This is a genomic window from Halomonas sp. AOP7-E1-9 (assembly GCF_052376035.1).
In the GTDB taxonomy this organism is placed as follows: Bacteria; Pseudomonadota; Gammaproteobacteria; order Pseudomonadales; family Halomonadaceae; genus Vreelandella; species Vreelandella citrativorans.
This window is the reverse complement of the sequence record NZ_JBQSVC010000006.1, coordinates 1-55328: the sequence shown is the minus strand read 5'-3', so window position 1 is coordinate 55328 and position 55328 is coordinate 1. Positions and strand designations below refer to the sequence as shown.

Here is a 55328-nt window from a genome sequence, read left to right as displayed (position 1 = left end):
CTAACACTTACGCTGTGTGGCGTGGCCGCTTTATTGCTCTGCCGGCTTGCCGGTGCCATGACGAAAAAAGCACAGGACGTTCACCTCGATGGGGCACGTACTTAGCGCTTTTCAGAAAGGGATAAATGAACGAACAAACGAAAAAGCCGCGCAACCGCGCGGCTTTTTCATTGAAAGACTTATTCTACGGCTCATCCGGCCACACCAGGTGACGCGGCACGCGCCCATTGGCATCAAACATCACGCCTTCATCACGCAATTTCTGGTGCTGACGGGTAGCACCGCCGTGGTCAGCAAGTTTAAGTGAGGCCGCAATCACCCGGTGCCAGGGAAGCTCATGGCCATCGGGCAAGTGGCGCATGGCAGACCCCACCATTCGTGGTGTGGCGCCTTCTGTCATAGCGGCAATGCGCCCGTACGTCGTGACTCGCCCCGCCGGAATCTGATCGACAATCGTATAGATCTGCTCCAATAGTTCGGGACGTGCCATAACGGATTCTCCGTAATTACCTCAGGCTAACGGGCTTATAGCGCTTCCACCAACTGATCAATTGCCTGAAACGCTTCTTTCTGCGCTGCAGCACGCTGCTCTTCGCCCATGTTCAGGCCTTCTGCGTACACAACATCAACATCGGTAATGCCCATCAAGCCTAGCATGCTTTTCAGGTGTGGCGTTTGGCTATCCATGTCCGACCCCGCATACATACCGCCACGAGCCGCCAGAATAATCACCCGCTTACCTTCGACTAGACCTTGTGGGCCGTTTTCTGTGTAACGGAATGTTTCGCCAGCACGCAGTACGCGGTCAAACCAGGCTTTTAACTGCGAAGGGATGCCCAGGTTATACATCGGTACAGCCAAGACCAACACGTCATTAGCACGCAGTTCAGCCAACAGTTCATCAGAGCGAGCAGCCAGTGCTTTCTGCTCGTCGCTGCGCTCATCAGCCGGTGTCTGCCATGCGCCCAGTTCCGCAATATCCAGGTGAGGAAGCGCATCGGCAACCACGTCGCGTTTAGTGACATCGACGCCTTCGCGAGCAGCCGCACGGCTTTGGAAGTGGTTGGCCAAGGCGATAGATTGACCGTTTTCACCAAGTACAGAGGAGGTAACCAACAGGGCACGAGTTGTCATTTTAAAAAAGCTCCAACGCAGGATTAATAAGGAATTGGCGCTATTTTACGATGATTTTGATTAATCAAAAGCGCAATGATATGAGCGTTACGTTCGATAAAATCGAATTATGATATCTATAAAAAAACCCTGCTTTTGTATAAGCAGGGTTTTAGTTGGCTGGTGATTAGTGCTTTTTAGGCCACGCCTTGGGATCAACCTTATTGGCTAACTTGGGGAATTTGCTGGGATCAAAGGTAGGTTCTTTGCCTGCCTTCAGCTGCGCCTCGTAGTCACGGAACAACGCAAAAGCAACAGGTGAAAGCAGCAGGATAGCCACCAGGTTAATAATGGCCATCATACCCATGGAAAGATCCGCAAAGTTCCAGATCGCCCCCAGACTCGCCACCGATCCCACCATGATCATCGCCAGCACCGCCAAGCGGTAAAGGAGAATCGCCACCGGCGCTCGACGACCGGCTAAATACTCAATATTGGACTCGCCGTAAGAGTAATTGGCAATCACAGAAGTAAACGCGAACAGCAAGATTGCGACGGCTACAAACATGCCCCCCCAATCGCCTACGTGGCTTGAAAGCGCCATTTGGGTCAATTGGATACCATTCGTCTCTTCACCGGCTAAAAGCTCAGGCCCTGCCATAATAATAATGGCCGCCGTGGCCGTACAAATAACCAGCGTATCCAGAAACACACCCAGCATCTGAATAAAGCCTTGGGCAGCCGGATGGTTGGGGCGCGTGCTGGCGGTAGCTGCCGCATTCGGCGCCGAACCCATGCCCGCCTCGTTGGAGAACAGGCCGCGTTGAATGCCGTGCATAATCGCTTGTGACACGGCATAACCCACGGCCCCACCAGCCGCTTGTTCAAGGCCAAAGGCGCTCTTCACAATGGTCATGATGGCTGCTGGGAAGTCACCGATATTAAGCCCGACTACAACAAGCGCGAGTAACAGGTAAAGCAGTGCCATTAATGGCACCACCAGCTCCGCGACCTTGGCGATGGACTTTAAGCCACCAAAGATAATCGGCGCCACAACGACCACCAAGACTAACCCCATGGCCCAGGTGGGAACAGCAAATGCCTGCTCCATGGCCTGGGCGATGGAGTTGGCCTGTACGCTGTTAAACGCCAATCCAAACGCGATAATCAAACAGATGGAAAACAGCACGGCCAGCCAGCGCAGTCCAAGCCCACGTTCAATATAACGGGCTGGCCCACCGCGGAAGGTGCTATCCCCATGGTCTGTTTTGTAGGCCTGCGCCAAGGTAGATTCGACGAAGCTGGTCGCCATACCCACCATGGCGGTCATCCACATCCAGAAAATCGCGCCAGGGCCACCAAAATAGATCGCCACCGCCACACCCGCCAGGTTGCCGGTGCCTACGCGTGCCGCCAGGCTCGTCGAAAGCGCCTGAAACGAGGAGATACCGTCACCAGCATCCCGCGAGGTGCGCAGCAGTTTAAACATGTGACCGAAATAACGTACCTGAATCGCGCCGGTTCGTATCGTAAAGTAGAGGCCTGCGCCGATCAGTAAGTAGATCAGCACACTGCCCCATAACAGCCCGTTGCCGCGATCAACCAACGCGGTCAACAGTTGAGGTACCGAAAAATCCATACAACACGCCTTTTTTTAACTTATCGGAGGCGCTTCATTCTTCACGCCTGCACCAAAATGGCAAGAAAATTGGTGTATTTATTCTTAAAACACCCCTAAGTGGCGTCAGTATCCTTCGCTAACCACACCCAGACCAAGGCCGCTTCGTCATCTACCTGCCGGCGGCTGGGACGTACCAGCCAGAACTGCTCATCGCTTGGCACACTAATGGACGGAAACGGCGTCACCAGGTCATTGCGCTGCTCCAACAAACGGCGATGAATGAGCGCTACCCCTGCGCCTTGGCTAGCTAACGCTAACGTCATCACCTGGTTATCGCATGTTATAGAACGACACTGCGTTTCCAAGTGACCCACGCCCGCCGCCTGCAGCCAGCCTGACCAGCCGACACCAAACCCTACCGCGTGAAGCAACGTGTGCCCTCTTAAATCGGCAGGCGTTGTTAGCGTTGCAGCAAGCGTTGGAGAACACACTGGTAGCAGTTGTTCATCGCCTAACGAGTGCATTTCAACGCCACTCCATTCGCCTCGCCCATAACGGATTTCGATATCGGCGCCCTCTGCCCCATAGTCATCTGGCCAGATAGCGCTAACCAGGCGAATGGAGATGTGTGGACAGTGCTGGTAAAGAGCAGCCAAACGCGGCGCCAGCCAGGATTGCTGGAGAATCGGCGTGGCTCTTAATGTCACAGGCTGCCCACTGGTAGCGCCAAACACCTCAGTCGTTCCTTCGCTGATCCGCGAAAAAGCATCATTGATACTGGGCAGCCAGGCTTGCCCAACAGGCGTGAGGGTTAAGCTTCGCGCATGGCGCACAAAGAGCTTTTGCCCCAACCGCTCCTCCAACAACCGAACTCGCTGACTAATGGCCGCCTGGGTAACGGCCAACTCATTTCCAGCCGCGGTAAAGCTGAGCGTTCGCGCCGCCGACTCAAACGCCTGCAGCCATAATAGTGGCGGTAACTGACTCATGGGAAACCCACCTATAAGTAAAACGAGGCCTTAGGGGCCATATTAATCATTTGTTTGAGCCATGACGAATGCGCATCCTAAGTGGCCGAATTTAAGCGTTTTTCATCACCATAAAGAGGCAAAAATGACGAGTACAGTGTTTGCCGCCGAAGCGCATCAGGCGCCCCAAATGGGCGAATTTACCCCTTACGACTCAGGCCCATCACTAAGCGACGCGATGCTCACCGAGGAAGGCGTGACGCTGACATGGCAAACCAGCGACGTTACTACGCTACCACTGCTTTGGCTGCGCGATCACTGCGCCTGCCCTGAGTGCCGCCACCCGCAAACACGCGAGCGGCTCTATGTTCCTCTGGCTGACATTAACGAAGCACCCGATATTAGCCTGCAAAATGGGCACCTCTATTTACACTGGAAGGACGGACATACCAGTGCCTTCCACAGCGGCTGGCTCTATCAGCGCCGCCCGGAAACGCGCCTGACATCACCTGTTCCGAAGTCGGCTCCTTGGGTTGATAATTTTTTCCCTGAACGCATTTTACATGCTGACCTCCTCACCCCAGCGGGTGAGAAAGCCTGGATTACTGCCCTGCTACGCGATGGTTTAGCGCTGGTTACAGAAGCCCCATTGATGGAAGAAGAAGTCAGCCGTTTAGCGGAACGCATTGGCCCACTGCGCACGACTAATTTCGGCGCTCGTTTTAATGTACGCTCAAAGCCTAACCCTAATAATGCGGCGTATACGGCGGCAGGTTTACCCCTACATATAGATTTGCCCAACTGGCAGCAACCACCGGATATCCAGCTACTTTACTGCCTAAAAAATGAGGCCAGCGGTGGCGAATCACTGTTTGCCGACGGTGTCCGAGTCGTTAACGCATTGCGTCACCAGGACTCCAACGCGCTGACTATTCTGAGTGAGACCCCGATCGATTTTCGTTTTCAGGACGAGGCAACCGATATTACCGTTCGTGCCCCAGTCATTACCCTTGATAGCAGCGGCAACCTGGTAGAAATACGCTTGAATAACTGGATTCGGGATACCCTTCATCTTCCCGCCTCACAAATGAACGCATGGTACCGTGCCTATCGGACGCTGTGGCAGCTCTTCCACAGTGAAGCGCATCAGTTGGAATTTACGCTGCGCCCCGGTCAAATGGTGGCCTTTGATAATCGGCGTGTACTCCATGGACGACGAGAATTCGACCCCAATAGCGGCGCTCGTCACCTCCAGGGCACGTATTTAGACCGCGACATGCTCACCTCTCGCCTGCGTGTGTTGGCACGCCACTCATAAACCGCTCCCGCGCGATATAAAAAACTCAGCAAGGAGATCTAAATGAAAACCTGCCTACGCCTCTCACCCAGCATGCCTTTGGTAGCAACAGCACTCTTATCCGCTGCATTTGCATCCACCACGCACGGCGATGATCAAACACTTGATTTTGGTGTTCCCGCTTGGCCTGGCATTACCGTAAAGACGGAAATAGCCGAGCAGCTGTTAAACCCGCTGGGTTATGAAACCCGCGCGCAAGAAATTGGCCTGCAGGTGATCTATCAGGGTATGGAGAGCGGTGATATCGATGTATTTCTGGGCGCCTGGCTGCCTGCTCAGCGTGACATGTTCACCCCACGCAAAGAGTCAGGCGTGCTGATTGATGTGGCGAACAACGTTGACGGCGCGCAAATGACGCTGGCGGTGCCTAGCTATATTTACGAGAGCGGCATTCAAAGTTTTGCTGACCTTGCCGAAAACCGCGACCTGTTTAACGGTCAGATTCTCAGCTTTGGCGCCGGCTCGGCCGCCAGCGAAATTCTCCATGACGCCATTGATAATGACGCTTGGGAGCTGGGTGACTGGCGCCTGGTTGATACCAGCGAAATCGCCATGCTGTCCGCCGCTCGCGATGCTATCGAGCGTGAACAAGCGGTGGTCTGGGTCGGCTGGACTCCTCACTGGATGAACCTTGAGCTACCCATGCGTTACCTGGAGGATCCAGACAATCTGTTCGGTGAAAACAATGGTGAAAGTGATGTACTTACCGTGCTGCGCGCCGACTATGCTGAAGCCAACCCCAATATCACTACGTTTTTTGAGCAGTTCAGCTTCACCGCTGACGAACAAAGCTGGATGATCCAGGCGTTTGGCCAAGACGAGCGTGCGCTTTCCGAGGTAGCCCAGGAGTGGATCAGCAATCACCCCAAGCGGGTAGAAGCCATGCTTACCGATGTAACGAACACCGACGGCGAACCCGCTTGGCCAATTATTAAAGCGCAGCTTACATTATGAGTGCGAATCTTATGCCAACGCATCGCAACCATGTAACGTAGCAAGGATGCACCGCGGCCCTCACCAGTCGCGGTGCTCGCCTCGCCAAAGGCCTTGCCACGTACTCAGCGCCCATCACGCACGCCCAGGGTTAACTGAGTCCCTAACAAGATACTTGTTTTATCCAATGGTTTCTGACCAAACATGTCAGTGCGTGATGAGCTGGTCACTGTCGTTCATCGAGGCCGAGGCTTGGCAGCGGCGGTACTCGCCCGCTTATGTCACGCTGCACATGATCAATAAATGCGCGTAACCGTGTGGGCACATGGCGGCGCTGCTCAAATACCGCATAAAAGTCGGCCCGCACGCCCTGCCATTCAGGCAGCAGCGGCACCAGCGCCCCACTGGCCAAGTGCTCGTTTACGTCCCACCAGGAGCGCATCATTATCCCGTGTCCGTCCAGGGCCAACCGAGTTATGACTTCTCCATCGTTACTGGCCAGCCGCCCACTCACCTTCACTGACTGAACACACCCAGGGTCATTACAGCGCTCAAAACGCCAAAGGGGAAAGTCCGTATCGTTTTCACGAATCACCAGGCATGCCTGGCGCACAAGGTCGCCAGGCGCGCTCAATGGTGCCATACGGGCGATATAACCAGGCGCAGCACACAGCACTCGGCGATTGGGCAAAATTGGCCGAGCAATCAAACGGGAATCCGGCGGCTCGCCAATCCGTATACCGACATCAAAGCCGTGATCGCTCAGGTTAAGCGGGAAATTGGTGAGCTCCAGCCATCCCTCAACCGCTGGGTGCATTGCACAAAAGGTGGAGAGCAGCGGCGCAATGTGCTGCCGACCAAAACCAAAGGTGGCATTAACCCGCAGCCGTCCGCTAAGCCCATGCTTATGTGTGTCGTTGAGAGAGTTCTCAAGCTCCCCCAACTCATCCAGAATCAGCGCCCCGCGGGAGAGATAACGTTCGCCTTCTGCCGTGAGTGTCAGCCGCCGAGTAGTGCGTGCGGCAAGCTCCACGCCCAACCGCGCCTCTAGCTGCTTTAAGCGCTTGCTCACCGCCGACAGCGAAAGCCCCAGTTCACGCGCCGTTCCTGTCAAACTTCCTGCACGTGCTAACTGCTGAAAAAATGCAAGATCGTCTAGCGCCGACATGGATTCTCCACTTTCAGGCAACAATAGCTTGAATAGTAGCCTGATTATTATCACTCAGATAGCGGCTACACTGCGTTCATCGCTCATCTTTTTTAATAACAAGGAATCCAAATGGCCCACCGTATTGCAGTGATCGCTGGCGACGGCATTGGTACCGAAGTCATGCCCGAAGGTATTCGCGCCCTTGAAGCCGCAGCCAAGCGCTTTAATATCGACCTTGAGTTCACGACCTTTGAATTTGGCAGCTGCGACTACTACCTGGAGCACGGCCAAATGATGCCGGACGACTGGTTTGAACAGCTAAAAGGGTTCGATGCGCTGTTTTACGGCGCGGTCGGCTGGCCCGACAAAGTGCCCGACCATATTTCCCTTTGGGGCTCGCTGCTGCAGTTTCGCCGCCAGTTCGACCAGTACATCAACCTGCGCCCTTGCAAGTTAATGCCCGGTATTAAAAGCCCGCTTGCTGGGCGTGAACCGGGCGATATCGACTTTTACGTGGTGCGCGAAAACACCGAGGGCGAATACTCAAGCATCGGCGGCAAGATGTTTGAAGGCACCGAGCGCGAAATTGTCATCCAGGAAACCGTGATGTCGCGTACAGGTGTTGACCGCGTGCTTAAGTACGCGTTTGATCTGGCACAAACCCGCCCGCGTAAAAAGCTCACCTCGGCCACCAAATCCAACGGTATCTCTATCACCATGCCCTACTGGGACGAGCGCGTGCTGGAAATGGCCAAGCAGTATCCGGAGATTGATGTCGATAAATTCCATATTGATATTCTGACCGCCAACTTTGTACTGCATCCGGACTGGTTTGACGTGGTCGTCGGCAGCAACCTGTTTGGCGATATCCTTTCCGACCTGGGGCCAGCATGTACCGGCACTATCGGCATTGCCCCTTCGGCCAACATTAACCCCGAAGGCAAATTCCCCAGCCTGTTTGAACCGGTACACGGCAGCGCACCGGATATTGCAGGCAAAGGTATCGCCAACCCAATTGGTCAAATTTGGTCTGGTGCCATGATGCTTGAGCACCTGGGCTATAAAGAAGCCGCTGATGCGATGGTGACGGCCATTGAAGACGTGCTTCGCGAAGGTGACAGCCAAGTGGTCACCCGTGATGTTGGCGGCCAAGGCACCACGGAAAGCCTGGGCCGCGCGATTGCCAAACGTTTAAGCCAGTAATCCCTTCGCCATAGGAAAGCCACCCCGCAGATAATTATCGACGGGGTGGCTTTTTATTGGCGGTTGGTTACTCCGCCAGCTTCGCAGCAATTTTTGCAACGTGCTCGCCCTGAAAGCGCGCAAGCTTCAGTTCACGCTCGCTTGGCTGGCGGGAGCCGTCACTACCTGCCAAAGTCGCCGCTCCGTAAGGGTTACCGCCGCTGACTTCGGAAATATCAAACTGCTCTTCAATGCCATAACCGACGGGCACAATCACCATGCCGTGGTGGGCAAGCGTCGTCCACGTGGAGGTAATCGTCATCTCATCGCCACCGCCGGTACCTGTTGAGGTAAACACACTCGCCACTTTGCCACGCAAGGTGCCGTTAGCCCATAAGCCGCCGGTTTGGTCAAAAAAGGTGCGCATTTGGCCGGTCATATTGCCAAAGCGGGTTGGGGTACCAACAATAATCGCATCGTAATCGGCCAGTTCCTGGGGAGTCGCTTCGGGCGTATCGTAATCCTGCTTACCGCCGGCATTTTTGAAAGCATCTGCGGGCATGGTTTCAGGTACTCGCTTAACGGTTACCTCTACGCCTTCAACTTTCCTTGCCCCTTCTGCAACGGCCTTGGCCAAAGTATCAACATGCCCATACATGGAATAGTAAAGTACCAGTACCTTTGTCATTGCTTACTCCTTTGGACTGCGTTTTAGCTACGTTAATGGCATTCCGGTTAGGGAATGACTACAACATAGCCTAGCCTGCAGCAGCGAAAAGCGAATGTTTTCCCCTGCTCTCTTCGATTTTCACCTTACGCTGATACAAAGCAGCGGCTGGTTCCTCGCATTGAATCCTAAAAGTGCGCGGCAAAGCGCCCTTCCTATTAAAACGCCCACTCACCGTGAGCGTTTTAGGTACCGTCTTACACTCGAGCGCCCGCCATTTTCATAACCACGACGCTAATGCTTGCTCACGTTTTTGAGCATGTTAAAGATAGCGTGTGAATTTCCAACCAATAACAAGAGGCCGATAATGCTGAATCACTGGCTTGACTGGACCCTTGATGGGCACCCTCCCGTACAGCGTAGCGGCCAATTTCCAAGCGGTACTTATCGGTTTCATGCCCCCGGCATTATGGAGCTTATCCCCCATACGCCGCAGCCAGAGGCCTATGCCTGCGTTTTTTCAGCGGCGATTCATGGCAACGAAACGGCCCCGGTTGAACTACTCGGTGAGTGGCTAAGCGCCCTGGAAGCAGGCACTACCCCACTGGGTGCTCCCGTACTGGTCATCCTTGGTAATATCCCCGCCCTACGCGCTCAGCAACGGTTTATAGCAACCAACCTTAACCGCCTCTTTAAGCGTAATTTAACGGGCAGCGGTGAGGAGCCAGAACGCGCACGTGAACTAATGGCTGCGGTAGACCAATTTTATGAAACTCATGCCGCGCGGCCCAGGTTGCACTACGACTTGCACACCGCCATTCGTGAAAGCCTCTACCCGATTTTTGTTGTCGAGCCGTTTGCTAACACTGCAACCCTGCCGGAGCAGTGGCAGTGGCTTGCGGCTGCGGGCATGCAGGCCGTGCTTCATCAACACCAGACAAGCTGGACCTTCTCGCACTACAGCAAGCATTACCATGGCGCTCAAGCGTTTACTTTTGAGCTAGGCCGCGTCGCCCCTTTCGGGCAAAATGACAGGGCATCGCTAATCCCCATGGGCGCGCTGCTTACGTCGCTCAGCAAAGGCGAAACGCCTGCCCAGCAAGACCCCGCGAGCATGGTATTCTTTCAGGTAGAGCATGAGCTTAAGCGCCAAGCGGAGGACTTTACGCTCTACGTTGATGCTGACATGCCCAACTTCAGCCGTTTTGAGCCCGGCACGCGTTTGGCCCAGGATAGCGTGGCAGGCGATTTCGTGGTGGGCGAGACGCCGCTACATGTCGTATTTCCTAATGCCAACGTGGCGTTGGGTGCGCGGGCGGCGCTTTTGGTGGTCCCGGCTCACTCCTCAAGTCAAACCGCAAAATAAGTTTAATAGTTATTTAATAACAACAACATGGAGATAATATCGAGGCACACGCGTATCACTTACGGCTACCTTCCTACATTTATCGTATAAGGAAAGCACGCATTTTTCGCTGAGCCTGATAGAATCGCCACTTTTTTCGCGCCAGCCGCATTTAGCCTACGTTACCTCAACACGTTGCTACCGCGGCAACTTTGTACTGGAGCCTATGTTTATGGCCGCTACTCCCCTGGAAGTGCGTAATATTAAAAAGCGCTTCGGCGATACGGAAGTTCTGAAAGGCCTTTCACTCGAAGCCCAAAAAGGTGATGTCATCACGCTAATTGGCGCTTCAGGGTCGGGTAAAAGTACCTTTCTGCGCTGTATGAACCTGTTAGAGCAGCCGGATGAGGGCGAGATTATCCTTCACGGCGACCCGATACGCTTTAAGGTGACCCGGCACGGACGCGAGCCAGCCGATTGGAAACAGGTTGTCCAAATGCGTGCCAAGCTTTCCATGGTGTTTCAGAATTTCAATCTCTGGGCACACATGACGCTGCTTGAAAATATAATTGAAGCGCCTATCCATGTGCTCGGCCTTCCTAAAAAAGAGGCGATCGAACAAGCCCACGCGCTGCTTGAGCGTGTGGGGCTAACCGCCCGCGCCAACGCCTACCCGGCGCAAATGTCAGGTGGCCAGCAGCAGCGCGGCGCGATTGCTCGGGCACTGGCCATGAACCCAGAGGTTATGCTGTTTGATGAGCCGACCTCGGCGCTGGACCCGGAGCTTGTCGGCGACGTACTGAAAGTCATGCGCGACCTGGCCAATGAAGGGCGTACCATGGTGGTGGTTACCCATGAGATGAGTTTTGCTCGCGATGTCTCAAGCAAGGTGATCTATCTTCACCAGGGCTTGGTAGAGGAAGCCGGGGCGCCAGATGATGTATTAGGCAACCCCCAATCGTCCCGACTGAAACAGTTTCTTACTCCTAACTACTGATCTGCGAGGCGACCATGCTGGATTTGCAAGGGTACGGCCCCCGTTTGATCGAAGGTGCCGGGGTCACCGTTCAACTAGCGGTTTTATCGCTACTGTTAGCCATCGCGCTAGGCCTTCTCACCGCCACAGCCAAGATGTCGCGCCACTGGCTATTGCACGGCACGGCAACCGTTTACACGACGCTGATTCGCGGCGTGCCAGACCTTGTCTTGATGATGCTGCTGTTTTACGGCGGCCAAATCGGTGTTAACGCGATTAGTGATATTCTTTACTACAGCTACGACATTGATATTTACATTAATTTCAACGCCTTTGCCGCGGGCGTACTGACCATTGGCTTCATTTTTGGTGCCTATATGGGCGAGACCTTCCGGGGCGCTTTTATGGCCGTCGATAACGGTCAAATTGAGGCAGGCAAAGCCTACGGGATGAGCAGCGCACTGGTCTTTCGCCGCATTCGTTTCCCGCAAATGATGCGCCATGCGCTGCCCGGGCTCTCCAATAACTGGATGGTGCTGCTGAAAACCACCGCGCTCGTCTCGGTAATCGGCCTGACCGATATGGTTCGCGTGGCCGCTGAAGCCTCCCGAGCGACTCATGAGCCGTTTGTGTTTTTAATCCCTGTAGCCGTTGCCTATCTGTTGATTGCCAGCGTCTCCGAGTGGATTTTTGCCCGGCTACAAAAGCGCTACGACATCGGCTTTGGAGAGCAGTGACATGCTAGATATTTCCGCATGGTTTAATGACCTTTTGTCCGGCAATCTGATCTTCACCCCCACTACAATGGGCTACTACTGGACAGGGCTTGTCACCACCACACAGCTGGTGTTTCTGTCGCTGGTAATCGGGCTGGTGCTGGCGGTGCCGCTTGCCATTATGCGCAGCTCACGGCGTAAATGGATCAGCCTGCCCGTGTATGCCTATACCTACGTGTTTCGTGGCACGCCGCTGCTGGTCCAACTGTATATTATTTACTATGGCGTGGTGTTTTTTGATGGCATCCAGGAAAGCTTTTTGTGGCCGATCTTCCGTGAGGCCTTCTACCCTGCACTGATCGCCTTCACCCTTAACACGGCGGCTTATACCACAGAGATTTTCCGGGGTGCTATCAAGGCAACGTCCAAGGGTGAAATTGAAGCGGCACGCGCTTACGGCATGTCCCAAAGCCTGATGATGCGCCGGATCATTATCCCCAGCGCATTTCGTCGCGCTCTGCCCGCCTACGGCAATGAAGTGATTTTCATGCTTCATGCCAGCGCGATAGCCAGCGTGGTCACCTTAATGGACCTGACCGGAGCGGCTCGCTATGTCTATTCGCGGTTCTATACGCCGTTTGAGCCCTTCCTGTTTGTCGCGGCTATTTACCTGTGCTTAACGTTTGCCATTCTGTTTTTCTTCCGCTTTTTAGAGAAGAAATTACTTGCGCACTTAAAGCCACAAACCCAGTAAACGGTTCGATGACGAGCGAACGTCAAACAAACGTTGGTTCACAGGGCGTTTTCCTCTTTCCGCCGGCCCCAACCTGGGTTACGTTAAAGAGGATCACCTCGGGTGAACCTGTTTTACAACGGAGTTAAATAATGAAAAAGTTGCTATCAGTTTCTTTAATTGGTTTGGCTGTTGCTGCGGCCTCTTCCGCCCAGGCACGTGATTATGATCAGGTGCGTATTGGTGTTGATGTACCTTATGTCCCAATGGAATTCCGCACCCCTGAAGGCGACCTGACCGGTTTTGATATCGAGCTGGGCAACGCCATGTGTGAAGAGATCGGCGTGACCTGCGAGTGGATCGAGCAGGAGTGGGACGGCATTATTCCGGGCCTTCTGTCACGCAACTACGACGCCGTCATGTCCTCCATGACCATCAACGATGAGCGTCGCCAGCAGGTGCTGTTCTCTGACCCCTACATCACCATGCCGTCTGCCTGGTTTGCCGCAAGCGACCTGGGTATCGACGAAGCCAATGAAGAAACCCTAGAAGGCCTGACCATCGGCGTTCAACGCGGCACACTTCAGGACAACTACGTCACCGATAACTATGGCAGCGTGGCCGATATCAGCCGCTACTCCACCGCCGATGATATGGTGCTGGACATGGACGCGCAGCGTCTGGATATCGTCTTCCTCGACTTCCCAATCGGCCAGTCAACGCTGGTTGAAAACGAAGACGCTGACTACACCATTGTGGGCGAAAAAATCACTGAGCCTAAAGAGTACTTTGGTGACGGCTTTGGTATCGCCTTCCGCCAGCGTGATGAAGCGCTTGCCGAAAAATTCAACGAAGCCCTCGCAACGCTTCAAGAAAACGGCACCTACGATGAGATTCACGCTCGCTATTTTGGCGAAGAGTAATCATATAGCGTAGTGACTGCCCCCATCACCCTGGCCTTTGCCGGGGTGATTTATTTATGCCCTTGCCTTTTTTCTCCTTTCATCAGCGGCTTAAAAACCAGGTACGCAGGCCCATTAACAAGCACGCTGCCCCTTGGAATGAACCAGGTCAGCGTGAAAGGGTCTCTGTATCATTCTCCATGTGCATATAGCCGATATGGTTCATATAGCTGATATAACCCATATAGCGATGAAACGTCATTTCGCTATCACCGTAATTTAGTCATAAAAACAGGGAGGTTTTATGGCAGCAACCCTTAGCGCCACACCAGACATCGACCGACGCCCGTCTTCCTACTGGACAGGCTGGGGCCAGTGGCTCGCGCTCATTACCATGACGGTAGACCACCTTACCCGCTATGTACTGCCTGGGGATTTTAGCTGGGCAGGCTCCTCTATTGGCCGGATTGCCTTTCCACTGTTTGCCGCCATGGTCGCCTGGCACGGGCTATTTAATACCCGTAACCCAATGCGCTATTCACGGCGTATTCTGGTTATCGGACTGGTAGCGCAACTCCCCTATATGATGATGCCACGCGCATCGGATGCGTTGATTTTTAACGTCTGCTTTACGCTGGCCAGTGGCCTGGCCTTGGGCACACTGGCGCGCCAAGGCTGGCAGCACTACCAACAGCAAACGCTGGGGTTTGGTTGGCTGCTGTTGGGCACAGCGGTGGGCGTCACGGTGTGGTACCTGCTCGGTTTCTGGGTGGAGTACGGCCACAACGGTCTGCTGCTGATTCCACTATTCATGTTTGCCATGCATTCACTTAGCCAAGCGGGCACCCATTTTCAGGCGCGACTTTGGGCAGGCTTGGCCGCCTTTCCCGTACTCTGGGTTGCCGGACAAATGAACGCCTCGGATATGGCGAAATCGTTTACCGTGGGAACCTGTGTCGTGGTCCTGATACTGGCTGCTGGCCTGGCTCAACGCGTTCCTGCGGTAGCGTTTGCCATGCCACGCAGGCTGTGGCTGGCCTGGTACCCAGGGCACTTTGCGTTAATCGCGCTGTGGCTACTGCTGAGCGGGCGTATTGTGCTGGGTTGGTAAACGTCCAAGCGGGTTCGCAGGACTTTAAACAGAGCTTAAAACGGTCTTAAAAAAGAGCTTAAAACCGGAATTAAAAAAGGCGCCCCACGGCGTGGGGCGCCTTTTCAGTGACTTATTAACGCTTATCTATAATGAGCGCTCAAAACTCCACTCAACCGCCGGGGCATCGGGTATCAGTGCCTGGCAGGCGCGCACCTTTTCCAGCAGTTCAGCGTGGGTAGCGGCTACCACGTTAACGTGGGCCAGCTTGCGCCCTGCCCGCTCGGCCTTGTCGTAGCGGTGCAGGTGGGTATTGGCAAGCTTGAGCATGGCCACGTTGTCACCTTCCTGGCCAATCACATTAACCATACAGGTGGGCGCAATGGCCGCTGTGCTGCCAAGCGGCAATCCTTGAACCGCCCGTAGATGGTTCTCGAACTGGCTGGTAACCGCACCATCCATCGTCCAATGGCCGGAGTTATGCACGCGTGGCGCCATTTCGTTAGCCAGCAGGCTGCCATCGCGGGTTTGGAAGAGTTCAAGCGCCAGCACGCCCACGTAATCCAGCTCATCCAGCAGCGCACGAATATACGTATCAGCCGTTTGCTGCACCTGGGCGTCCAGGTCCGGCAGCGGCGCCACCGAGTAACGCAGAATGCCGCCTACATGCTGGTTCTCTGCCATGGGGTAGAAAACCACCTCGCCATCGCGACCGCGCACAGCAATCATCGACACTTCGCGCACAAAATCCACAAACGCTTCAACGATCAACTGCGTATGGCCAATGCTTTGCCAAGCGTCAGCCGCCTCTTCTGGGGCTTTTAGGACCGCCTGACCTTTACCGTCGTAACCTTCCGTGACGGACTTTGCCACGACCGGGCAGCCAAGTTCACGGGCGGCGGTTTCAAGCTGCTCTGCGCTCTCGACCACACGGTAAGCAGGCGTCGGGATGTTCAAGCGATCAAACAGCGCTTTCTCTTCAACCCGGTTTTGGCAGACCTCGATCGCTCGGCTACTTGGATACACCGGCTTGTGCTTCTCGATCTCCTGCACAAGCGTCACCGGCAAATGCTCGAACTCGTAAGTCACGACATCCACCTTGGCGAGAAACTCCGCCAAGTGCTGATTATCCGGGTCGACAATGACCTCGCCGATGCCTGCGCTTGGGTTACCCGTGGTATCCAGGAACGTAAACCGATTGCCCAGCGGATAGCCCGCCAGCGCCAGCATACGGCCCAGTTGGCCTGCGCCTAAAACGCCGATGTTTGTCGTACCAGAGTTCATTGGGGCTCCTTTTACTCAGCATCCGGCGCGGGGCGCGGGTCCGGGTTATCCAGTACTAGTTGAGTCTGCTCTGCACGGAAGGCCTCAACCGCGTTACGCACAGCGCTGTCCTGAAGACCCACAATCTGCGCGGCCAGCAGGCCCGCGTTGGTCGCACCGGCCTTACCAATCGCCAGTGTGCCTACGGCGATACCACCCGGCATCTGCGCAATCGAGAGCAGTGAATCAAGGCCTTTAAGCGCTTTGGATTCAACCGGCACACCTAGCACCGGCAGCGGCGTTTGTGAAGCCACCATACCGGGCAGGTGGGCCGCGCCACCAGCACCGGCCACAATCACCTGCAGGCCACGCTCAGCGGCGCTTTTAGCATAGTCGAACAGCAAGTCAGGCGTTCGGTGGGCAGAGACCACGCGCGTTTCATAAGCAACGCCTAAGCGCTCCAGCATCGTCACCGCATGCTCCATCACCGGCCAATCCGATTTGGACCCCATAATGACGCCCACTTTGGGTGCGCTATTCGACGACATGCCATTTCTCCCCGGCCAGTGGCCATATATAAAGTACCGCACGCCAGAAGCAGCCGTGCACGCTAAAATAAGGCGCATAGTTTACCAGAGCCAAGCCGCAAGCGGGTGTTCGCAAGTGTCGCGAAATTTTCATCAAATTAAATATTGAAATGCACCTGCGTTGGCGGCATTGTGTCCTTGTCATTTCAGACTGATGGAGTCTCATGAGTACGGCATACTCAACTGCTCACGCAGAAACGCTGGATCCTCCGCGAAGCAGCCCTGACCTCGATGTCAGGGAATTAGAAAAACGCACGCGCCTAATGCGCATTATCACGCGTTTAATTGCAGTATCAGATCTAGGAAGCCGGGAAATTGCCCGCCAGGCAGGGCTTCCAGTACAGAAGATTAGCGACTTGCTCGCCGGCAGGCTTGAGCACCTGAACATTGACGAGCTCAATGTTCTGCGCCGCACGTTAGAGCTGGAGGCGCCATAGGAGCAGCCATTAGCCCTTTAAATCACGAACGCCTCGCTTAAGCGAGGCGTTTTTGTATGGTTTTGGCTCATTATCTACTAAACCGGTATCAAAAGACCGCCCAGTGCAATCACAACCACAACCGCCCAGGCAGACAGCTTCCACACGGAAAGCAGTAAAAAGCCGCTAAGCGCCAAGGCAAATTCATACGGCCCGATAATCGCGCTGGTCCACACCGGCTGGTAAAGTGCAGCGCCCAGAATCCCCACCACTGCGGCATTGGCACCACGCATCAACGCTTGAGCACTTCCCCATTGGCGAAAGCGGTTCCAGAATGGCAGCACGCCCACCAGCAGTAAAAACCCTGGTATGAAGATAGCCAGCAAGGCCACTAGCGCCCCAACAAGGCCATTAATGCCGGGCAGTAACGCCCCAAGGTATGCGGCAAAGGTAAACAGCGGCCCCGGCACGGCCTGTGCCGCTCCGTAACCGGTTAAAAACGCATCCGGCGTTATCCAGCCTGACTCCACCACTTCCGCTTGTAATAGCGGCAGTACCACATGCCCACCGCCAAATACCAGCGCGCCTGAACGATAAAAGGCATCGGCAATATCAAGCCAAACCGCACTTCCCGCAAGCAACGGCAACCCAATCAGTAGCCCAGCGAACAGCCCCAGTGCGATAACCCCAACTGAGCGCGACACAGCAAAGTGGAGTGTTTCGCTTGGCATGGCAGTCACGGCTTCGCGGCATAGCAGGAACCCCGCCAAGCCACCGAACACAATGGCGCCCACCTGCCCTAGCGGCCCGCTGACCAACAACACCGTGAACACGGCCAGTAGCGCAATGCCCGTGCGGGTTTTATCCGGGCACAGGTTACGCGCCATCCCCCATACCGCATGGGCCACAATGGCCACAGCCACTATCTTCAAGCCATGAATAATACGGCTGACAATCGGGCCATCCAGCACCGTCGCCCCGAACGCAAACAGCACCAGCACAATGGCAGAAGGCAGCGTAAAGGCCAGCCACGCCATCGCAGCTCCCCAAGGGCCCGCGCGCATTAGCCCAAGCGCAAAACCCACCTGGCTGCTGGCGGGTCCTGGCAAAAACTGGCAAAGCGCGACCAGGTCCGCATAGGCAGCCTCCGAAAGCCAACGGCGGCGCTCCACAAACTCAGCCCGAAAATAGCCCAGATGCGCCACTGGCCCACCAAAGGAGGTCAGACCAAGCCATAGAAAAACCCTAAAGACTTCGCTGACGCGCGTGCGTAAATTGTTCTCTTCAGCCATAGCGGAAGGCTCTTTTGCGTAATAGAAAGTGCCCACGATACCCGCTGCATTTTACGCAGTGATGACAAGCCGCCCGGGCCGTGTCACCTAACTCCGGCACCGCTTCGCGCTGCTCCCGCGGGTGCGCTGGCGCTTACCACGCGCTACAAGAATCCCCTCAGGTGGCTGCACACATCGTAGCGCGCGGTAACGCGCCGTGAGGAACGAACGGCAAGGCACCCGCGAATGGCGGCGCCAGCCGCCCGGGCCGTGTCACCTAACCCCGGCACCGCTTCGCGCTGCATCCGCGGGTGCGCTGCGCTTACCACGCGCTACGAGAACCACCCCAAATGGCTGCACACATCGTAGCGCGCGGTAACGCGCCGTGAGGAACGAACGGCAAGGCACCCGCGAATGGCGGCGCCAGCCGCCCGGGCCGTGCCACCTAACCCCGGCACCGCTTCGCGCTGCATCCGCGGGTGCGCTGGCGCTTACCACGCGCTACAAAATTCGGTAAACGTATCGTCGCACGCCACCAAACCGCATATAGGCGTGTTCCGTAACGACGGCCCGGCGCGAATGGCCGGGCCGCCAGCGTCACTTACTCGCTTTGGTCGGTAACGGCACCGGTGCTTGCTGAGCTTACCAGCCGTGCATATTTGGCCAACACGCCGCGGGTATAGCGCGGTGCGGGCTGTTGCCACGCAGCACGGCGGGTTGCCAATTCTTCATCGCTTAGCTGCACTTCGATAGTGTCCGCTTCGGCATCGATGGTGATGAGATCGCCATTTTTCACCAGCGCCAGCGGGCCGCCATCAAAGGCTTCCGGTGCTACGTGGCCGACCACAAAACCGTGGCTACCGCCTGAAAAGCGGCCATCGGTAATCAACGCGACGTCGTTGCCCAAGCCGCGCCCCATAATGGCCGACGTCGGTGTGAGCATTTCGCGCATACCCGGGCCACCTTTGGGGCCTTCGTAGCGAATAACCACGACATCGCCTGCCACCACGGTGCCGTCATTGATGCGCGCCTGAGCTTCTTCTTCAGAACCAAACACCCGCGCCGTGCCGGAGAAGCGCGTGCCTTCTTTGCCGGAAATTTTAGCGACCGCACCTTCCGGCGCCAGGTTGCCATAAAGAATCCGCAGATGGCTTTCGGTTTTAATCGGCTTATCCAGCGGCGCGATAATTTTCTGGTCATCCGGATAGGCTTCAACGCCTGCCAGGTTTTCCGCCAGTGTTTGCCCGGTGACCGTCAGGCAGTCGCCGTGTAGAAGGCCAGCTTCCAGCAGTTTTTTCATCAGCGGCTGAATACCGCCAAGCGCCACAAGCTCGCTCATCATGTAGTGGCCGCTGGGGCGAAGATCTGCCACTACCGGCACGCGTTTACCGATCTCGGTAAAGTCGGAAAGCGTCAGCTCAACATCGATAGTGCGCGCCATGCCGATAAGATGCAGCACCGCGTTGGTAGAGCCGCCTAACGCAATCACCACGGTAATCGCGTTCTCAAACGCCTTACGGGTCATGATATCGGAAGGTTTGATATCCCGCGCCAGCAGCTCAAGCACCGCCTCGCCCGCCGCTTTACAGTCGTCACGTTTTTCCTGGGAAATGGCGTTTTGTGCCGAGCTGCCCGGCAGGCTCATGCCCAGCGCTTCAATGGCCGATGCCATGGTATTGGCAGTGTACATACCGCCACACGAACCGGGACCAGGAATCGCGGTTTCCTCGATCTGCTTGAGCTCAATCAAATCCATATCGCCCCGCGAGTGAGCACCCATGGCCTCGAACACCGAGACGATATCGGTGTGCCCTTTGCCCGGCATGATGGTGCCACCGTATACAAACACGCTGGGGCGATTCAAACGTGCCAGCCCCATTACGCAGCCCGGCATGTTTTTGTCGCAGCCGCCAATTGCCACCAGGCCATCAAATCCTTCGCAGCCCGCAACGGTCTCAATGGAATCCGCGATCACCTCCCGCGAGACCATCGAGTACTTCATGCCCTCGGTGCCATTGGCAATACCGTCGGAAATGGTGATGGTGTTGAAGACCACACCTTTACCGCCTGCAGCATCGGCACCCTCGCGGGCCTGCTCGGCAAGCTCACCAATATGGCTGTTGCACGGCGTCACCATGCTCCAGGTAGAGGCCACGCCCACTTGGGGCTTTTTGAAATCAGCGTCGTTAAATCCTACTGCGCGCAGCATGGCACGGCTGGCGGCTTTACCCACGCCATCGACCACCGGGGCGGAATGGCGGCGAGTATGGTTTGGTGTATCGGTCATGGGGAAGTCCTCTTGGCTTTACTCAAAGTATCTGCATAGCTTGGGGATACCCTGGCTTGCGCGCAAGAGAAGATGAAAAACACATGGTTATCTATTTAAGCTAAACAGCTGCTTTATGGGGTCGAGGCAGGACAGACAGATCAAACCCACACGCTTGAGCATAACGCTGCAGTGTTTTCCAGCCAGGATTACTGTCACCACGTTCTAACCGACTGATATTGCTTTTCTGAGTATGTAATCGCTGAGCCAGCTCTTCCTGAGTAAGGCCCGCACGCTGACGCATGGAAATAAGCGTGTTGGCTAATTCAAATTCAGGCGCCAACCGCTCGTACTCAGCGTTAACCTCAGAATTCTGGAGCGCCTGTTCTTTCAATGCTTTTAAATTCATCACGGCTGTACCTCACGCTGTCTGGACCGGGCTAGTGCTAACGCTTGGCGAGGCGTTTTTTGGCTCTTTTTAACAAAGACATGGAGAACAACTATCCGCTGGCCCTGTACGTAACAAAATAAGGAGCGCCCTATACCCTCTTTGGCTTTTGCCCTTATCTCAAAGAGACCGTCTCCCATCGCTTCCGTATGCGGCGGACCCAAGTTCGCCCCATGCTGCTCAACCATTTCTAACAACCGAAGCATCCTGGCCTGAATTTTTGGCGGCATACCAAGGATGTCGCTTTCAACACCAGGATAGAAATCAATCTGCCATTGCATTAAACAGCCCCTAAAGTTATCACTTATGATAACCCATAAGCTGCAAAAGTTCCTATCGATAGCACCCACTAAAGACGTTTAACTTATGGCACCATAGTAGTCTTAAGTACGTGTCTTAAGCACTGTGCCTTATCGCTACCGCCTTGAAGGAAATATCGCCGCATGTCGTCACCCTCATTGCTTGCCAATACATCGCCTCTTACGCCGGGTTTTATGGTGGTGCATGCCAACCGCCTGGAAGACCTGCGCGGGTTAGCGGTTGAGTGGATGCGCCTTCATCCGTTAGGGCCGCTTGAGAACGAGACGATTCTGGTGCAGAGCAACGGCATCGGGCAGTGGTTGAAGCTGGCACTGGCGGAAGACCCGGCACAGGGCGGCGCGGGCATTGCGGCGGCGCTGAACGTTACCCTGCCTGCGCGCTTTTTATGGCAGGCCTACCGCACGGTGTTAACGCATATTACCGGTGATGCCCAGGCGGTGCCTGAAACCTCACCGTTTGATAAGTCGCGCCTGGTATGGCGCTTGCTGCGCTTACTGCCCAGCCTCGCTGAGAAGCCCGCCTTTGCCCCATTGGCGCGCTTTTTGGAAACCGACCGCGACCAGCGCAAGCACTATCAACTGGCCGAGCGCCTGGCGGATTTATTCGACCAATACCAAGTGTACCGCGCCGACTGGCTAGACGCCTGGGCACGGGGCGAAGATGTACTCATTACTGCACGCGGCGAAGCGCGCCCGCTGGATGAACACCAGCGCTGGCAGCCGGAGCTGTGGCGCGCCCTGCGTGATGATGTTGCCGCCTCCCAGGGCGAGGCCGGGCTTAATAGCAGCCGTGCCCAAGTGCATAGCCGCTTTTTAGAGGTTGCCGAACAGCTGGAAGGCCAGGCGTGCCCGCCGGGGTTGCCGCGTCGGCTGATTATTTTTGGGATTTCCTCGCTGCCCCAGCAAACGCTGGAAGCCCTGGCAGCACTTTCGCGCTGCTGCCAAATTGTGCTGTGCGTGCATAACCCCTGCCAGTATTACTGGGCGGACATCATCGAACACAAGGATTTATTGCGCGCCAACCGCTACCGCCAACAGCGTAAAACGGGCATGCCCGAAGCGCTGGACGTACTCGGCGACGGCGATGTAGATAGCGCGCTGCATCTGCATGCCCAACCGCTGTTGGCAGCCTGGGGCAAGCAGGGGCGTGACTATCTGCGCCTGCTGGATGAGCATGACGATGCGGGCAACTACCAAACCCTGTTTGAGCAACAGGCGCTGCGTATTGATATGTTCGAGCCGTTCAGCACGCCCGAACACGCCTGCCTGCTCAGCCAGCTTCAGGATGATATTCGCGAGCTGCGCCCAGTGGCCGAAACCCAAACGACCTGGCCTGCGGTTGATGCAACCCACGACGACTCCATTGTGTTTCATATCGCCCACGGCCCCCAGCGCGAAGTGGAGATTCTTCACGACCAGCTGCTGGCTGCGTTCAGCGCCGACCCCGAGCTGCGCCCGCGAGATATCATCGTTATGGTGCCGGACATTGACCGCTACGCGCCGCATATTGAAGCGGTGTTTGGTCAGTACCGCTCAAGCTACCGCACGCTTGGCCGCGACGACCCGCGCTATATTCCCTACACCCTTTCAGACCAGGCCAGCCGCCACCGCCTGCCGCTGATGATTGCGCTGGAAAAGCTCTTGCGCCTGCCCGAGCTGCGCCTCTCAGTGAGCGACCTGCTCGACCTGTTAGACGTGCCCGCCCTGCGCGCTCGCTTTGGCATTGAAGAGCGCGATTTGCCCACACTAAACCGCTGGATTGAGGGTGCGGGCATCCGCTGGGGCTTAAACGCCCAGCAGCGCACCCGGCTTGATTTGCCCCAGGGCTTAAGCCAGAACACCTGGGCGTTTGGCCTGCGCCGTTTACTGTTGGGCTACACCGTGGGCGTGGCGGATGCGTGGCAGGGTATCGAGCCGTTTGATGACATCGGCGGGCTTGAAGCCTCGCTTGCCGGGCCGCTGGCAACACTGCTTGAGAAGCTGGAAACCACGTGGGAGATTTTTTGCCAGCCGACCACCGCCGCCAACTGGGTTGTTCGGCTGCGTGAACTGCTGGAAACCTACTTTCTTACCGATGACGCTGCAGAGAGCGTGATGCTGACCAAGCTGGAAGGCGCGCTTCAGCAGTTGTTCCACAGCACCGAAGAGGCCAAATTGAATGATGATTTGCCGCTTTCCATGGTGCGTGAACACTGGCTCTCGCAAATTGATGAGCACAGCCTTTCTCAGCGCTTTTTAGTCGGAGCGGTCAACTTCGCCACGTTAATGCCGATGCGCGCCATTCCCTTCAAGCGGGTGTGTTTGCTGGGCATGAACGACGGCGAATACCCACGCTCCCAACCGCCGCTGGATTTTGACCTGATGGGCAGCGACTACCGCCCCGGCGACCGCTCGCGCCGGGAGGATGACCGCTACCTGTTTCTGGAGGCGCTGCTGTCGGCGCGCCAGCAGCTCTATATCAGTTGGGTGGGCCGCAGCCAGATCGACAACAACCCCATGCCGCCTTCCGTGCTGGTCGGCCAACTGCGCGATCACTTGGCGGCAGGCTGGGTAAGCCAACACCAGGCTGACGAGCCACTGATTGAAGCGCTGACCACCGAGCACCCGCTACAACCGTTTAGCCATCGCTATTTTGCCCAGCCCGGCAGTTCAGCCTCCCAGGCCCGGCTCTTTACCTATGTACATGAATGGCGCGATGCCCACGAACAGCACGCGCTGCTCGCCTCACAGGAAAACCCAAATAAACAGCAAAGCGCCCTGCTCGAATTTAACCAGGATGTCCCACTGACGCTTGCCCAGCTAGGCAGTTTTCTGCGTGAACCGGCCAAGGCGTTCTTCAACACTCGCCTGGGCGTGTATTTTGAGCAGGAAGTGCTGACCCAGTTAGACGTCGAGCCGTTTGTGCTTAACGGCCTACAACACTGGCAACTGCAGGACCAACTGATTGCCGCCCAGCGCCATGCGGTAGACAACGGCGAGCCGCGTGAAGACGCCATGTTTGCCGCGCTTGAGCGCATCAAGGGCCAAGGCGTGCTAGCGGTAGGCGCTTTTGGCGAGCGCATGAGCGAATCGCTGGCCGAGCCCATGCAGGCGCTGTTTGATGCCTATCGGAAAGCGCTCGAAGAGTGGCCCGTCGCCGTGGAAGCCCCTCAAGCGGTCGCATTTAACGCCCACGAACTTTCGGTCAACGACTGGATTAACGAACTGCGCACGGATGAGAGCGGCAAGCGCTGCCGCCTGCTGCTGGTGAGAAACAGCTTGATTAGTAATGCGCGTGGTCGAGGGCAGTACCGTTGGCAGCATCTACTCCGCCCTTGGGTGGCCCACCTGGCTGCCAATGCGGTGTCGCCGATGACCACACAGCTGCTTTCCAAGGCAGGCCATGCGCGCTTTGAACCGCTAGCAGCGGATACCGCCCAGGGCCATCTAGCGACTATTTTGCAGTGCTGGAAAGAAGGAATGACCATGCCGCTGCCACTTGCCCCCCAGGCAGCGTTTGCCTGGCTGAGTAAAGAGGGAACGGTGGACAGCACCGCCGATAGCGACGCCTTTAGCGCAGCGGCAAGCACCTATGAAGGCGGGCGCTTTCAAACCGGCGAAGTAGCGCAAAGCGCCTACCTCGCCCGCCAATGGCCCAACTTTGAAGCGCTGTTTAACGAGGGTAACCAGAAAGGGGCTAACTCCGCCCTCCGCTTCTCCGCCCTGGCAGATGCCCTTTACCTGCCGCTCTACCGTGCGGTGAAAGAGTAGCACTGCTCGGTAAAAGGAGGTGCGCTTCGCTTAATGCTGGTGGTTAACCAGGAGTATTCGATTGGCCAGCGAGATCATTTCGGGGTCGCCGGTGTTCTTTTCGGCCACATCGGAAAGCTTGATGACCGGCAGCCAGCCCTGGCCCTCAGGGCGCGCCTCGACCATTTTGATCACCATGTTCATGGGCTCCTCGCCCACATCATTGGTGAAGTTGGTGCCAATACCAAACGCCATGCCGATACGATCTTTGCAGAACGCATGAATGCGCTCGATTTTTTCCGGAGTGAGCGCATCGGAAAAGATAATCGTCTTGCTCAGCGGGTCAATGCCCAGGCGCTCATAGTGCGCGATGGTTTGTGAGGCAAAGTCGATAGGGTCGCCGCTATCGTGGCGCACGCCATCGAACAGCTTGGCAAACTTCTTATCGAAGCTGTCGAAAAAGGCTTGCGAGGTAAACGTATCGGTTAACGCAATGCCAAGGTCGCCCCGGTACACATCCACCCAATGCTCCAGGGCCAGGCTGTTGGCCATTTTGAAACCAAACCGGGCACCGTGGAACATGAACCACTCGTGGGCGTGCGTACCAATCGGCTTCACATCATGGCGCATCGCCAGTAGCACATTACTGGTACCGGTAAACGACTCGCCGCCGTGATGGCGAAGCGCGCCCACCACACGGTCGTGAACATTAAAGGAGAAACGTCGACGCGTACCAAACTCAGCGATTTTGAGCCCCATGCGGTGGTAAAGCTCGATTTTTTCCTGGGCGTTCTGCTCGATCATCGCATCCGCTTCAGGGGTAATCGTAATACCACGCAACCGATACCAAAGCTCGCTGATCAGCGCCATCAACGGCACTTCCCAAAGGATAGTGCGATACCACGGGCCTTCAATCACCACGGAAAGGTCCGCCCCCTGCTGCTCGATAATGACCTCGCTGGGGTCATAACGAAACCCGGCCAAAAAATCGAGATAAGTGGGGTCCAAATAAGGGCAGGTCGTTTCGAGATAGCGCTTCTCTTCGTCGTTTAAGCGAAGCGCCGCCATATTATCGACTTCATGGCGTAATGCAGCGCCGAACCCTTCTGGAAAGGCATGCGCGCCACGGTTAATAAAAGCGTAGCGCGCATGGGCATACGGGAAGCGTTTAATCACGGCGTTCTGCATCGTGATTTTGTAAAAGTCGTTATCCAGAAGCGAGGTCAGCATGAAGTCTCATCATCAACGTGAACAGAAGCCGCGGTAGCGTAAACCGGTCGCCCGCAAAGTGGCTAGCCGACAAGATTATCAGGTGATGGCGCTGGCTCCCAGCCCAACCCGCTCGCTTGTGGCTTTTGCTCGCTGCTTTTTGCTCCCTATTTGCTCGCTGCTTTTTGCTCCCTAAGGGTCATCGCGATATAGTTCTCCAGCCGCCCCTATTTGCCCCACCCGGGGCGTGTTGTTTTTGTGCCTGCTAGCGCCTGCTCCTGGAGACCAGTGATGAGCCATCCCGCCCCACTCAACCCACTGAGCTTGCCCTTGCACGGCAGCCGCCTGATCGAAGCCAGCGCCGGTACCGGCAAAACCTTCACCATCGCGCTTTTATACGTGCGCCTGGTATTGGGTGGGCGCAGCAAAGAGGATGACGACGCCTTTATCCGCCCGCTCACGCCGCCGGAAATTCTCGTAGTCACGTTTACCAATGCCGCGACCCAGGAGCTGCGCGAGCGGATTCGTAACCGCCTGGTGGAAGCCGCCGAGATTTTTCGCAGTGATGAAAACGCAGGCGATAAACTGCTGCTTGAGCTGCGCAGTGAGTACCCACCCTCGGCCTGGCCCGCCTGCGCACGGCGCTTGGCACTGGCCGCCGAGTGGATGGACGAAGCCGCCGTTTCCACCATTCACAGCTGGTGCTATCGCATGCTGCGCGAGCACGCTTTCGATAGCGGCAGCCTGTTCTCGCTGAACCTGGAGAACGACCAGCGCGAGCTAGAACAGGACGTCGTGCGCGACTACTGGCGCAGCTTTTACTACGCCCTTGAGAGCGATGCGCTGGAAAGCATTGTTAGCTACTGGCAATCCCCCGACGACCTGCACGCCAGCTTGCAACGCCTACTGCCCGAGTGCGACGCGCTGGGCGAACAACGCCCCGAACCTCTGCAAACGCTAACGAACTGCCAAGCCGCCCGAGCCGCCAAACTCAGCGCATTAAAAGCCCCCTGGGCTGCATGGCTGAACGATGTGGTGCCCGCGCTGGAAGAAGCTGCCCAGCAAAAAGCCTTTAAGGGCCAAAGCTTTAACGCCAAAAGCCGCGCCAACTGGCTAGGAGCGCTGCGCGATTGGTGCACCAGCGATGCCGACCGCCCCCAGCTTACCGATGCCGCCTGGCGGCGCATGACGCCTGAGGGCATGGCCGATATCTGGAAAGTGGGCACGCCGCCCTGCCCAGAAGTGTGGGAAGCGCTCGCCCAACTGCCCGGCGAGCTTAATGCCCTGCCCGAGCCGCGCAACGACCTGTTAATTCACGCTGTGCAGTGGTGCCGCAAACGCCTGGAGCGCGAGCAGGAGCGCCGCGCTGAAATGGGCCCCAACGACCTTCTCACACACCTCGACCGCGCCCTGCAAGGCCCCAATAAAGAAGCGCTGGCCGCCCAAATCCAGCGCCAGTTCCCGGTCGCGCTGATCGACGAATTTCAGGACACCGACCCAATCCAGTACCGCATTTTTAACGCGGTGTATAACGTTGCTACACCGCGCCGCGACAGTGCCGTGATGCTGATTGGCGACCCCAAGCAGGCCATTTACGCCTTCCGTGGCGCAGATATTTTCACCTACCTGAAAGCCCGCCACGACACCGATGGCCGCCACGTTACGCTGGGCACTAACTTTCGCTCAAGCGCTGCAGTGGTTAACGCGGTTAACCACTGCTTTAACTACGCCGACAAGCATGAAGCGGGCGCGTTTTTATTTCGTGAACAAGGCGGCGAGAACCCTCTGCCGTTTTTACCGGTAGACGCCAAAGGCCGCGCCGATCAGTTGGTGTTGAACGGCGCGCCACTGCCCGCCATGACGCTGTGGCAAATGGCGGCTGACGAGCCGCTTTCCAAAACCGCCTACCAGCTTGAAATGGCCGAAGGCTGCGCTTCCCACATGACCGCCCTGCTGGAAGCGGGTCGCAAGCGGCAAGCGGGTTTTAAAACCGAGGATGAACTCACGCCACTCAAACCTTCCGACATGGCGGTGCTGGTGAACGGCCTTCAGGAAGCCCGCGCTATTCGCTTGGCGCTTGCCAGCCGTGGGGTTAAAAGCGTTTATCTTTCGGATCACGATAAGGTATTTAGCTCATCTATCGCCCAGCAGGTGGAAACCTGCCTGCGCGCCTGTGCGGAATCCCAGGCCAACTCCCGCCAGGCGGAAGCCAAGCTGCGCGCAGCGCTTGCCACGCCGCTGCTTGGGGTGAGCCTTAGCGAGCTTGATCACCTTAACGAGAGTGAGCTTGCCTGGGAGGCCCGGGTAGAGCAGTTCAGCCGTTACCACCGCTTGTGGCAGCGCCAGGGCGTGCTGCCGCTGGTGCGCAAGCTAATGGTGGACTTCGACATTCCTGCCCGGCTGCTTGCGTTGACCGACGGTGAGCGCTTGCTAACCGACTTGCTTCACCTGGGCGAACTGCTTCAGCAGGCAAGCCAGGAACTGGATGGCGAGCACGCGCTAATTCGCTTTCTGGCGGAAGCGATTGCCGACCCGGAAAGCCACGGCGACAGCCACAAGCTGCGTCTGGAAAGCGATGCGGACCTGGTCAAGGTCGTGACCATCCATAAATCCAAGGGGCTTGAGTACCCGCTGGTCTTTCTGCCGTTTATTGCCAACCACCGCTCCACTAAAAAAGGCGATGTGCCGCTGCGCTGGCACGATGGCGAAGGCAATTTACAGCTAAGCCTAAGCGCCGATGCAGAAACACTCGCTACCGCCGACCGCGAACGTTTAGGCGAAGACTTACGCAAGCTTTACGTGGCACTTACCCGTGCCCGCCATGCCACTTGGCTGGGGCTTGCGCCGTTAAAGGATGGCGAAGGCAGCGCCCTGGGTTACCTGCTTAATGGCGGTGACTACATTGCGCCCAATACATTCGGCGAAGCGCTCGCCGCGCTGGTTCATAAAAGCGACATAGCCCTGGAGCCTGCGCCAGCCCCTACCGCACTGTGCTTTACGCCCGCCCAGCAGCAAGAAGCGCTGGGGCAAGCCCGCACGCCCACGCGCCCGGCCCGCGAGCAGTGGTGGATCGCCAGCTACTCGGCGCTACGCACCACGGGCGGCATCTCAGGGCTGCTGTCAACCGCTGCCCCCACGCCGGAACCCACCACGCCCCAGGAAGCCACCACGTTTGAAGTGCTGGATGAGCCGCAAGATTTGCTGCAAGGTTCTCCATTGACCGGGCAGCCCATGGCGAGTGTAACCACTCACTACCCATTGCCCGCTGACAGCGACCAGCCGAGTGCAAACGCAAGCCACCTGCACCGTTTCCCTCGCGGCCCCGGCCCTGGCACCTTTCTACACGGCTTGTTGGAATGGGCAGGCCAGCTGGGCTTTGCCAAGGCGCTTGAAGACACCGCCGTCCGTGAGGACACTCTGCGCCGCCGCCTGCAACTGCGCGGTTGGCAAGCGTGGTATGAACCGCTGGCAGGCTGGTTTGAGGATTTGCTCGGCACTCAACTGCCGCTTCCCGGCCAGCAAAGTGCCGTGGCGCTTCAACAGCTAAGCGGTTATCAGGTAGAGCTGGAGTTCTGGTTTGCTGCCCACCAAGTGGATACGCAGGCGCTGGATGCGCTGGTTAGCCAGCACTTACTTCCCGGCCTTGCGCGGCCCGCGCTGGATGCCGACACGCTCAACGGTATGCTCAAAGGCTTTATCGACTTGGCGTTTGAGTTTGATGGGCGCTTTTATGTGCTGGACTGGAAATCCAACTACCTGGGCGCAGACGACAGCGCCTACACCGTTGATGCCTTGAGTGCCGCGCTGCTGGAAAAACGCTACGACCTACAGGCCGCGCTGTACCTGCTGGCGCTGCACCGGCTGTTAAAAGCCCGCCTGCCCAACTACGACCCGCACGTCCATTTGGGCGGCTCATTGACCGTATTTTTGCGTGGCAGCCGGACGCCTGCACGCGGCGTACACCCCGAACCCGCCCCGGTGGCGCTAATTGAAGCGCTGGATGCGTTATTTGCAGGCACGGCCAACGGCGCTGGCCTTAAGGAAACGGCATGAAAGATTCACAAACCCTGGACCTGTTCGGCGAAAACGAGCCTGCGCCTGCCACAACGCGTAACAGCACCCCAGCGCCTGGCCACCAACGGCACCCTGCGCTGAACGATACGGGCACTTTAATGGCGCTTTGCGAGCGCTGGGTCGCCAGAGGCTGGCTGCGCGACCTGGACCGCGCGCTGGTCAGCTTCTTCGCCCGCGAGGGAGGTCAGGTGCCGCCGCTGCTTCTGCTGGCCACCGCGCTTGCCAGCCATCAGTTGGGCCGAGGCCATGTGTGCCTGGACTTAAACGCCACGCTGAACGCACCGGATTTCGCCCTATCGCTCCCACCCGAAGGCGATGACCTAAGCGACCCGCCGCCACTACCCAGCGAGGTATTAGCCACGCTAACGCTTGCCGAGTGGCAGGCCGCGCTTGAGCACCCGACGCTTATCAGCAACGGCCACGGCAACACACCGCTGGTGCGCTCCGACACCCCGCACACCACCCGGCTTTACCTGCGCCGTTACTGGCAGTACGAACAAACCCTGCACCAGGAAATCGCCGCACGTTTGGCCATATCTGAGATGCCAGACAGTTCTTGTGGGAGCCCAATTCATTGGTGGTCCGACACATCGGAGAAGGGTGACGCTAGTCACCCCAATTTACTCCAACAAGCCCTGAACACCCTGTTCCCCGACAACGGCACACTGGACTGGCAAAAGGTCGCCTGCGCGCTGGCGGCGCGCAGCCACTTTGCGATTATTACCGGCGGCCCCGGCACCGGCAAAACCACCACCGTCGTGCGCCTGCTCGCCCTTCTGCAAACCCTGCAACTGGCCCATTCGCCAACGCAGGCGCTACGCATTCGCTTAGCCGCCCCCACCGGCAAAGCCGCCGCCCGCCTTAATGAATCCATTGCCGGGCAGGTAAGCCAGTTGCCTATCGAAGACCTTGCAGCGCTATGGGAGCAGAGTGAATTGTGGGAGCCGAATTCATTCGGCGAAGATTCATGCACTGAACAACTAAGTGCCTCCATCCCCACCGAAGTCACCACCCTACACCGCCTGCTAGGCGCCAGGCCCGACACCCGCCACTTCCGCCACAACCCCAACAACCCATTGGCGTTGGACGTACTGGTGATCGACGAAGCCTCCATGGTCGATATCGAAATGATGACCGCCGTGTTAAGCGCCCTGCCCGCCCACGCCAAGCTGGTGCTGCTGGGCGATAAAGACCAGTTGGCTTCTGTGGAAGCCGGTGCCGTGCTCGGCGACTTATGCCGCCGCGCCGAGGCCGCCCACTACACGCCAGAAACCGCCGAGTGGCTTGCCAAACTTACCGGCCACCCGCTGCCCGAAGCGCTAACCAGCCCCAACGGCCAACCCCTCGACCAAGCGATTACCATGCTGCGGGTAAGTCACCGCTTTGACGCCGCCAGCGGTATTGGTCAGTTGGCCGAGGCGATTAACCAGCCGTTAAGCGCCACGCTTAGCGAGCGCGATAAACAGAACGCCGTACACAGCGCCCTGCGCCACGGCTACGCCGACCTGCATCATTTGGTGCTAGGCGGGGAGAATGACAGCGCCCTGGAGCGCCTGGTGGTGACCGGCTCCCCAGAGCGCTTCCCCTGTGCCGGTAAAGGCCGCCTTGATAAGAAAACCAATAAAGAAATAGCGCCGCCCACGGGCTACCGGCACTATCTTACGGTTTTGGATCAACAGCGCCCCGAGGTAACGCTAGCCTTTGAGGAAAACAAAGGCGCCTACGACACGTGGGCCAGAGACGTACTAAACGCCTACGGCCACTTCCAACTGCTCTGCGCACTGCGCAAAGGGCCGTGGGGCGTAGAAGGCTTGAACTTACGCATCGCCAAGGTACTGCGCAGCCACACGCTATTAAGCGCAAGCGATATCGAACTAGAGAAAGGCTGGTATGAAGGCCGCCCGGTGCTGGTCACGCAAAACGACTACAGCCTAGGGCTAATGAACGGCGATATTGGCATTACGCTAGCAGTACCCGACCCGCGCGGCGTAGGAAGAACCTTATATAGAGTCGCCTTTCCGACCAGCGATACGAAAAACCCCATCCGCTGGGTACTTCCCTCCCGCCTGCACGCGGTAGAAACCGTATTCGCAATGACAGTACACAAATCCCAAGGCTCGGAGTTCTTGCACACGGCGCTGCTGTTACCCCAAACACCTAACCCGATTCTGACGCGGGAGCTGGTTTACACCGGCATCACCCGCGCCCGCGAATGGCTTACGCTGGTGGAGGCCAAGCGGGGGATATTGAATGATGCGGTGGTTAGGGAGGTTATGCGGGTTAGTGGCTTGAAGGGGATTTAACGTCGCAAGTACGCGCGGCTTTGTAGTGGAGGCGAAGCCGCAACGGAAGAGCCGTCGCCTTGCCTTGTTAAGCGCTGATGACATAGCAATAAGTTAACCAAATAGACAAACAAACAAGCACAATGCTTAAGGCCGCAAGAGTATCTGCCAAGAAGCTATGCCGCCAGCCAGAAAACCATGCATTGCTATTCCCCTTAATTGAGCCGTCTCTGTACTTATAATGCGCTGCCTTGCCGCCGATACCAAATAGCACAAGGCCGCCAAATCCCAAACTCAAGCGAAGTGCCAGCTCATTTCCAGCGAACATAGCAATAACGGCGGCCACAAGCAGCGCTCCTGAAATTGCGAGCAAGAAATCCGGCCAGACCTTCAACTCGATGTTGATAAATGGATTTTTCATATTGATCACTTAACGCTTTTCTCACCGGAAAACTGGGAGCGCAGCGAGTAATTTTTCCGTGTGCAGCAACTTGTTATACCGCATTTTAAAAGACCGGATGTTTATTCAACAGTCTCTTGGGGTTTCAAGCTCTATACTTCTCGTATTCACTTAGAAACAAACGTTCTGACTCATCACGGAACTGGCTTCTTCTATTATGTAAATCATTAAGCTTTTCACTAATGCTTCTATATATTATTTGATGCGCTTGATTCTTTAAGTCTTCTTCATTGTACTCATCGATTTCAAAGCCATCTCCAAGAGCCGCATTAACCAACCTCAACAGAATCACTTTATCTATTCTGTCGACAGTTTCGTACGCACCCTCTTCTGTCATAAAATACCCCTTACTGTTTTCAATCTTTAATACTTTCATAGCCACCTCTTCTATCGGCATAAGCTTCTTCTCCAGCCTCCAATGTGTTCATGGTCACCTGGTAATTATTTATCTTTTTACCGTCAACTGAACAAAATTCTTTGTCAGATGGATGCCCAGAATATCTTCTATATACGACATCACCACTTTCAATTTCTTTAGATGTATACACTATATAATCTGCATTGATTGAGGCTCCAACTGTACTATTATGGGTAACAACAACCACGGGCATTGTCTTAGATATTTCCTTCAGCATTTGATTAGCTTCACCTTTCAAGAAAAGGTTATCAAACGACGACTCTGGTTCATCTATTAATAGATAATCAAAGTTTTGAGCATTTTTAATTTCCTGTAAGAGACGGAACTCAGATCTTTCACCACCCGAAACCTTAAATCCATCTTTGTTGAGTATTTCATATTCAATACATGCAAAATACTTATAAAATTCTGATGGAGTCCAAGCACCGTTATCCTTTAGTGCAACAAGGTACTTGTAGGGAGATGAGTACTCTTTATACGCATCGCTAAAACCAACCTTTTGTCCACTCACACGCAAAATTTCTCCAGCTCCATTAAAGGCTCGCTGCTTGCAAACCACCTTAAACCCCTGAACATCCTCCTGATAAATTACTTTTTCTGTCTGTAACAGTTTTGCAATCTGGTTAAATTTAGAAACCTTCCGGTGCTCAATCATAACCTTGTATAAGTCTACATCCTTAACCTGAGTTGCTGATGTCCTTAGCTGTAGTTTACTTTTTACATCTCTTACGACGTCATTAACAAAACTTCTCTTTTTCCTTTCATACGCCTTTTCCCATAGAAGTTCAATCAACTCAACAGACAGACTCTTCAAATTATTCACATCAATATGCTTATCAATAATTTCTCTATACTCAATATTATCTACTAATTGTCGAACAGAGCCGATCAGATCTCCAAGCCCCTTATCCTGAGCCACTTCAAATTGTGTCTCATTAAAGAGTGACACTTTAGAAAACGTATCAAACTTCTCTGCCTCTTCAGCCGATTTTAAAAGAGTTGATAAATAATCTTCCACCTTTCTTTGGTTAACTCTAACATCAACATTCAACACATCATCGAGAACATTCTTGAATGGAGTCAGGTGCTTATTAGCGAACATACTTTTCTTACGAGCAACATCTTCATTAAATTCTTTTTCGTAGCTAACGTCATCCCTCTGAACAAGTGAAAACTGAGGAATATATTTTACATCCTCACACTCTTTGCTGATCTGAGTTAGTGTTTCAGTCTTCCCTGAAGATCGTGCTCCTAGAACAATATTAAGGCCAATAGACAATTTCTGACCATCATCAAAAACCTGAAAGAGTGAATTACCTTCTGATTTAGATAGAGCCACTTTATGTCTATCTCGAAGGCTATGTTTCAGAGAATTTAGGGAGAGATCCCCACAGTCGATGTATGTTTGTCTCGACGGAAATTTGCTCATACCCTCACGAATTCTTACATCACTAAATATAACAGGTGTTAATTCTGAGTCATCTTTTGCCAAACGAATAAATTTTTTGGGGCTATCAACCTCACCAGCAGATATGAATTCGCCCAATTGTTCAATCGTCTGTCGCGATATTGCTGGCTTCTTCTCATAATGAGGGATTAGCAAATATCTATTGAGGTCACCAAAAATATGAAGCAACTCTTCTACGCTGATAAAGTCGCCTATAGCCTTGATTTTTTCAGTTACGGCTTGAGTTTTTATTTGAAACTCATCTAAGTTTTCATTTTCGGAGATGAGAAGAATATGACCTTTAGCTAGATTTATTTCAATACCTGGAAACACTACACAGTCAAGCGCTTTGTCGATTTCTCTAAACTGTGCCAAGTCGAACACATCATGATTTGTTATTGCTATAGCGTCGAGTTCAGCTGAATTAGCATATTCTATTAATTTTTCTAGCGAGAAATCAAAGTGAGCATCACTAATCGTAGGTTCTGTGTGCAAGTGAAGGTCAATTTTCTTCAACTTTTGCTCCATAAATATTTATAAGAACGTAAGAGCCTAAATGAATATTTATACAGCGCCGTATAAAAAATGGTTATATGCCTTGCCGCATAACCTTAATGTAAGTGACAGCACATTGATTGAAGCTGCGTGCCATGCTAGTCAACCTAATAGGTTGATTTTATTAAGGCCACAGCACCCCAGCTGTATATCCAAAATTCACGACCCGTCGCTTTTGCTATTTCAATAGTACTAACTGATTCATCCTTGAACCGATCAAATAACTTGCACCTCTGCACCTTCACCACCAAACGTCATCCTACCCTCTATTACCTCCCTCCCTTCAATCGGCTGCTCGTAGCTTCAGGCAATGTCTTGCGAGAAATACACCGTATGCCCTTTAAAGGGGCAATAGGTGGTCGTTTTTGAGATGGTAAGCAGCTTGCCGTCCTCATGCGCCTGCACGCGTTGGTTGACGGGGTGAAGCTCAATGCGTAGGGCATATCGCATTAGGTGGTCCCTGCGGCGATTTTTCGCTCTAGTTATTTCAGACTAGCAGCTAAGTTCGATGAAACCCATGCTTAACTCATTAAACTTTAGGCTACTAGGATGACACTGATTCTAGACATATATTCATGACCTCCCCACCACTGACCTTGGCTAATGCGAAAACACGTCTTAGGTCTGTGCTGTTGTGAATATCAATGAGGGACAAGATTCCATGACGATAACGCCCCGCAATAGCGAGGCGTTGAAGGCAGCGAAGGCGTTGGCTCTACTAAATGAATGCGGTCTGCTGAAAGCTCCCTCGTGCAGCCACTCCTGCATGCCATGCCTGAAGCTGCGAAGACCCTTCTTTCAAGCTTACCTCTGGCAGCCTGAAAGCTATGTAATCCAGCGCCACCGCAATAGCGATTTCACCCAGGTTGATGGTTGAGGCCTGCTGTTTTTCCCCAAGCTCACTATTCAACTGTTTCAACAGCCGCTGAATGGCCCGCGAACGCCGCAGGCCCAACTCGCTCTCGTCAATCTCATTGCCGTAATGCTTTCTGGCAATCACCGTTGTAAACGCCGCTTCCATGAGGTTTTGTCCCAATCCCGCTAGATGCAGCACCTCGCCTAAGTGATCGGCGGGCAACACGGGCTTCTCCGGATAAGCGCTATCCAGGTAAACAGCAATCAGCATTGATTCGCTGAGCGTGGTGCCTTCCTTGGTGACTAGCGCAGGAATACGCCCGGCAGGATTGGCCTTGAGAAGCGCGGGGTCGTCGGCCCAGGGGTCACACCATTTCAGCGTGACGGCATCGCTCAGGCCTTTTTCCAGTAGCACGATGCGCACCAGGCGCGCATAGGGCGATGTAGCGTTTAGGTAGAGTTCCATTATTATCTCCTGTTTTGAGCAGTAAGCGCCGCGTTGCGCTGCTGCAAACCACGGCTAAGCAGCACCAGCAAAAAGCCTGCGACGAGCATGAGGCCGCTGATGGCGAACAGCGGAGAGTAAGTGCCCCAAACGCCATAGAGTGCCGACATGGCATAGCCAGCCACTGCCTGGGCAGCAGCAAAAGCGGCAGTGGCTTGCCCCCAGATTTTCTTGTGCGCGGTTGGCCCTACCAGCTCAGCAAGGCGGCCCGAGGTGAGTGCGACAATGCCGGGGATCATCGCTCCTACCATAAAAGAGGAAACCGATTGGCTAATCAGCGCTAGCGAGAACACCGGCAGCAGAACAGCGGCAGCCTTCGCTAAAAAAGCAATCGCCAAACCATAATGCCAACCTGCTCGCTGCGCCAGGGCGCCGACCATGAGCGGCCCGCACACGGCACCTAAACCGAAGATCCCCCACTGAAATGAAGCCAACTGGTTACCTAGTGCGTTTTCCCTGGCGAGATAATCCACCCAGAACACGGTATGGGGCACAAACCCAACCGCATCCAGGGCATACGCACTAATGACCAGCCACACGACGACCTTTACCCCCGAATACTCCCTGGATTTATTGGCCGTTGAGGTGGCCGTGGCAGGTAACGCCAGCCGAGTGATGCCGTGATCGCATAAAAGCCCCGCCATCATGCAGAGCAGCCCCAACGCGCCCCATGTAAACGCGAGACTTAATTCAAGCAGCAACGGCACGATGAAGGCTGAAAGCAGAGCGCCCAGGCCAATCCCCGTAAACACCATGGCACCGACACGGGTTCTCCTTTCAGCGGGCGTGACCGCCAACGCCAGCGAAGGGCCAACCACCATTAAGATGCCCCCCGCAATGCCCGACACCAGGCGCCAAAAGAAGAACCAGGTGAAACCGCCCTCCCCAGCGCAAAGTACAAAGCTTAAAGCGATACCTGCGAAGCTTGCCGCCATTACGTTGCGCGTAGAAAAACGCTCACTCAGGGCGTGGGCGACAAGCGCGCCGATAAAGTAGCCCAGCAGGTTGGCTGCCCCCAGGTAGGCGCCCTGGCTTGCGGTAAACCAGCCTTCCTGAATAATCGCCGGTAATAGCGGCGTGTAGGCAAAGCGAGCAATGCCGATCCCCGCCAGAGTCGCCATTATGCCGGTCAGCAGGGCGGGCAAATCGTGGGAAGTAAATGTTCGGCTCATCAGGTTGTGTCCTTTTTGTGCCACCTTTCGGGCAAGGTGGGCAGCGCGGTACTACACAGTCAGACTACGTGCGAGGAACTATTTCTAGAAACGATTTGTTTTGATAGATACTATCTTTTTTTGAGATAACGTTGGCTTGGCAGAAAGGTGAGTATGCAACTTAAATCATTGCGACTATTTATGGCGGTGGCCGAGACAGGCAGCTTCGTGGCTACGGCAAAACGCTTGCACACGGTGCAATCCAACGTGACGACTCACATCAAGAAACTTGAGGAGGAGTTAGGCGTACAGCTCATTCATCGTGCGGGGCGTGTTCGCCCGACAAGCGCGGGTTTGGCGCTGGCGGAGTACGCTGAGCGCATGTTGACGGCCCATGATGAAGCGGTATCGCTGTTTAAGGGCCAGGAGAAGGCGTGTGGGCGGCTACGGATAGGCGCCATGGAAACCACGACGGCATTACGCCTTCCCCCAATACTAGCGGCGTATCACGCAGCGCAGCCTGATGTTGATATCCAGCTCAAGACCGGGCCAACGGCTGAGCTGGTCGAGTTGCTGCTAAATGGCCAGGTGGACTGTGCCTTCGTGGCTGGGCGGCTTGAGCATAGCCACTACCACGTGCTTAAAGCGTTCAGCGAGGAGCTTGTCTTAGTGGGCTCAATGCCCATGACAACGATGCCCTCTTCACAAGCGCTGCTGGCGTCTGCCTTCATGGCGTTTCGCCAAGGGTGCAGCTACCGCCAGCGTATCGAGCTATTGCTGGCTTCCTATGGCGTCAATGCGGGTCGGATATTCGAGTTTGGCTCGCTGGATGCGATGCTGGGCTGCGTCGCTGCCGGGATGGGCTATACGGTATTACCGCGTGGAACGGTTGACGCTCACCAGCACCGGTTCGGGATTCACACACTGGCACTGCCCGCCTCTATTGCCCACATCGATACCTATTTTGTCGCCCCCGAACCGGAAACTTGGACGCCTGCTTTGGCAAGCTTTGCTGAAACATTGTGTGACGCAGTGGTGGTGGATGAGCCTCAGCTTACGGCGTCGTGATGTGGATAGAGGAATTCCGGCTCTTAGTCAGGCCTTTTTCACAAAATGAGCGGTTACCATCATGTCGCCTGCGCCATCAACCTTGCAGTCCAGTTGGTGATCCTTGCTATCCACGAGCCGCTTGATAACGGCTTTGGTGCCTACCTTGAGTACCAGTGAGCTACCTTTGACCTTGAGGTCTTTGACCATCGTTACCTTGTCGCCTTCCGCTAACAGCGTGCCGTGGGCATCTTTTACCATCACGGTGTCTTCTGCCTCAGTCTCAGAAGGGCTCCATTCGTGGGCGCACTCGGGGCAGATGAACAGGCTTTGATCCTGATAGACGAATTCAGATTGGCAATGGGGGCAAGGTGGGCACGACATGAATGATGACTTCTGTGGCTTGGTTTAGGCTACTTATGATACTGAGCCTGTATACCCTTGGCGAATACCTTCACGCCAGCCCAGGAAAGGAGAACCAGGATGAACAAACGTGACTTGGAAGCGGCGTACCGTGATTACATCACCTGCCTCAATCATCAGGACTGGGCGAGCCTTGGCCAGTTCGTGCATGACAATGTCCACCACAACGGCAGGCGTCTAGGGCTTGATGGTTATCGCGCCATGCTGGAAGCCGATTATGAGCAGATACCTGATCTTCACTTCAATATTGAGCTTTTGGCCGTTGATTCACCCCATGTTGCGTGCAGGCTGCGATTCGATGTAACCCCGAAAGGTCGCTTCCTCGGCCTTGCGGTGGACGGCAAAAAAGTGACGTTCTGCGAGAATGCGTTCTACCTCTTCCGTGATAATAAGATTCAGGAAGTCTGGTCGGTGATCGACAAGACCGCGATAGAAGCTCAGCTGGATTGAGGCTCCAAATGCCAACCTTGTTCGGTTGCCTGCAGGTTGTCTGTCAGGGCGAGGTTTTCCAGAAACGCATCATCATGGGATACCCGTTGCGCGAATCACAGTTCGATCCGACCAGCCGATAACCTCGCCTGCTGGGATAGTGAAGCGCGCTTCTGCTTATCGTTTATTTTGCCAAGCGATACAACATAAACCCAGCCTTTTGAGCGCTTGATTATAGGCCAAAAGCTATATAGCATAAAACCTATAAAATGAAGAGGTACGCATGTGGTCGATAGAACAGACAGATACCTTTGAAACGTGGTTTTTCTCGCTTGAGGAAGCTGACCGGGAGAATGTCCTGGCTTCTCTTCTTCTTTTACGAGAACGGGGGCCAATGCTCTCGCGCCCGCATGCTGATACGGTAAACGGCTCTCAGTTTCCTAATATGAAAGAGCTGCGCGTACAGAGCTTTGGCCGCCCTATCAGAGCTTTCTTTGCGTTTGATCCAACGCGTACCGGTATCGTTTTATGCGCTGGTGATAAAGGCGGGAACGACAAACGCTTTTACAATGAAATGATTCCAGTTGCCGACAGAGAGTATGCGGCTCATCTGGAAACCTTAAAGTGAGGTAGTCACAATGGCACGCAAGCTTGAAGACTTACTGGCAAAAGAAAAGCCAGAGATCGTTGCGGCGGCAGAAGCGAAGGCAAGCGATATGCTGTTTGAGATCAGGCTAGCCGAAATTCGTCTGCTGGCAGAGAAAACGCAAACTGAAATTGCAGATGCAATGGGTGTTAGGCAGCCGACCGTAGCGGGACTGGAGAAGGTGGGCCAGGATATGCGCCTTAGCTCACTTAAACGCTACGTTGAAGCGATGGGTGGTCGTGTCCGTGTAGATATTGAGCTGCCGGACGGTAGCCATCATGGCTTCCCTGTTTAATGAATCTCTTTGCCTTCCGTGCCTACAATATGAACGGCGATTAGCGCTGGCTTGAATAAGTAGTCTACGCCATCGTGGGCTGAAGCCCGCTCCTGCAAAATGTGCCAGCCATTGGCGTTGGCCTGCGCGGCCATCACGGCACCAGCCACTGCCCCGCCCAACCATCACCACGCGAGAATACGGCGCGGCGGTGATGCTGCCCCAAGTGCAGCGCTTCTATCGCTTGAACGTCCATCCACAACACTGCAAAAGCGCTTTCATCCGGCGTTTTGGTGTAATCCAGTGAAGCCGCAATCGGTTTGCCCGGCGCGGGCCCGCTGCTATAGGCGCTGCGGGCGTGCTCCGGCAAGCTATGCCACTGCTCGCTTACGGCTTCGCCGATCAGAACAGTGACGCTGGCTTCCATGCGTATTTGCAGCTGCTCAGCAGCATCCCATACGTGCAGCGCGGCCATAGGGTTAGCGCGCAGGGCGCTGATCTTTCCTGAGTGAATATCGGTGTAGACAGCAAGCGTTGCCGCCTGCTTATCAGCGCTGCGGAGCACTACCGTGCGGGCTTGCGGCAGGCCGCTTTCGCTAACGGTGGCCAGGGTGAGGTAACGCGCAGGTGCGTGGCGGTCGCTGACACCTTGGATCAGGCGCGCCCAAAGATGGTCATGCAGTAGCGGTAGTTCTTCTGCCCAGAAGTGGGGATTTAACGCCATGGGGCACCTTTAAAAGTAATGGCTGAAAAAGCAGCGTCACTGAATAGCTGCTGGGCTTATAGCATGCGACGAAAACCCTCAGCGTCAGCACGCCCGCTAACGCGTTCGGCCTGTATAGGTGTTCTTGAGAGCACTACAAAGTAATTTAAACTTTGAATATTTATTAAACATTGCTATAGGTTAAGAGCATCAATATGAATATTAATTTTACCGAGGACGTAAAATGATTCGTAATCTTACTTTGGCTGCCGTGTTGATGGCTCCTGTTTCCGTTATGGCGCAAGATCTTCCAACAGCGCCTTATTTACCGCTCGACATGAGCCTGGCTGCTGCGCAGACTGCGTTGGATGCCTGCTCTGCCGAAGGCCACAATGTCAGCGTTGCTATCGCTGCTCGTAGCGGTGAAACGAAAGTGCTGTTACGCGCCGACAATGCTGGGCCGCATACCATCAACAGTAGCATAGGCAAGGCCTTCACTTCGGCCAGCATGGGGCGTGACACGGCTGGCCTGGCCGGATTTATCGGTGGCAATCCGGGGAATGATGGGATGCACAACATGGATGCCAGGATGGTGGTTCAGGCAGGTGGTCTGCCGATACGAATCAATGGTGAGCTGGTCGGCGGTATTGGTGTAGGTGGTGCACCATCGGGCGATATCGACGCGTCTTGCGCCCGTGCCGGGCTTGATGAGATCGGTGCCGAGTAATTTATTTGTGTAATTCGGTGGGATCATCCCCACTTTCAGCGTCTCGCTTTCACGCATCATCCCGCCAAGGCGGTAGTGCCAGTCTGGTAAGCCTGACTGGCATTTTTCTTTCCGGATATTTTTGTAGTCATGCACTAACACCCCGTCGGTATAGCCTTACTTGTCTATCTGATAATTAAATGAGTAGTTGCTTTAAAACAAGGCACACCCTATCGCTCCATGCCACCCGCATTATGATGTACCCAACTCCACACACGCTGATTAAGACTGCCGGTTAAGCTCAGGCGTTAATATCCACTAAACGAGTAGAGCGCGATATCGGTACGAAACTCCCAGCCCAGGTTGCTCCAGAAGCGTTTACCGGCTTCGTTTTCTACCAGAATCATCAAGTGGGATTTTTGGATGCCTTCATTTTTAAGCGCTTCCAGGCAAAGCGCCACCAGCTGTGAGCCGACACCCATGTTGCGGTGTGAAGCCGCGACTGCCAGGTGTTGAATAAAGCCCCGGTGGCTATCATGGCCACTCATAATCGTGCCCACTACGTTTCCCTCTGCTTCCGCCACAAAGCTTAAACCGGGGTTACGCTGCAAATAACGGGCAACGCCTTCGCGGGAGTCCGCATCACGCAGTCGCACGCCTTCCGTGCTTTGCCATAGCGCCACGGCGGCGTCGTAATCTTCAATCGTCATGGGGCGGTAGTGCATGTTTACCTCTCAGTACGGCGTAAAGGTATTCAGTTGCAACTCAGCGGTAACGTTATCGACTCAACGTGACGATGAAAGCACGCCAAGCAGCGCGCACCATGTATGAATCGACTGCACATACCCTGCAGGTAAGTTATGGGGCAAGTCATCAATAGGAAACGTATCAATTCGGGAATGTTCGTGACTCACCTTTGGGTTGAAGTCGCTCACAAGACGGCAGCTGTAGGTGACGATGAATACATGCTTTTGGGGAATGACCTCAAACAGGTAACTATCGATAATTTCCTGACCAACGACCTTTACGTCCAGCTCTTCCTCGAACTCTCTCTAGGCATTCTGACGATACTTCACCTATCTCGATACGCCCGCCGGGCAGCTCCCACTCATCGCGGTCGTTGAGCGCCAGTACGACCTTGTTGGCGGGCAGGAGTAATACCCCTTTTATAGATACCGGATACATGGTTTCCCTTATCTTTCACAAGTGAATAGCCAAGAGCATATGTCGCTACGCGTCCCAATGCGTTTACAACGTGCTATTCAAACAGGATATGCCAATCCGCCTATACCGGTCCGCTTTGAAAGGCTGGATCGTAACGAAAGTGCTTAGACGGATGCCCTCTCGCCTTGTCACGTTGAAGCGTTACTACATCCCCAAACCAATGCCCAACCGCAGCGCTTGCAGGCCATCAAGCCTGACGCTTACCTCATCGGAAAACACGGGGTGGCCTTCTACGGCTAGGTCCAGCTCCGCTTGGGCGCCACGATAAGTAATGCTTACCGTAAGATTTGCAGAGCTGCTAACGGGCGCCAGCACACCGTACTCAACGTTATCGACGCTGACCGCAGAAAGGCCACGGTTATCCAGCTGTTGCTGGACTTCCTGTTTAACGGCATGGCCGTAATAGAAGTACACCCCGGCATAGCCCAGCGCCAGCACTACTATCAGTGTAAGGAGTTTTCGCATTATGGCCTCTTAGTTAAAGAATTGGGTAGTTGCCACCATGGCAATGCCATCACCTTCCATCCGCATGGTGTGATAGCTCGTGTACTCGGGGATTATCAAACGACCTGATATAAGAAGCAGAAACAATTAGGCAAACGCTTATCCCAACAGGTACAACCATAGATTCAGGCAGCCCCATAGTTTATAGATTATCCAGCGACACCGTCACCGCTTTATCCTTTTCACCTCGGCGCTCTTCCACAAGTTTGGCAAGCTCATCACCTTCATCAAACACGCTAACCACCCAGTCGATAAATACTCGCACGCGGGAGGATAACTGACGGTTGCTTGGGTACAGAATGGAAACGGGTGATCCTGTGGGCGGGTTGGCGGGCAGGACTTCGATCAACTGGCCAGTTCGTAGATCATCTTCTGCATGGTAACGGGGCACCTGAATGATGCCGAGCCCTAGTCGTGCGGCCGCGTAATAGCTTTCTGCTGCACTTGTGGTCACGCTGGCGGGCAACGTTACATATTCAACTTTTCCGCCATTAGTGAACTCAAGAGGCAGCGTCTGGCCTGCACGGCTGGAGTGAAAGCCCACCATCGTGTGCCCGCCAAGCTCGGCCACGGAATGCGGCGTTCCGTACTTGGCCAGGTATTCGGGCGAGGCGACCGTGACTTCATCAAGTGTAGTGATTCGCCGGGAGTGCATATCGCTGTCCTGGGGCATACCGACGCGCAATGCGCAGTCGATGCCCTCGCCTACTAGATCGACCAGACGATCACCCTCGCTCATGTGAAGCTCCAAACCTGGGTAGGTGTTAAGAAACGCGGGTAGCTTCGGCAATATAAAATGGCGGGCTAGCGTGCCGTGAACGTCTATCCGCAGCACGCCTTTGGGCTTGGCATTCATTAGCGCGCCTTCCGCGTCCTCAACCTGGGCCAAAATACTCAAACAGCGGTGATAGTAAGCGTCGCCATCCCGCGTTGGGTGCACCGAGCGCGTGGTACGTTGCAACAGCCTTACGCCAAGGCGTGCCTCCAATGTTTTGATGGCCTCGGTCAGCGTTGAGCGGGAAATACTCAGGTCTTGCGCGGCGTGAGTAAAGCTTCGCCTTTCGACGATACGCGTAAACGCGTGCATCGTATCAAGTCGGTCCATTGTTCACGCTTTCCGAATAGTGATGACAGGTTAAGCCTGATTATAGAGCACGCTTTGTCTTTTATGCTGCATACGTCAGGTATTCACCGACTCCCTACGCAGAAGGAGAAAAACGATGGCAGAACAGAAAATTGCGCTTGTAACGGGTGGTTCCCGGGGGATTGGGGCGGCTATTTCCAAACAGCTGGCGCGCGATGGCTTTACGGTGGTCGTCAACTACGCAGGCAATGCAGAAGCCGCTGACCACGTGGTTCAAGAGATTGAGTCGGCGGGTGGTAAAGCGCAGGCTATTCAAGCTGATATAGCCGATGCCCAAGCGGTGCGTCAGCTTTTTGACACTCTTGAAACGCAGTGGGGGCACATTGATGTGCTGGTCAATAACGCAGGCATCATGAAACTTGCCCCGCTTGCGCAGATGGAGGAGAACGCGGTGGATGCTCAGATTGATATCAATCTAAAAGGCTCGATCAATACCATGCGCGAAGCGGCCAACCGCCTGAGCGACGGTGGCCGGATCATCAACCTATCGACCAGCGTTGTCGGGTTGAAACTTGAAACCTATTCGGTCTACGCCGCCACCAAAGCCGCCATTGAGACCTTAACCGCGATTCTTGCCAAAGAGCTGCGTGGCCGCTCGATCACCGTCAATGCCGTGGCACCAGGCCCTACCGCGACAGATCTGTTTCTTGAGGGTAAATCTGACGAACTGGTCGAGCGGATGGCCAAGATGCCGCCACTGGAGCGACTTGGCCAACCGGACGATATCGCAAGCGTCGTGGCTTTTCTCGCCTCGCCTGAAGGCGGCTGGATTAACGGCCAAACCCTGCGTGCCAATGGCGGCATCGTTTAACCGTTTCTTAATGACCTGGTTTAAACAACCTGGTTTTAATTAGCTTGTTTTAACTGACTTGCGGCTCGCCCAGCTCGCGGCACTCCCTAACGCTTTCAGCCAGTGCGCGGGCAAGATCATGCACCCCTTTGACGGCTTCATCAGGCGTTGCGGCGTGTTCGATGCAGTCCACCAGCGCGGAGCCAACCACTACCGCATCGCTGAACCGGCCAATAATGGCGGCCTGTTCCGGGGTGCGAATACCAAAGCCAACCGCGATGGGAAGTTCGGTGTGTTCGCGTAGCTGGCTCACCGAGCGCTCGAGTTTTTCGGGCGTGGGTGCACTGCCACCGGTGACGCCGGCCACCGAGACGTAATAGACAAACCCGGAGGCGTTGCCCAGCACCTTGGGCAGGCGCTTGGTGTCCGTGGTGGGCGTGGCCAGACGGATAAAGTCGATGCCGTGCTGGGCGGCGGGCTGGCAAAGCTCGTCGTCATGCTCGGGAGGCAGGTCGACCACAATCAGGCCATCCACCCCAGCGCGGGCAGCGTCGGTTAAAAAGCGCTCTACGCCATATCGGTAAATGGGGTTGTAGTAACCCATCAGCACGATGGGCGTGGTGGTGTCTTTTTCGCGAAAGGTACGCACCATCTCCAGTGTTTTAGCTTGGGTCTGGCCTGCTTTAAGGGCGCGCAGCGCGGCTTTTTGGATCGCGGGGCCATCGGCCATGGGGTCGCTGAATGGCATGCCCAGCTCGATCACGTCCACACCTGCATCGGGCAGGCCCTCAAGAATGCGTTGCGATGTCGCCATGTCCGGGTCGCCCGCAGTGACATAGCTCACCAGCGCCGGGCGGTTTTCGGTTTTGAGCGCGGCAAAGCGTGCTGCAAGACGCGAGTTGGGATTCATAACAGTCTCCTTATGTGCGCTCTGGTGAATAGATTCGCTCTTTTGAACAGATGCGCTCATTTGAATTTTTCTCCCAGGTAGTGGGCCACGCTCATCATGTCTTTATCGCCACGCCCGCTCAGGTTAACCACCATCAAGTGGTCGCTGGGTAGATTCGGCGCCCGCTTGGCGACTTCGGCCAATGCGTGGGCGGTTTCAAGGGCGGGGATAATCCCTTCCAGACGGCAGCAGGTTTGGAAGGCTTCAAGCGCTTCATCGTCGGTAGCCGACACGTACTCAACGCGACCCTGCTCGTGCAACCACGCGTGTTCTGGGCCGATGCCGGGGTAATCCAGGCCGGCCGAAATCGAATGGGCATCGATAATCTGGCCGTCCTCATCCTGCAGCAGGTAAGTGCGGTTGCCGTGAAGTACGCCCGGCGCGCCGCCGTTGAGGCTTGCCGCATGCTGGCCGCTCTCAACGCCCTTGCCGCCCGCTTCAACGCCAATCATCTCGACCGATGCATCGTTCAGGAACGGGTGGAACAGCCCCATGGCGTTGGAGCCGCCGCCAATACAGGCCACCAGAGAATCCGGCAGGCGGCCCTCTTTTTCCTGCATTTGCGCGCGGGTTTCGTGGCCAATCACCGCTTGGAAGTCGCGCACCATGGCAGGGTACGGGTGCGGCCCGGCCACAGTGCCAATGATATAGAAAGTGTCATCCACGTTGGTGACCCAGTCGCGCAGCGCTTCGTTCATAGCATCTTTCAACGTACCGGTGCCGGAAGTGACCGGGATCACTTCTGCGCCCAGCAGCTTCATGCGAAATACGTTGGGCTGCTGGCGTTCGATATCCGTAGAGCCCATGTAGATCACACAGGGCAAACCAAACCGCGCCGCTACCGTAGCGGTGGCTACGCCGTGCATACCGGCGCCGGTTTCAGCGATGATGCGCTTTTTGCCCATGCGCTTGGCCAGCAGCACCTGGCCGATGCAGTTATTAATCTTGTGCGCGCCGGTATGGTTTAGCTCTTCACGCTTAAGATAAATCTTTGCGCCGCCAAAGTGCTCGGTCAGCCGCTCGGCAAAATAGAGCGGGTTGGGGCGCCCTACGTAGTCGCTTTGAAAGTAGGCGAGCTGGCGCTGGAATTCGGGGTCGTCTTTAGCAGCGTCGTATTCGGCTTGCAGCTCAAGAATCAGCGGCATTAGCGTTTCGGCAACAAAGCGGCCGCCGAATTGGCCAAACAGGCCGTTAATATCAGGCTGGATCGCAGGTTGGTTCATGATGACCTCTCAAAGCGGAGTAACAGTTGCATTGAAAGTAGCGCAAGCAGGCGGGGATAAAAATCGATAAGATGTCATCAATATGTGAGCTGGAGTCAATATTCAATGCAACAGAGCATGCCCCCCTTAAGCGCCCTGCGCGCCTTTGAGGCCACCGCCCGGCTGGGCAGCGTGACGGCCGCAGCCGATGAGCTAAGCGTGACCCACGGCGCCGTTAGCCGCCAGCTGCGTAGCCTGGATGAGCATTTCGGCGTGGCGCTGTTTGCCAAAGCGGGCCGTGGCATTGAGCTAACTCACCACGGTGAACGGCTTTATCATGGCATTGGCGAGGCGTTTACCCGCTTGCGCGATAGTTGCGCGGATCTCAAGCGTGATGTAGAAGAAGCGCCCTTTACCCTCGCCTGCCCCGGCAGCCTGCTGGCGCGCTGGTTGATTCCCAGGCTGGACCGTCTTCAACGCGACCTGCCCCAGCTCAAATTGCAGGTCGTAGTGAGCGAAAGTGAACTGCCCGCCAAGCAGGATAATATCAGCGCCACCCTGACCTTTTCCGAGCCGCCCTGGCCCGCCGAGGTAGATGTCGTAGAACTGATGGCCGAGCAGATTTGCGCCGTGGCAAGTCCCCGTTTGGAAGCAACGCTCGATCCAGCACAGCCGGATACACTTTTTTCCGGCAAGCTTTTACACACCGCCTCACGCCCCCAAGCCTGGCCGCAGTGGGGCAGCGCCCAGGGGCTTGAGCTTGCGCACCTTGAAGAGGCCTTACGCCAAGGCCAGGGGTTTGATCATCTCTACTATTTAATCGAAGCCGCCGTGGCGAGCTTAGGCGTGGCCATTGCGCCAAAACTGCTGGTCGAAGATGACCTGAAAAGCGGACGACTCACCGCTCCCTGGGGATTTATCAAAACCCCCGCCAAGCTCTGCCTGTGGCTACCCCGCCACCACAACCGCCAGCGTAGTGAGCAGTTGGCCGAGTGGCTTAAGCGGGAGTTGGGCGCTTCAAGCTCTTAACGCGGGAAAAGCCCAGCCCCCTGGCCAACTAAAGCGACTGCCGCCACTGGGCCAGTGCCCGAATATCATCAGGTGTTGTACGGCAGCAGCCACCGATACCCGCAGCCCCTGCTGCCAACCACTGCTCCCCCCCTTGAACCAAGCCAGAAGGACCTGTGGCGGTATGATCACAAGGTGCCGGGTGCCAGGTTTTGGTCACCGCGTTATACAGCTCGCCCGAGTTGGGGTACACCAACACAGGCAGGTCGCACTGGCGCTTGATCGCCGCGACCAATGACTCGACATGCGCAAGCGCGGTGCAGTTTACGCCGATAGCTGCCACGCCAGGGCAGTTGGCCAGCGCTGCGGCACACGCCTCAATGGGTGTTCCATCGCTGATATGTTCACCATCCTTGGCCGAGAAGGTAATCCAGGCTTGGGCGCCGGGGTGTTCAGCCAACAGATCAGTGATTGCCAGCGCCTCCTCTAGTGAGGGCAAGGTTTCTGCTGCCAGCAGATCAGCGCCCGAGGCCAGCAGTAGCTCGAAACGCTCGCGATGAAACTCAACCAGCCCGGCACGATCCAGGTCATAGCCGCCGCGGTACTCGCTGCCATCTGCTAGATAAGCGCCATAGGGGCCAACGGATGCGGCCACTAGCGGTTTGGGGCGGTCGGTTTGCCCCGTCTGCCACACAGCATCGCGAGCCTGCTGCGCCAACGTGACAGACCGCTGAATCAGCTCCCGCGCCTGCTGGGCGGTCATTCCCGCCTGCATAAAACCGGGCACCGTGGCCTGGTAGCTGGCGGTAATGGCGCAGTCGGCACCGGCTTCGAAATACGCCTGATGCACCTGGCGAATCTTCTCCGGCGCTTGGGCCAGCAGGCGCGCCGACCACAGGCTATCGTTGAGATCGCAGCCCAACGCTTCCAGCTCAGTAGCAAGTGCCCCGTCAATCACCATAAAGGGTGCGTCCGCCAGCAGGGCCTTGATCGGATTTGTTTCACTCATACTCTTTTCTCCTCAGCGGCGGTATCCAGGTGAACAGGGGATTGAACGGCCTTACGATGGTGCAGAAAATGCGCCAGGTAACACAGGCCAATGAACGGCACCCCGAAGTAGAGCGCCACGCGCTGCTGCGGATCAAACGCAATGCCGATGCACGCCGCCAGACAAGCCGCAAACGCGATCAGCGGTACCCAAGGGTAGAACGGCGTGCGGTAGACCAGGTCTTCAAGCCGCCCGCCTTCGCGCAGATAGTGGCGGCGGAAGTTGAGCTGACTGAGCGCAATCGCCATCCACACCACTACCACGGCCAAGCCAGAAATCGAGACCAGTACCAGGTAGACCGTTTCCGGTGCGTAGACGCTTGAAAACAGCGCGCCGAAGCCACCGATCATGCTGAGCAGCAGTGCATTCATCGGGATGCCGCGCTTGTTAAGCGCCTGGAAGCGTTTGATATGATCAACACCGGACGCGTGTTGATCCAGTCGTTTGAGCAGGAGAGCCTGCTCAAGATTCACGAACTGAACGACGATATCCCACTGATTCAGTTGGTATGGTACTCCCCCAGCACAGAGGACAGTGAACGTCTGGTGGAGTGGAGAGGTACCACGCCTGGAGCGCAGGACATCACCGACGAGCACTTTCAAACCGTGGCCGATTACGCAGTAGGCTTAGGGTCGAATTACCGTTATGAAGGCGAGCAGGTGATCGACGAAGCGTTCATTCGCCAGGCTCAAGATAACGGCTTGGCGGTACACATCTACACAGTGAACGATACCGATCATATGCAGAAGCTCATCGACTGGGGCGTGAACGGCTTGTTTACCGACTACCCGGATCGGCTGATTGAGCTTATCGAGTAATGTACTCAATACACATTTGCCCAGCGTTTACCGGGCGTTTTGATGCTTTCGCCTAACGTAGATCGAGCTCTTCAATCACCTGCTCGACTCTTGCGCGCTGGCTGCCCTGGAACGTGTTTAGCGGCAGCGGCAAGCAAGGCGTGCTGACCTTGCCAAGGATCTCGGCGGCGGTGGCGATAACCCGTAAGCTTCCTCCGTATTCACGGTACAGCGCCCAGAAAGGTTCTAGCTGATCAGAAAGGCGCTGCGCTGTTTTAAAATCATCCGCCTGGGCGGCTCGCGTTATCGCCAGCGCCGTTTCAGGAAATAACCCGCCCAGCACGGAATACCAACTATCGCACCCCACGATCAGGCCAGTGGCCGCGACGACGTCGCCACTTATCCCCAAAGTGACATCCTCCGGAATCAAAGCACGCAGGCGATCAACCCGCTCACGAGCAGCGTTGAGATTCATGCTGACCGGTGGAATCTTGATCGAGCGGACCTGAGGCAACTGGGCAATACGTCCATGCAGCTCATCGCTGAACGTAAAGTGCGTTGTGCCCGGATTATCGTAAACACACAGCGGTACGCTTAATGAACGGCAGACCGCTTCATAGTGGCTAAACACTTCGTCATTGGTCAGCGTTTGATAAGAAACCGGCGCCAGCAATACGCCGCTAGCGCCCACTTTCTGAGCATCTTCGGCAAGCACCAACACGTCCCGTGTGCGCAATGCGCCAATACCGATAATCACCGGTACATCGCCTGCGCTTTCTACCGCCAGTTGAGTAATGCGCGCCCGCTCCTCTCGGCTGAGATACGCATAGCTTCCGGTTGACCCCAGCACGCCGATAGAGTCCACCCGCGCCTCGGCCAAACGTTCCACTAAACGGGAAAACTCGTTTTCACGAATCCCCTGCTCGTGCATGGGCGTTAATGGAAATGCACTCAAGCCGGTAAACATGGGAAGCTATCCTTTTAACGAAGGCTTAGTAGATAAGTCTGAAATTACCAGACAACACGGCATGAGGGTAGCGGGACGAGAATGAGCAGGCGGGAGGATTGAAAGAAGCCCGGCCCAGCGTTATACATGCCGCTGGGCCGGGAATGATTAAACCTGATCAAGGATGACCATTGCCACCGCCAGCGCCATAAATGTTGCCGGTGGTGAAGCTGGATTCTTGCGAGGCCAAGAGCACGTAGGCACCGGCAAGCTCTACCGGCTGGCCTGGGCGACCCAGTGGCCCGTCGTCACCAAAGCTTTGTACGGCCTCTTGCGGTTGACCACCGCTGGGCTGAAGTGGTGTCCAAAACGGGCCGGGGGCAACGCCATTAACACGAATGCCCTGCTCGGCAAGTTGCTTGGCCAGCGCCTTGGTAAATGCCACGATTGCCGCTTTGGTCATTGAGTAATCCAACAGGATTTTAGGCGGATCGTAAGCCACCACCGAGGTGGTATTGATAATCGACGCCCCCGCTTCCAGATGCGGCATCGCCGCCTGGGTAATCCAATACATAGCGTACAGGTTGGTTTTCATAGTGGCGTCAAAATCGTCGTGGCTAAGGTCGGTAAGCGACGGCTTCCACTGCTGACGGGCGGCGTTATTGACCAGGATATCCAACCCACCCAACTGCTGCACGGCCGTTTCGACCAGTTCACTGCAAAACGCTTCATTACGAATATCGCCAGGAATCGCTACAGCGGTGCGTCCTTCGGCTTCGATTAACTCAATCACTTCCCGCGCATCGGACTCTTCTTCAGGCAGATAGTTGATCGCTACATCAGCACCCTCACGAGCATAGGCAATGGCGGCTGCCCGACCAATACCGGAGTCGCCACCAGTAATCAGGGCTTTTCGGCCTTGCAAACGGCCGCTACCTCGGTAGCTCTCTTCACCGTGGTCAGGCCGAGGGTCCATCTTGCTGGCAAGCCCCGGCCACTCCTGCGGCTGTTCAGAAAACGGCGGTGCGGGATATTGGCTGGTCGGGTCCTGTTTGTGTGGCATGGAGCCTCCTTTAGCGCTTGCACCCGACGCGCCATTACTGGCGGCAGGCTGGGAAGTGGATGGTTGAGCAAACGCGGGGGCGGCAATAGCAGCCGCCATGCCGGTCGCTAACCCACCGACAACCTGACGGCGTGAAGGATCAAACGCGTTGATTGGTTTCACCGTAACCTCCCTGTCTTGAGCAGTGCTGGATTTAACGTTTACCGACCAAGCGTAGCACCCACTGCTCAAGTCAAAACAAAGGCTCTGCTGACTTTATTATTAATTAACAAGATTCAACCGTTCAAAAGGAGTAACCGACACTTATAAAGCGCAATTTTGTACAAGCTGCGCTAACACGTGAGCGTTAAACTAGCGCAATGACATTTGGATAGACGGAGGCTTAGCAATGGGAAAATCGGCAAGCCGCTTTCAGTTCACTAAAAGCCAGCACATCCCCACGCTGAAAACGCTACAGGCAGCGATGTTCGATTTTCGCTATGACCCGCATGCGCATGAGGAGTACGCCTTTGGGGTGACGCTGTCAGGTCGTCAGGACTTTTTCAGCGGTGGGCAATATCACCGTAGCCCACCGGGTAATGTAATTATCTTTAACCCAGATGACGTTCACGACGGCCAACCAGGCGGCGACCGCACGCTCGACTACGTCATGCTGTACGTTCACCCCACTCAAGTTAAGGCCCTATTTGACGACGCCCTAGGGCAGGAAACAGCATCCCACTTTCGATTCGACAGTACGCTGGTGCAAGACATGGCACTACGCGAGCGGATAACCAACGTTGCCCGATTGATTACCACATCAACCGGCAGCCAGATCGACCAGGAAAACGCGCTCTATCACGTTGTTGAACGAATCACCCAACTAGGCGGTGCTTACCAGCCTGGGCATACCTCTAGCAGGCCCGATGCACTTCTCGGATTGGCCAAAGAGTATATCCACGCGCACCTGGACACCGACCTCTCGCTTGAAGCGATTAGCCAAGCGGCGCACCTTTCCAAGTTTCATTTCTTGCGGCTGTTTCGTCAGCAGTTGGGCATCACGCCCTATCAGTACGTCATCAACTGCCGGGTTAATGCGGCGTGCAGCGCACTTGAAAAAGGCGCACCGCTTAGCGAGGTGACGTTTCGCTACGGCTTTACCGACCTTAGCCATTTTAACCGTCGCTTTAAGCGTATTTATGGCCTTACTCCCCACCAATACCAGCACCACCTTAACGACTAACCAGAGAGCTTTTATGTTAGCTATTATCGCTTATGCCGTGGGCATCATGTATTCGCCTGGGCCTGTGAACCTGATGGGGTTAAATACAGGCGTTAATGGGCAGGCAAAAACGTCGCTGGGTTTCTGCCTGGGCGTGGGCACGGCGATGCTATTACTGTTTTTACTCTTCGGCTGGGCGGGTGCTGCGTGGATTGATGGGCGCCTACTCATCGCGGTTAGCGTTTTCGGCTGTGGTTATATTATTTACCTTGCCATACACATTGCGAGAGCGCGCATTGACGTTAATGCCGTATCCAGCTCGCCACTCACCCTTCGCTATCGTGACGGCCTCATTCTGCAATTGCTGAACCCCAAAGGAATTGTGGCGACACTCCCCATCGCCACACTGCAGTTTCCCGCGGCGGGTATTCAAGGGCCTGGCCTGGTGATTTGGTCGATGGGATTAGCGCTACTGGCCGCAGGCGCCCCCGGAAGCTACATGTGGATAGGCAGCCTGGTCGGTAACCGAATTGACAACCCCGCCTTCTTTAAACGCTTTAATCAGATAATGGCGGTGCTGTTGATGGGCGTCGCGCTATCTATCACTTATGAGCATGTTTGGGTGACTTTAGTATCTGCGTAGTAGGGTGGCAAAGCATCTAACCGTACTTTTTTGGGCCTGCAGGTTTCAGAGGGCTGTTCTACGCTGTAAGCAGAAAGAGCCACGTTGGCTTTTTCAAAGCGAAGTTTCAGAATACAAAGGAGTACGTCATGAACCATGGACAGGATAAACAGCGTAACAAGAGTGAAGAAGCTCAAAAAGCCAAAGAAGTCGTCAACAAAGATACTCCTCGTGGCGGTGATGCTGCCCAAAAAGCGTCTCACCATGATGAGGCGCACCCTTATCGGCCAGATGAAAACGTTGATAACCAGAAGAACCCAGACGCTCGCTCAGAGCCTGGCCACAACACGTCAGGCAAAGCAGCGCCCATTCCAGGCACTCAAGTCGTTAAAGAAAAGCGCGCTCATAAAGACAATATCGATCAGCAGTCTGATAAAGCCGACCCGAAAGGAAGCGAGTAGTTTATACGCCTGCAACCTTAACGGCTCCTACATTGTACAAAGAACCCCGTAAAGGCCATCTGTTACAGGTGGCTTTTTTTGATGCATTTATTTTTAAAATTCAATGACGCGCTGACGAAGCGATGTGAGTAA

The 55328-nt window shown here is 55.4% G+C and carries 57 protein-coding genes (1 of these 57 running past the window's edge); 25 read left to right on the top strand and 32 right to left on the bottom strand.

Annotated elements, in window-relative coordinates; all coding sequences use genetic code 11:
- On the top strand, positions 1-105 hold the 3' portion of the coding sequence (locus ACT3R4_RS05415; protein ID WP_441678259.1) for a multidrug effflux MFS transporter. 1146 nt of this gene lie to the left of the window's left edge; only the last 105 of its 1251 coding nucleotides appear in the window; the start codon falls outside the window, past its left edge; it ends in the stop codon at positions 103-105.
- A 79-nt stretch (positions 106-184) separates the two neighbouring features.
- On the opposite strand, the gene ACT3R4_RS05410 is transcribed toward ACT3R4_RS05415, so the two are convergent.
- The 4 genes from ACT3R4_RS05410 to ACT3R4_RS05395 form a co-directional block, all read right to left on the bottom strand.
- Positions 185-490 (bottom strand): MGMT family protein, encoded by a 306-nt coding sequence (locus ACT3R4_RS05410; protein WP_192528207.1) that lies wholly within the window; start codon positions 488-490, stop codon positions 185-187.
- Between the two features lie 35 nt (positions 491-525).
- Complete coding sequence (locus tag ACT3R4_RS05405) at positions 526-1134, bottom strand: FMN-dependent NADH-azoreductase (protein ID WP_192528206.1); 609 nt, start codon at positions 1132-1134, stop codon at positions 526-528.
- A gap of 166 nt (positions 1135-1300) precedes the next feature.
- A complete protein-coding gene (locus tag ACT3R4_RS05400) occupies positions 1301-2752 on the bottom strand; it encodes an alanine/glycine:cation symporter family protein (protein WP_192528205.1) in 1452 nt (483 codons plus the stop codon).
- 95 nt (positions 2753-2847) lie between these two features.
- Positions 2848-3723, bottom strand: coding sequence for a LysR substrate-binding domain-containing protein (locus ACT3R4_RS05395; RefSeq protein WP_192528204.1), 876 nt, complete (start codon positions 3721-3723; stop codon positions 2848-2850).
- A gap of 124 nt (positions 3724-3847) precedes the next feature.
- Between ACT3R4_RS05395 and ACT3R4_RS05390 the strand changes: the two genes are divergently transcribed.
- Both ACT3R4_RS05390 and ACT3R4_RS05385 read left to right on the top strand, forming a co-directional pair.
- Positions 3848-5020, top strand: a complete 1173-nt coding sequence (locus tag ACT3R4_RS05390) for a TauD/TfdA family dioxygenase (RefSeq protein WP_441678256.1) — start codon at positions 3848-3850, stop codon at positions 5018-5020.
- 42 nt (positions 5021-5062) lie between these two features.
- Positions 5063-6013 (top strand): ABC transporter substrate-binding protein, encoded by a 951-nt coding sequence (locus ACT3R4_RS05385; protein WP_441678254.1) that lies wholly within the window; start codon positions 5063-5065, stop codon positions 6011-6013.
- A 205-nt stretch (positions 6014-6218) separates the two neighbouring features.
- On the opposite strand, the gene ACT3R4_RS05380 is transcribed toward ACT3R4_RS05385, so the two are convergent.
- Entirely contained in the window at positions 6219-7160 is a 942-nt protein-coding gene (locus ACT3R4_RS05380; protein ID WP_441678252.1) for a LysR family transcriptional regulator, read from the bottom strand.
- Positions 7161-7271: 111 nt separating this feature from the next.
- On the opposite strand from ACT3R4_RS05380, the gene ACT3R4_RS05375 reads away from it, so the two are divergent.
- The gene (locus tag ACT3R4_RS05375) at positions 7272-8345 is read left to right on the top strand and encodes a tartrate dehydrogenase (protein WP_193053912.1); all 1074 of its coding nucleotides are present in this window, start codon (positions 7272-7274) and stop codon (positions 8343-8345) included.
- 67 nt (positions 8346-8412) lie between these two features.
- Here ACT3R4_RS05375 and wrbA read toward each other — a convergent pair whose 3' ends face one another.
- On the bottom strand, positions 8413-9012 hold the full coding sequence (wrbA, locus tag ACT3R4_RS05370) for an NAD(P)H:quinone oxidoreductase (RefSeq protein ID WP_087108478.1): 600 nt from the start codon (positions 9010-9012) through the stop codon (positions 8413-8415).
- Positions 9013-9358: 346 nt separating this feature from the next.
- On the opposite strand from wrbA, the gene ACT3R4_RS05365 reads away from it, so the two are divergent.
- From ACT3R4_RS05365 to ACT3R4_RS05340, 6 genes are all read left to right on the top strand, one after another.
- Complete coding sequence (locus tag ACT3R4_RS05365) at positions 9359-10357, top strand: succinylglutamate desuccinylase (protein WP_441678250.1); 999 nt, start codon at positions 9359-9361, stop codon at positions 10355-10357.
- A 205-nt stretch (positions 10358-10562) separates the two neighbouring features.
- Entirely contained in the window at positions 10563-11333 is a 771-nt protein-coding gene (locus ACT3R4_RS05360; RefSeq protein WP_407647909.1) for an ABC transporter ATP-binding protein, read from the top strand.
- 14 nt (positions 11334-11347) lie between these two features.
- Positions 11348-12049: an ABC transporter permease gene (locus ACT3R4_RS05355; RefSeq protein WP_087108472.1), complete on the top strand. Its 702-nt coding sequence runs from the start codon at positions 11348-11350 to the stop codon at positions 12047-12049.
- Between the two features lies 1 nt (position 12050).
- Positions 12051-12782: an ABC transporter permease gene (locus ACT3R4_RS05350; protein ID WP_441678248.1), complete on the top strand. Its 732-nt coding sequence runs from the start codon at positions 12051-12053 to the stop codon at positions 12780-12782.
- Positions 12783-12913: 131 nt separating this feature from the next.
- A complete protein-coding gene (locus ACT3R4_RS05345; RefSeq protein WP_441678246.1) occupies positions 12914-13684 on the top strand; it encodes a transporter substrate-binding domain-containing protein in 771 nt (256 codons plus the stop codon).
- Positions 13685-13967: 283 nt separating this feature from the next.
- The gene (locus tag ACT3R4_RS05340) at positions 13968-14774 is read left to right on the top strand and encodes a TraX family protein (protein WP_441678244.1); all 807 of its coding nucleotides are present in this window, start codon (positions 13968-13970) and stop codon (positions 14772-14774) included.
- A gap of 126 nt (positions 14775-14900) precedes the next feature.
- Here ACT3R4_RS05340 and ACT3R4_RS05335 read toward each other — a convergent pair whose 3' ends face one another.
- Complete coding sequence (locus tag ACT3R4_RS05335) at positions 14901-16037, bottom strand: 5-(carboxyamino)imidazole ribonucleotide synthase (protein ID WP_087108464.1); 1137 nt, start codon at positions 16035-16037, stop codon at positions 14901-14903.
- 11 nt (positions 16038-16048) lie between these two features.
- Positions 16049-16564, bottom strand: coding sequence for a 5-(carboxyamino)imidazole ribonucleotide mutase (purE, locus tag ACT3R4_RS05330; protein WP_087108461.1), 516 nt, complete (start codon positions 16562-16564; stop codon positions 16049-16051).
- A 203-nt stretch (positions 16565-16767) separates the two neighbouring features.
- On the opposite strand from purE, the gene ACT3R4_RS05325 reads away from it, so the two are divergent.
- Positions 16768-17040: an XRE family transcriptional regulator gene (locus ACT3R4_RS05325; RefSeq protein ID WP_018918645.1), complete on the top strand. Its 273-nt coding sequence runs from the start codon at positions 16768-16770 to the stop codon at positions 17038-17040.
- 77 nt (positions 17041-17117) lie between these two features.
- Here ACT3R4_RS05325 and chrA read toward each other — a convergent pair whose 3' ends face one another.
- The 4 genes from chrA to ACT3R4_RS05305 all read right to left on the bottom strand — a co-directional run bounded on the left by chrA (position 17118) and on the right by ACT3R4_RS05305 (position 21285).
- Positions 17118-18311: a chromate efflux transporter gene (gene chrA / locus ACT3R4_RS05320; RefSeq protein WP_172116062.1), complete on the bottom strand. Its 1194-nt coding sequence runs from the start codon at positions 18309-18311 to the stop codon at positions 17118-17120.
- Between the two features lie 580 nt (positions 18312-18891).
- Positions 18892-20577: a dihydroxy-acid dehydratase gene (gene ilvD / locus ACT3R4_RS05315; RefSeq protein WP_441679712.1), complete on the bottom strand. Its 1686-nt coding sequence runs from the start codon at positions 20575-20577 to the stop codon at positions 18892-18894.
- 100 nt (positions 20578-20677) lie between these two features.
- Positions 20678-20965: a helix-turn-helix domain-containing protein gene (locus ACT3R4_RS05310; RefSeq protein ID WP_172116060.1), complete on the bottom strand. Its 288-nt coding sequence runs from the start codon at positions 20963-20965 to the stop codon at positions 20678-20680.
- Entirely contained in the window at positions 20965-21285 is a 321-nt protein-coding gene (locus tag ACT3R4_RS05305) for a type II toxin-antitoxin system RelE/ParE family toxin (protein WP_172116059.1), read from the bottom strand. The genes ACT3R4_RS05310 and ACT3R4_RS05305 overlap by 1 nt, the downstream gene beginning before the upstream one ends.
- Before the next feature lie 162 nt (positions 21286-21447).
- On the opposite strand from ACT3R4_RS05305, the gene recC reads away from it, so the two are divergent.
- On the top strand, positions 21448-25074 hold the full coding sequence (gene recC, locus ACT3R4_RS05300; protein ID WP_441679710.1) for an exodeoxyribonuclease V subunit gamma: 3627 nt from the start codon (positions 21448-21450) through the stop codon (positions 25072-25074).
- A gap of 30 nt (positions 25075-25104) precedes the next feature.
- Here recC and pncB read toward each other — a convergent pair whose 3' ends face one another.
- A complete protein-coding gene (pncB, locus tag ACT3R4_RS05295) occupies positions 25105-26283 on the bottom strand; it encodes a nicotinate phosphoribosyltransferase (RefSeq protein ID WP_172116057.1) in 1179 nt (392 codons plus the stop codon).
- Positions 26284-26553: 270 nt separating this feature from the next.
- On the opposite strand from pncB, the gene recB reads away from it, so the two are divergent.
- Positions 26554-30315, top strand: a complete 3762-nt coding sequence (gene recB / locus ACT3R4_RS05290; RefSeq protein WP_441679709.1) for an exodeoxyribonuclease V subunit beta — start codon at positions 26554-26556, stop codon at positions 30313-30315.
- Entirely contained in the window at positions 30312-32639 is a 2328-nt protein-coding gene (gene recD / locus ACT3R4_RS05285) for an exodeoxyribonuclease V subunit alpha (protein WP_441679708.1), read from the top strand. The genes recB and recD overlap by 4 nt, the downstream gene beginning before the upstream one ends.
- 67 nt (positions 32640-32706) lie before the next feature.
- Here the strand turns inward: recD and ACT3R4_RS05280 are convergent, their stop codons facing one another.
- From ACT3R4_RS05280 to ACT3R4_RS05255, 6 genes are all read right to left on the bottom strand, one after another.
- Positions 32707-33039 (bottom strand): hypothetical protein, encoded by a 333-nt coding sequence (locus ACT3R4_RS05280; RefSeq protein ID WP_441679707.1) that lies wholly within the window; start codon positions 33037-33039, stop codon positions 32707-32709.
- A gap of 124 nt (positions 33040-33163) precedes the next feature.
- Positions 33164-33454: a hypothetical protein gene (locus ACT3R4_RS05275; RefSeq protein ID WP_441679705.1), complete on the bottom strand. Its 291-nt coding sequence runs from the start codon at positions 33452-33454 to the stop codon at positions 33164-33166.
- Positions 33435-35459 (bottom strand): PHP domain-containing protein, encoded by a 2025-nt coding sequence (locus ACT3R4_RS05270; protein WP_441679703.1) that lies wholly within the window; start codon positions 35457-35459, stop codon positions 33435-33437. Before ACT3R4_RS05270 ends, ACT3R4_RS05275 begins: the two co-directional genes overlap by 20 nt.
- A gap of 342 nt (positions 35460-35801) precedes the next feature.
- Positions 35802-35948, bottom strand: coding sequence for a DUF427 domain-containing protein (locus ACT3R4_RS05265; protein ID WP_441679701.1), 147 nt, complete (start codon positions 35946-35948; stop codon positions 35802-35804).
- Positions 35949-36216: 268 nt separating this feature from the next.
- Positions 36217-36819 (bottom strand): glutathione S-transferase family protein, encoded by a 603-nt coding sequence (locus ACT3R4_RS05260; RefSeq protein ID WP_441679699.1) that lies wholly within the window; start codon positions 36817-36819, stop codon positions 36217-36219.
- A 2-nt stretch (positions 36820-36821) separates the two neighbouring features.
- Complete coding sequence (locus ACT3R4_RS05255) at positions 36822-38030, bottom strand: YbfB/YjiJ family MFS transporter (protein WP_441679697.1); 1209 nt, start codon at positions 38028-38030, stop codon at positions 36822-36824.
- A 153-nt stretch (positions 38031-38183) separates the two neighbouring features.
- Between ACT3R4_RS05255 and ACT3R4_RS05250 the strand changes: the two genes are divergently transcribed.
- A complete protein-coding gene (locus ACT3R4_RS05250) occupies positions 38184-39077 on the top strand; it encodes a LysR family transcriptional regulator (RefSeq protein ID WP_441679695.1) in 894 nt (297 codons plus the stop codon).
- A 27-nt stretch (positions 39078-39104) separates the two neighbouring features.
- Here the strand turns inward: ACT3R4_RS05250 and ACT3R4_RS05245 are convergent, their stop codons facing one another.
- A complete protein-coding gene (locus ACT3R4_RS05245; protein WP_441679693.1) occupies positions 39105-39440 on the bottom strand; it encodes a zinc ribbon domain-containing protein YjdM in 336 nt (111 codons plus the stop codon).
- Positions 39441-39539: 99 nt separating this feature from the next.
- On the opposite strand from ACT3R4_RS05245, the gene ACT3R4_RS05240 reads away from it, so the two are divergent.
- From ACT3R4_RS05240 to ACT3R4_RS05230, 3 genes are all read left to right on the top strand, one after another.
- Positions 39540-39929, top strand: coding sequence for an ester cyclase (locus ACT3R4_RS05240; protein WP_441679691.1), 390 nt, complete (start codon positions 39540-39542; stop codon positions 39927-39929).
- Between the two features lie 262 nt (positions 39930-40191).
- Positions 40192-40536 carry a type II toxin-antitoxin system RelE/ParE family toxin gene (locus ACT3R4_RS05235; RefSeq protein WP_441679689.1) on the top strand — a complete coding sequence of 115 codons (345 nt, stop codon included), beginning with the start codon at positions 40192-40194 and terminating at the stop codon, positions 40534-40536.
- A 10-nt stretch (positions 40537-40546) separates the two neighbouring features.
- Positions 40547-40849, top strand: coding sequence for a helix-turn-helix domain-containing protein (locus ACT3R4_RS05230; RefSeq protein ID WP_087111826.1), 303 nt, complete (start codon positions 40547-40549; stop codon positions 40847-40849).
- Here ACT3R4_RS05230 and ACT3R4_RS05225 read toward each other — a convergent pair.
- The gene (locus ACT3R4_RS05225; protein ID WP_441679687.1) at positions 40846-40983 is read right to left on the bottom strand and encodes a hypothetical protein; all 138 of its coding nucleotides are present in this window, start codon (positions 40981-40983) and stop codon (positions 40846-40848) included. The two genes, ACT3R4_RS05230 and ACT3R4_RS05225, sit on opposite strands and share 4 nt — an antisense overlap.
- A complete protein-coding gene (locus ACT3R4_RS05220; RefSeq protein ID WP_441679685.1) occupies positions 40983-41552 on the bottom strand; it encodes a pyridoxamine 5'-phosphate oxidase family protein in 570 nt (189 codons plus the stop codon). Before ACT3R4_RS05220 ends, ACT3R4_RS05225 begins: the two co-directional genes overlap by 1 nt.
- Before the next feature lie 223 nt (positions 41553-41775).
- Here ACT3R4_RS05220 and ACT3R4_RS05215 point away from each other — a divergent pair, with 223 nt between their 5' ends.
- Positions 41776-42258, top strand: coding sequence for a GlcG/HbpS family heme-binding protein (locus tag ACT3R4_RS05215; RefSeq protein ID WP_087111822.1), 483 nt, complete (start codon positions 41776-41778; stop codon positions 42256-42258).
- Between the two features lie 287 nt (positions 42259-42545).
- Here ACT3R4_RS05215 and ACT3R4_RS05210 read toward each other — a convergent pair whose 3' ends face one another.
- The 4 genes from ACT3R4_RS05210 to ACT3R4_RS05195 all read right to left on the bottom strand — a co-directional run bounded on the left by ACT3R4_RS05210 (position 42546) and on the right by ACT3R4_RS05195 (position 45070).
- Positions 42546-42962, bottom strand: coding sequence for a GNAT family N-acetyltransferase (locus tag ACT3R4_RS05210; protein WP_441679683.1), 417 nt, complete (start codon positions 42960-42962; stop codon positions 42546-42548).
- Positions 42963-43233: 271 nt separating this feature from the next.
- Positions 43234-43422 carry an NUDIX hydrolase gene (locus ACT3R4_RS05205; protein ID WP_441679681.1) on the bottom strand — a complete coding sequence of 63 codons (189 nt, stop codon included), beginning with the start codon at positions 43420-43422 and terminating at the stop codon, positions 43234-43236.
- 183 nt (positions 43423-43605) lie between these two features.
- Entirely contained in the window at positions 43606-43926 is a 321-nt protein-coding gene (locus ACT3R4_RS05200; RefSeq protein ID WP_441679679.1) for a hypothetical protein, read from the bottom strand.
- Positions 43927-44107: 181 nt separating this feature from the next.
- Positions 44108-45070: a LysR family transcriptional regulator gene (locus ACT3R4_RS05195; RefSeq protein WP_441679677.1), complete on the bottom strand. Its 963-nt coding sequence runs from the start codon at positions 45068-45070 to the stop codon at positions 44108-44110.
- 115 nt (positions 45071-45185) lie between these two features.
- Between ACT3R4_RS05195 and ACT3R4_RS05190 the strand changes: the two genes are divergently transcribed.
- Entirely contained in the window at positions 45186-45920 is a 735-nt protein-coding gene (locus tag ACT3R4_RS05190) for an SDR family oxidoreductase (RefSeq protein WP_441679675.1), read from the top strand.
- A 49-nt stretch (positions 45921-45969) separates the two neighbouring features.
- On the opposite strand, the gene trpA is transcribed toward ACT3R4_RS05190, so the two are convergent.
- Both trpA and trpB read right to left on the bottom strand, forming a co-directional pair.
- Positions 45970-46809 carry a tryptophan synthase subunit alpha gene (trpA, locus tag ACT3R4_RS05185; RefSeq protein WP_441679673.1) on the bottom strand — a complete coding sequence of 280 codons (840 nt, stop codon included), beginning with the start codon at positions 46807-46809 and terminating at the stop codon, positions 45970-45972.
- 56 nt (positions 46810-46865) lie between these two features.
- Positions 46866-48071 (bottom strand): tryptophan synthase subunit beta, encoded by a 1206-nt coding sequence (gene trpB / locus ACT3R4_RS05180; RefSeq protein WP_441679671.1) that lies wholly within the window; start codon positions 48069-48071, stop codon positions 46866-46868.
- Between the two features lie 105 nt (positions 48072-48176).
- On the opposite strand from trpB, the gene ACT3R4_RS05175 reads away from it, so the two are divergent.
- Complete coding sequence (locus ACT3R4_RS05175; RefSeq protein WP_441679669.1) at positions 48177-49079, top strand: LysR family transcriptional regulator; 903 nt, start codon at positions 48177-48179, stop codon at positions 49077-49079.
- A gap of 28 nt (positions 49080-49107) precedes the next feature.
- On the opposite strand, the gene mmuM is transcribed toward ACT3R4_RS05175, so the two are convergent.
- Complete coding sequence (mmuM, locus tag ACT3R4_RS05170; RefSeq protein ID WP_441679667.1) at positions 49108-50067, bottom strand: homocysteine S-methyltransferase; 960 nt, start codon at positions 50065-50067, stop codon at positions 49108-49110.
- Complete coding sequence (locus ACT3R4_RS05165; RefSeq protein ID WP_441679665.1) at positions 50064-50477, bottom strand: APC family permease; 414 nt, start codon at positions 50475-50477, stop codon at positions 50064-50066. Before ACT3R4_RS05165 ends, mmuM begins: the two co-directional genes overlap by 4 nt.
- Positions 50478-50516: 39 nt before the next feature.
- Between ACT3R4_RS05165 and ACT3R4_RS05160 the strand changes: the two genes are divergently transcribed.
- Entirely contained in the window at positions 50517-50924 is a 408-nt protein-coding gene (locus ACT3R4_RS05160; RefSeq protein ID WP_441679663.1) for a glycerophosphodiester phosphodiesterase family protein, read from the top strand.
- 52 nt (positions 50925-50976) lie between these two features.
- On the opposite strand, the gene ACT3R4_RS05155 is transcribed toward ACT3R4_RS05160, so the two are convergent.
- Together ACT3R4_RS05155 and ACT3R4_RS05150 are read right to left on the bottom strand one after the other, a co-directional pair.
- Positions 50977-51870, bottom strand: coding sequence for a dihydrodipicolinate synthase family protein (locus ACT3R4_RS05155; protein ID WP_441679661.1), 894 nt, complete (start codon positions 51868-51870; stop codon positions 50977-50979).
- A gap of 157 nt (positions 51871-52027) precedes the next feature.
- Positions 52028-53074, bottom strand: coding sequence for an SDR family oxidoreductase (locus tag ACT3R4_RS05150; RefSeq protein WP_441679659.1), 1047 nt, complete (start codon positions 53072-53074; stop codon positions 52028-52030).
- Positions 53075-53300: 226 nt separating this feature from the next.
- On the opposite strand from ACT3R4_RS05150, the gene ACT3R4_RS05145 reads away from it, so the two are divergent.
- The 3 genes from ACT3R4_RS05145 to ACT3R4_RS05135 all read left to right on the top strand — a co-directional run bounded on the left by ACT3R4_RS05145 (position 53301) and on the right by ACT3R4_RS05135 (position 55196).
- Positions 53301-54134 carry an AraC family transcriptional regulator gene (locus ACT3R4_RS05145; RefSeq protein ID WP_441679658.1) on the top strand — a complete coding sequence of 278 codons (834 nt, stop codon included), beginning with the start codon at positions 53301-53303 and terminating at the stop codon, positions 54132-54134.
- A 13-nt stretch (positions 54135-54147) separates the two neighbouring features.
- Complete coding sequence (locus ACT3R4_RS05140) at positions 54148-54756, top strand: LysE family translocator (RefSeq protein WP_441679657.1); 609 nt, start codon at positions 54148-54150, stop codon at positions 54754-54756.
- Between the two features lie 128 nt (positions 54757-54884).
- Positions 54885-55196, top strand: coding sequence for a hypothetical protein (locus tag ACT3R4_RS05135; protein WP_441679655.1), 312 nt, complete (start codon positions 54885-54887; stop codon positions 55194-55196).
- Positions 55197-55328 lie beyond the last annotated feature (132 nt).

Excerpts from the sequence above, each read along its gene's own strand:
- ACT3R4_RS05410 (WP_192528207.1), bottom strand. The coding sequence starts at position 490 with ATGGCACGTCCCGAACTATTGGAGCAGATCTATACGATTGTCGATCAG.
- ACT3R4_RS05405 (WP_192528206.1), bottom strand. The coding sequence starts at position 1,134 with ATGACAACTCGTGCCCTGTTGGTTACCTCCTCTGTACTTGGTGAAAAC.
- ACT3R4_RS05400 (WP_192528205.1), bottom strand. The coding sequence starts at position 2,752 with ATGGATTTTTCGGTACCTCAACTGTTGACCGCGTTGGTTGATCGCGGC.
- ACT3R4_RS05395 (WP_192528204.1), bottom strand. The coding sequence starts at position 3,723 with ATGAGTCAGTTACCGCCACTATTATGGCTGCAGGCGTTTGAGTCGGCG.
- ACT3R4_RS05390 (WP_441678256.1), top strand. The coding sequence starts at position 3,848 with ATGACGAGTACAGTGTTTGCCGCCGAAGCGCATCAGGCGCCCCAAATG.
- ACT3R4_RS05385 (WP_441678254.1), top strand. The coding sequence starts at position 5,063 with ATGAAAACCTGCCTACGCCTCTCACCCAGCATGCCTTTGGTAGCAACA.
- ACT3R4_RS05380 (WP_441678252.1), bottom strand. The coding sequence starts at position 7,160 with ATGTCGGCGCTAGACGATCTTGCATTTTTTCAGCAGTTAGCACGTGCA.
- ACT3R4_RS05375 (WP_193053912.1), top strand. The coding sequence starts at position 7,272 with ATGGCCCACCGTATTGCAGTGATCGCTGGCGACGGCATTGGTACCGAA.
- wrbA (WP_087108478.1), bottom strand. The coding sequence starts at position 9,012 with ATGACAAAGGTACTGGTACTTTACTATTCCATGTATGGGCATGTTGAT.
- ACT3R4_RS05365 (WP_441678250.1), top strand. The coding sequence starts at position 9,359 with ATGCTGAATCACTGGCTTGACTGGACCCTTGATGGGCACCCTCCCGTA.
- ACT3R4_RS05360 (WP_407647909.1), top strand. The coding sequence starts at position 10,563 with ATGTTTATGGCCGCTACTCCCCTGGAAGTGCGTAATATTAAAAAGCGC.
- ACT3R4_RS05355 (WP_087108472.1), top strand. The coding sequence starts at position 11,348 with ATGCTGGATTTGCAAGGGTACGGCCCCCGTTTGATCGAAGGTGCCGGG.
- ACT3R4_RS05350 (WP_441678248.1), top strand. The coding sequence starts at position 12,051 with ATGCTAGATATTTCCGCATGGTTTAATGACCTTTTGTCCGGCAATCTG.
- ACT3R4_RS05345 (WP_441678246.1), top strand. The coding sequence starts at position 12,914 with ATGAAAAAGTTGCTATCAGTTTCTTTAATTGGTTTGGCTGTTGCTGCG.
- ACT3R4_RS05340 (WP_441678244.1), top strand. The coding sequence starts at position 13,968 with ATGGCAGCAACCCTTAGCGCCACACCAGACATCGACCGACGCCCGTCT.
- ACT3R4_RS05335 (WP_087108464.1), bottom strand. The coding sequence starts at position 16,037 with ATGAACTCTGGTACGACAAACATCGGCGTTTTAGGCGCAGGCCAACTG.
- purE (WP_087108461.1), bottom strand. The coding sequence starts at position 16,564 with ATGTCGTCGAATAGCGCACCCAAAGTGGGCGTCATTATGGGGTCCAAA.
- ACT3R4_RS05325 (WP_018918645.1), top strand. The coding sequence starts at position 16,768 with ATGAGTACGGCATACTCAACTGCTCACGCAGAAACGCTGGATCCTCCG.
- chrA (WP_172116062.1), bottom strand. The coding sequence starts at position 18,311 with ATGGCTGAAGAGAACAATTTACGCACGCGCGTCAGCGAAGTCTTTAGG.
- ilvD (WP_441679712.1), bottom strand. The coding sequence starts at position 20,577 with ATGACCGATACACCAAACCATACTCGCCGCCATTCCGCCCCGGTGGTC.
- ACT3R4_RS05310 (WP_172116060.1), bottom strand. The coding sequence starts at position 20,965 with ATGAATTTAAAAGCATTGAAAGAACAGGCGCTCCAGAATTCTGAGGTT.
- ACT3R4_RS05305 (WP_172116059.1), bottom strand. The coding sequence starts at position 21,285 with ATGCAATGGCAGATTGATTTCTATCCTGGTGTTGAAAGCGACATCCTT.
- recC (WP_441679710.1), top strand. The coding sequence starts at position 21,448 with ATGTCGTCACCCTCATTGCTTGCCAATACATCGCCTCTTACGCCGGGT.
- pncB (WP_172116057.1), bottom strand. The coding sequence starts at position 26,283 with ATGCTGACCTCGCTTCTGGATAACGACTTTTACAAAATCACGATGCAG.
- recB (WP_441679709.1), top strand. The coding sequence starts at position 26,554 with ATGAGCCATCCCGCCCCACTCAACCCACTGAGCTTGCCCTTGCACGGC.
- recD (WP_441679708.1), top strand. The coding sequence starts at position 30,312 with ATGAAAGATTCACAAACCCTGGACCTGTTCGGCGAAAACGAGCCTGCG.
- ACT3R4_RS05280 (WP_441679707.1), bottom strand. The coding sequence starts at position 33,039 with ATGAAAAATCCATTTATCAACATCGAGTTGAAGGTCTGGCCGGATTTC.
- ACT3R4_RS05275 (WP_441679705.1), bottom strand. The coding sequence starts at position 33,454 with ATGAAAGTATTAAAGATTGAAAACAGTAAGGGGTATTTTATGACAGAA.
- ACT3R4_RS05265 (WP_441679701.1), bottom strand. The coding sequence starts at position 35,948 with ATGCGATATGCCCTACGCATTGAGCTTCACCCCGTCAACCAACGCGTG.
- ACT3R4_RS05260 (WP_441679699.1), bottom strand. The coding sequence starts at position 36,819 with ATGGAACTCTACCTAAACGCTACATCGCCCTATGCGCGCCTGGTGCGC.
- ACT3R4_RS05255 (WP_441679697.1), bottom strand. The coding sequence starts at position 38,030 with ATGAGCCGAACATTTACTTCCCACGATTTGCCCGCCCTGCTGACCGGC.
- ACT3R4_RS05250 (WP_441679695.1), top strand. The coding sequence starts at position 38,184 with ATGCAACTTAAATCATTGCGACTATTTATGGCGGTGGCCGAGACAGGC.
- ACT3R4_RS05245 (WP_441679693.1), bottom strand. The coding sequence starts at position 39,440 with ATGTCGTGCCCACCTTGCCCCCATTGCCAATCTGAATTCGTCTATCAG.
- ACT3R4_RS05240 (WP_441679691.1), top strand. The coding sequence starts at position 39,540 with ATGAACAAACGTGACTTGGAAGCGGCGTACCGTGATTACATCACCTGC.
- ACT3R4_RS05235 (WP_441679689.1), top strand. The coding sequence starts at position 40,192 with ATGTGGTCGATAGAACAGACAGATACCTTTGAAACGTGGTTTTTCTCG.
- ACT3R4_RS05230 (WP_087111826.1), top strand. The coding sequence starts at position 40,547 with ATGGCACGCAAGCTTGAAGACTTACTGGCAAAAGAAAAGCCAGAGATC.
- ACT3R4_RS05225 (WP_441679687.1), bottom strand. The coding sequence starts at position 40,983 with ATGGCCGCGCAGGCCAACGCCAATGGCTGGCACATTTTGCAGGAGCGG.
- ACT3R4_RS05220 (WP_441679685.1), bottom strand. The coding sequence starts at position 41,552 with ATGGCGTTAAATCCCCACTTCTGGGCAGAAGAACTACCGCTACTGCAT.
- ACT3R4_RS05215 (WP_087111822.1), top strand. The coding sequence starts at position 41,776 with ATGATTCGTAATCTTACTTTGGCTGCCGTGTTGATGGCTCCTGTTTCC.
- ACT3R4_RS05210 (WP_441679683.1), bottom strand. The coding sequence starts at position 42,962 with ATGCACTACCGCCCCATGACGATTGAAGATTACGACGCCGCCGTGGCG.
- ACT3R4_RS05205 (WP_441679681.1), bottom strand. The coding sequence starts at position 43,422 with ATGTATCCGGTATCTATAAAAGGGGTATTACTCCTGCCCGCCAACAAG.
- ACT3R4_RS05200 (WP_441679679.1), bottom strand. The coding sequence starts at position 43,926 with ATGCGAAAACTCCTTACACTGATAGTAGTGCTGGCGCTGGGCTATGCC.
- ACT3R4_RS05195 (WP_441679677.1), bottom strand. The coding sequence starts at position 45,070 with ATGGACCGACTTGATACGATGCACGCGTTTACGCGTATCGTCGAAAGG.
- ACT3R4_RS05190 (WP_441679675.1), top strand. The coding sequence starts at position 45,186 with ATGGCAGAACAGAAAATTGCGCTTGTAACGGGTGGTTCCCGGGGGATT.
- trpA (WP_441679673.1), bottom strand. The coding sequence starts at position 46,809 with ATGAATCCCAACTCGCGTCTTGCAGCACGCTTTGCCGCGCTCAAAACC.
- trpB (WP_441679671.1), bottom strand. The coding sequence starts at position 48,071 with ATGAACCAACCTGCGATCCAGCCTGATATTAACGGCCTGTTTGGCCAA.
- ACT3R4_RS05175 (WP_441679669.1), top strand. The coding sequence starts at position 48,177 with ATGCAACAGAGCATGCCCCCCTTAAGCGCCCTGCGCGCCTTTGAGGCC.
- mmuM (WP_441679667.1), bottom strand. The coding sequence starts at position 50,067 with ATGAGTGAAACAAATCCGATCAAGGCCCTGCTGGCGGACGCACCCTTT.
- ACT3R4_RS05165 (WP_441679665.1), bottom strand. The coding sequence starts at position 50,477 with ATGAATGCACTGCTGCTCAGCATGATCGGTGGCTTCGGCGCGCTGTTT.
- ACT3R4_RS05160 (WP_441679663.1), top strand. The coding sequence starts at position 50,517 with ATGATCAACACCGGACGCGTGTTGATCCAGTCGTTTGAGCAGGAGAGC.
- ACT3R4_RS05155 (WP_441679661.1), bottom strand. The coding sequence starts at position 51,870 with ATGTTTACCGGCTTGAGTGCATTTCCATTAACGCCCATGCACGAGCAG.
- ACT3R4_RS05145 (WP_441679658.1), top strand. The coding sequence starts at position 53,301 with ATGGGAAAATCGGCAAGCCGCTTTCAGTTCACTAAAAGCCAGCACATC.
- ACT3R4_RS05140 (WP_441679657.1), top strand. The coding sequence starts at position 54,148 with ATGTTAGCTATTATCGCTTATGCCGTGGGCATCATGTATTCGCCTGGG.
- ACT3R4_RS05135 (WP_441679655.1), top strand. The coding sequence starts at position 54,885 with ATGAACCATGGACAGGATAAACAGCGTAACAAGAGTGAAGAAGCTCAA.